Origin of the sequence: Kitasatospora sp. NPDC059408 (genome assembly GCF_042751525.1) — a bacterium.
Taxonomy (GTDB): Bacteria; Actinomycetota; Actinomycetes; order Streptomycetales; family Streptomycetaceae; genus Kitasatospora.
In genome coordinates this window covers 54,869-111,590 of sequence record NZ_JBHYWI010000007.1, presented here as the reverse complement: position 1 = coordinate 111,590, position 56,722 = coordinate 54,869, and the positions used below count along the sequence as shown (strand labels likewise).

Genomic DNA, 56,722 nt, shown 5'->3' with positions numbered 1-56,722 from the left:
CCACAGCTCGTCGCGCACGATGATCCACGGGCGGCCCGGACGGTCGATGGCGCTCTGCGCCCACGAGGAGACACAGGTCAGCACCATGGCGACGACCTCGTCGCCGTACTGCTGGAGGGCGGAGATGTCCACGCTCTGGATCGGCGCGTCCCAGTCCAGCGAGACGGACGTCTTCTCGTCGAACAGACCGCCGAGGTGACCGCTGATCATCGAGCCGAGGGCGGAACGGATGCTCGCCATCTGCTCGCGCGCCGTCTGGACGTCGTCGCCGCGCACGCGCAGCTCCCGGGCCATGGCCTCGGTCGGGTCCTTGAGGACCTGGTAGACGGCCGGGAGGGTCGGGGTGTCGAGGCGGGTGTGCCCGGCGCCGGCCAGCGCGCCGGTGACCTCGCGCACGGCGACGTCCAGGCACTCCTCCTCCTGCGGCTGGAGCACCCGCTTCAACTGGAGCTCCAGCAGCGCCTTGCAGAGGGTGAGGCGGCGGCGGTGGATCTCGGTGAGCCGGGCCTGGAGCTCGGCGTCGTCCTTGATCAGGTGGAGGTCCTGGCCCAGCGGGCCGGCGTCCAGCGGATTGAGCCGGCCGGACAGCCCGGGGCCCAGCCGCACCGGCTCGGTGCCCAGGTGGCGGCAGAGCGCCGCGTACTCGCCCTTGACGTCCCCGGCGATGAGCGTGCGGTGCCCGAACGCCATCAGGCGGAAACACAGCGCCTTGACGTGGGCGCTCTTCCCGCTGCCGGGGATGCCGGTCAGGATCACGTTCGGGTTGGTGGCCAGCCCCTCCTGCACCCACACGCTCGGATGCGCGGAGAACGCCTGCATCGTGAGCGTGTTGAACCCGATGTACGCGCCGACCGGCGGCAGCGACGCCGCGTGCAGGAACGGGTAGATGCCGGACGCCCGGCCGGTGTCCGCACGGAACACCTCGGCCTTCGCGTGCGAGGCCGCCCGGCCCGCGAACGGCTGGTGCCAGCCCTTCTTCGGCGCGATCCGCATGGCCGTCGCCGGGTCCTCCAGCAGCCGGGCCCGCCGCAACTCGCGGGCGGTGGGCTGCCGCTGCGTCGGCGCTTGGTCGTCCGGCTCGAACAGATCGGCCACGCGGGTCGATTCGAGGACGGTGTCGCGTCCGTCCCGGCGGCGCGTGAACGGGAACCCCGCCATCAGATCGCCACCCTTCGCGGCGGCAGCCCCATGCCGAGCGGCAGCGCGGCGGCGGCGAACGCGTCGTCCATCGCGCCCCAGCAGCGCCGCAGTTCCAGACCGGCGTCACTCGCGTCCGCCTGCAGCTCGGCGCAGGCCGTCTCCAGCTCCTCCGGGTCCGTGACGGTGACCGCGATCAGCGCCACCATCCGCACCACGCCCTGACCGGACGCACGCGCGATGTCCTGCGCCCGCGCGATCTCCGACTCGCGGCGCTCGTCCTCCGACTCCGCCCGGCCCGTCTTCGCCCGCAGTGCCCGCGCGGACTGCCGCCGCGTCTTCTCCCGGCTCAGCTCCTTGCGCGCACGGGCAGGGCCGATCGGCTCGTAGACCAGGGACATCGACCGCCGCGCGTTCGTCCTCGGCCGCAGCAACGGCTGCAGGAACGTCGCGTACACCTCGGACTGCGGGAAGTTCCGCACCTGGTACGTGACCGTCCACGCCCCGTCGTGCCGGTACATGCCCCACGTGTACTCCGCCGCCGCCGGCCCGGCCAGCGCCGGATCCACACCGGGAGCCGTGCCCGCGTACGACGCGTCGTCGGACGCCGCCGAACGGACCGCCAGCATCTGCTGCGCCTCCGGGTCGTACGCGGTGCGGATCACGGCCGCCACCCGGCGCGGGTCCAGGAGCTCCACCACCTGGAGGCCCGCACTGCTCAGCGACCCGTGCATGGCGTGGAACTCCCGCACCAACACCGCGGCTGCGCCGACCTGTCCACCACCGGCACCGCGCACCGCCAGCCGCGCACGGACCGACGACAGCGTGACCGACAGGTACGTCTCACGGATCGTCGCCGCCGGACCCGCCGAGACCATCAGCTCGCCGAGGGCCTGGACGGCGGCGGCCGGGGCGTCGGCGGCGGTGTGCCGGTTCGTCCAGGACCGCAGCGCCTCGCCGTCGTCCGGCAGGCTGCGCTGGTGCACCTGGATGCGGACGATCGAGCCGTCCTCCTTGCACTGGCTGCGCAGGAAGGCCGCCCACTGACGGACCCGGGCGTTCTGCCGGGCGGTGTCGACCAGGGCCAGGCCCGGGAAGGTGACGCGGGCGACGAGGGTGTAGGTGTTGTCGATCGGGTTGTGGACGATGCCGAGCGTGCCGCCCTGGCCGTCCGGTGCGGTCAGGATGCGCAGGCGCGCGAGCACGCCGGGCAGGTCCATCGGCTGGTTGCCTTCCTTGTCGGCGGGGGCGAACACCCCGCTGTAGAACACGTTCCGCTTGGTGGCGACGGCGAGCTGGTACCGGACCGCCAGCAGCACCCACTCCTCGGCGGCCAGGCCCATCACGCGGCCGTAAGCCAGGAGGAGCAGCAGGCCGGCGAGCGGGAGCGCCACGAAGGCGGCCGTCCAGCTGTGCTGGTAGATCGGGATCAGGGCGACGACCGAGGCGGCGGCCATCAGGGCGAAGCCCACGCCGGACAACTCGCCGATGAAGCCGGACTTCTCCCGCTGCCAGCCGGTGTAGGTGTCCGGCTCACTGTGGGTCAGGGACACGGGATCAGTCCCCCTTCGGCTTCGGCAGCGGCGTGGTGGGCGGTGGTGGGGCGGACTCCGTCGGCGCGGCCGGACGGACGGGGCCGGTGGTGAGCCGCACGGTGCTCGTACTCGTGGGCGGCGACGTGTCGACAAGCGTCGGCGGCGAGGCGTCGACCAGGGTCGGCGTCGTTCCTGCGGACGCGGCCGGCTGCGGCACCTCCGCCTCGCCCGTACCCTGCGGACCCGGGCCCTGCGTCTCTTCAGTGGCGCCGGCGTCGGCGCTGCCGCCATCCGGATGCGCCGCCGCTGCCGTGCCGCCGCCCTTGCGGGGCGGGACCACGGAGGCGTGGCCGTTGCCGGGGGCACCCAGTCCGGCGTTCGCGGCGGTGTTCGCCGCCGCGCCCTCCAGCGTGCTCGCGCCAGCGGCGGCGAGCTGCAGGCCGAGGCCGATCCCGGTGCCGATTCCGCTGCCCATGCCGGAGAGGAACTTGCGGGAACGGCTGTTGGAACCGCTGCCCGAGGCCGAGGCGCTGTCCTCCTCCAGGGCCTTGGTGAACCCGGACCCGCCGCCGACCGCACCGGCTCCGGCCACACCGGCGGCCCCGCCGGCGAAACCGCCGAACGCGGCGCCCATGGTGGACCCCACGGAGGAGATCATCCCGGCGGCCACGCTGTTGCCGCCGCCGGCCTCCACCATCGTCAGGAACCGCGCCAGCACCGGCCAGGCGATCGCGGCGAGGAGGAAGACGATCAGGCCGACGATCACGTTCCGGATGCCGCTGGCGGTGCCCATCGCCTCAAACCCGATGCCGAAGCACACCACGATCGCCAGCTTCGCGAGCGCCATCGCGGTGAAGGCCCGGCGGGCCTTGGGCCACCACTCCTGGGTCTCGTCGGACAACTGCCCGGCCACGGCCACGGGCATGGCGACCATCAGCACCATGATCCCGGCCTGACGCATCAGCACCTCGATCCACAGCGCGCCGACCACCAGGATCGCCAGGATCCCGAGGACGATGACCACGCCCACGGCCTGACTCAGCACGCCTTCCCCGGTCACCAGACCCGCGCCCACGGACTGTGCGCCGCCGGCCGCCACCAGACCGGCGAACATGCCGGCCAGCTTCGTCTTCATGACCGTCGCCGCGTCCTGGTGCTCGGGGCCGACCTGGGTGAACGACAGGTCGATGATCCAGATCGACACCTGGTCGATCCACCGCAGGATGATCTGCGCCGATCCCGCGTACACCCCGAGTACCAGCGCGTACTTGCCCAGTCCCTTCAGCACGGTCGCCAGCGGCGCACCCTGTTGGCTCACCGCGACCTTGCCGAACTGGATCAGCATCAGGAACGTGGCGATCACGACCGACAGGACCGTCATGATCCCGGTCATGTGGCTGATCCCGGTCCCGCCCAGGTTGATCGTGGAGGCGTCGTTGAAGGCGTCGGCGAACTGCTGGAGGAGCCAGACCGTGCCCTCGCCGATGTAGCCCGCGATCTCCCGCATCGCGTCGGCGGCCAGCTTGCTGATCTTGCCGGCCACCCAGTCCCCCAGGCCGCCGGACGGTATCAAAAAGTTCGCGTTCGCCTGCTGGCAGTCGTGGAAGTTCATGCCCCCTTCGATGCACTTCCCCATGGCGTCGACGTACTTCTGATAGCCCGCGATGCCGTGGTCCGTCGTGGCTTCCCAGTCCTTGAGCTTGTCGAGCTCACGCTGCTTGCGTGCTGCGGTGATGTTCGGGTCGTCGCAGGCCTTCTTCCGCTCGTCCGCGTTCCCGCTCTCCTCGCACTTGTCGTAGAGGTCGGGCTTCTTGTAGGGCCTGCAGTTGTCGGCCTCGGGCATCATGCACCAGTGGTTGTCCTTGTCGACGCCGATGCTGCTGTCGCTTCGGTCGTTCCACTGCGAGAGCCATTCCTTCGACGGGCTGTCGGGCGGACCGTTCGGGGCATGGACGGTCGGGCTGTCGGCCAACGCGGCAGGCGCGGCCAGCGCTCCCACGGACATGAGCGCGGCGAGCAGGACGGTCAGCAGGCGGAGGAGCCCGCGGTCAGTCACGGATCACCACCAGCCAGCCGTCCTTGAGGGACGTCGGCGAGTCGGGGTTGTAGGGCGCCGGGGTGAAACGCTTGGCGACCCACTTCGGATCCGTGGTGATCTTCCAGTCACCGTCCTCCCAGATCAGGACGACATCGGTCAGCTGGTTCTTGAGAGGGCTGTCGTCCGAGGCGGCCTTGGGCAGGGTGGCCGTGCGGCTGTAGTGCATCCAGACGTTGATCACCAGGCCGTCGTCGTCGAGCGCCCAGGCCTGCGCGGCGTCCACATTGGTGCTGATCGTCATGCCGGCCGGGGTGCCCCCCGAGGACGGCAGGCCGACCGTCTCACGAAGCTTGCGCACCTCGCTGACGGCCTTGTCGATGCTCGCCTCGCTGCCCTTGGCCGTGGTGACGGCGAGCTGACGACGAACCATGTCGTCGTCCAGCACGCTCAGTTCGTCGAGGTGGTAGACCGCAGCCGACATCGCACCGAAACCGAAGCGCGGAAATCCGATCGAGGCGCCGTCCTTCTGTCCGGTCGGCTTGTTCAGATGAACCGGTTTGGCCGTGTTCGGGGTCAGCGTCTTGGTCGCCGACGGGCTCGCCGACGTGGCGGGCCCGGTGCTCGCCGTGGCGGTCGGGGAGGCGGCCGGCTTGCCGTCCTTCCCGTCGTCGGACATGCCGCGGACGACGGCGACGCCGCCCACCGCGATGACGGCGCCGGCCACGACGCCGATCCCGATCAGCCGAAGGCGCGCCCTGCGCGCCGCGCGGTCGTGGCGGTCCATCAGGCGGCCGCCATCTTGTAGGCGGCGAAGATGAGCCCGCTGGTGCAGGCGATGCCGATGCCCGAGATCAGGCTCATGACGATGGCCTTCTTGCCGCGGGCCGCCATGCCGCCGCGCTCGGAGTTCTCGCCGATGGCGACGGCCGCCCAGCCCAGCAGCCCGCCGAGGACGGCGAGCGCCAGGCCGCCGCCGGCGACCCAGCCGAGGATCGTGCCGGTCGGGCTCTTCACGTTCTCCGGCAGCGTCGGCTTGAAGTCCGGGATCGGGTTCTCGATCGACGTCGGCTCGGGCGTCGGTCCGGCGGCGAGGATGTGCGCATGCGGGTCGGACATCAGCGTGTTCAGGACGTGGAGGGTCTGGCTCACGGCAGCAGGACTCTTTCTACGGGTTGAACGGAATGGGTCTGAAGAGGGGCCGCCGCCGGTTGGGTGGCGGGCGGCAGCGGGTCGCCCCAACTGGCGTGGGCGGAGCCGAGCACGGCCCGGGCGAGCTGGTCGGCGGCCTGGAGCGACCCGGAGCCCAGCCGGGCGGCGTCCCGCAGGCCCCTGGCGCGGATGTCCGGGTCGAACGGGATCCGGACGACCGCCGCGACGCGGGGCGCCAGCATGGTCTCCCCCGCGCGGACGGGCGCGGGGGTGCGGCCGTCACCGGTGGACACGAGGGCGACGACCATGCGGTCGAGGGGCAGCCCGTCGGCCGAGGCGGCCGTCAGCGCGGTCTGCAGGGCGGCCATGCCGGAGGCGGTGGCCGCCGCACACAGGACGGGAACGCTCACCGGGAGCGCACACCAGGCGGCGGTCAGGCCGGAGCCGCCGGCGGCGCGGGAGGCGACGATGTCGTGCGCGACCGGGTGTGCGGTGTCCGCGATCACGGCCTGCCAGCCGCCGATGGCGGCCAGCTGGTGCCACGCGGCGGGTGCCTCGGGCAGGGCCAGCGGTGGAGCACTCCAGTCCTGGTGATCGGTCAGCACGTGCCAGCCGGCCCCGGCCGGGGCCGGAAAGCGAGTTGCCGCCGCCAGGACATGACGCCTGCTCAGTGGTGCGTCGGGCGGGACGGACGCGAGCCCGGTCCCGGGTTCCGTCGCCCACGTGGGCCACGGCGAGGCCAACCGCGGCGCGAGGTCCAGGACGACGCCGGCCGCCGCCTGGGCGAGCCCGACACCCAGCAAACCCGCGACCGTCGACCGTCCGCTGCCGCCGACGGCCGCCAGGACGGGCACCACGACCCGTCCGTGGGGGGCGATCACCACGGACGGGACAGCTTTCCTTGCCAACGCTCCCCCGAATATTGCTAGCGGACAGTCACGCTCCGGTCAGGCTTCCCGAGCGAGCCGTGGCTGTCATGAGTACGGGTACTCATGACAGGCCTCTCCCCCGCCCCTTGGATGGGGCACAGGCCCGGTAACACCCCCGTCACCGTCCGCCTCGGCCCCGCAGTCTAATGTCGGAGCCGAACGTTTGTCGCACGCGCTCGGTTCCTGATCATCGGTCACACCTGTGACAATGCCGAAACCGTGAGCGGCCCGGCACCCGAACCGGCGGGACGCCCCCGAGCAGGGACGATGCCCTGCGGTGGATGTCGCAGTCGGATGTCAGAATGGCGCGTCCGCTTGCACGAGGGGGCTGTCTGCGGGCAATCGGCGTTGTCCGGAGGAGTTCTGACCGAGGGGGGTCTGAGTGCAGGTCAAATCTGGGCTGGTGTTGGCGGTCGCGGCCGTCGGCCTGAGTCCGCTGGCTCTTGGAGTCGGACTGGTCATGGTCGTCGCCGTCGCCGCCGACGACGAGAAGGGCGGCGGTGGCGGTGTGGCCCCGGTGGTGTCGGTGGCCACTCTTCGCACCGGACCCGGTGGTGTGCCGGAGCAGTACGCGGAGTTCGTCAAACAGGCCGCGGCCGCTTGCGACCAGGGGTTGAGCGCGGGCGTCCTGGCCGCACAGATCAACGCCGAGTCCGCGTTCGATCCGCGCGCCAACTCCGGACAGGCCCAGGGGATCGCCCAGTTCACCCCGGAGACGTGGGCGAGCTGGGGCAACGGCGGCAGCGTCTGGGAGCCGAAGGACGCGATCGCCGCCCAGGGCCGCTTCATGTGCAGCCTCCTGAAGACCGCCAAGCAGCACCCGGACTACAACGGCAGCGCCATCGAACTCGCGCTGGCCGGCTACAACGCCGGATGGGGCCGCGTCGACCAGTACAAGGGCGTGCCCCCCGCGTCGTTCGCACAGGGCCAGACCTACGACTACGTGAAGAAGATCATGGCGGACGTCCGGAAGTACACGCAGTCCGAGGACACCGTGCCCGTGCAGCTCCCCGCCGACTACCAGTTGCCCGCCGACACCCCGCAGGCGGTCAGGACCGCCGTGGCGTGGGCCCTCGCCCAGCGCGGCGGCTGGTACCAGTGGGGCGGCGACTGCACGAACCCGTTCGGCGACAACACCCAGGGCCGGTGCGACTGCTCCAGCCTGATGCAGCAGGCCTACGCACACGCCGGCGTCACCCTGCCCCGGACGACGTTCGAGCAGGTCAAGACCGGCACCCGGGTGTCGCCGGACGACGTCAAACCGGGCGACCTGGTCTTCAACGCCGGCTCGGACGGCTCGGACGACTCCCCGGGCCACGTCGGCATGTACGTGGGCAACGGCTGGATCGTCGAGGCCCCGCGCACCGGCGTCCAGACCCGCACCGTCGCCTACAGCGGCTGGCGCAACAGCACATCGGCACTCACGCGGATCACCCACGTCGTCCGCGTGGTGCAGTGGTAGGACAGGAGAAACGTTGCTTCACGAGGACCAACCGGCCCACCCCTGGGGGACGGTGACACCCGCGTTCTGGGCCGCACCGGAGCCGGCCGGCCCGCCCGCGGTCACACCCGACTTCGCGGACCGCTTCGCCGAGTTGACCGGGCTGCTCGACCGGACGTCGGACACCGACGTCCTGGCGGCCGTGGCCGCCAAGGCGGGTGTGCTCGACCAGGACGTCACCGCGGCACTCGGACCGACCGACCCCAACGTCGCGAACGTCCGCGAACTCCGCGGCCTGATCGCACGCCGCCAGGGCCGTCGCACGGAGGCCGCCCGCTGGCACCTCCACACCGCGGGCCTGCACATCGCCACCGGCGGCGTGGGCTCGCCACGGGCCAGGGCGAGCGCCAAGCACGCGCTGTCCGACTGGCGGGAGATCCCCGACCCGGCCGAACGCACCGCCGTCGGCCACGAGATCCTGCCCGTGCTCGCCGCGGTGGCCGGAACCGACGCACCGCCCACGTGGGAGGTCAAGGCGTACCTGACCGGGTAGGGCACCGACGGCGGGCCTCGCAACTCCCGTGCTGAAAGAGAAACGCCGGCCCCGGCGGTCCCGATGGGTCGTTCGCCGAGTCCCGCGGAAACACATCTCGCCCGGCCCCGCGCACCGGACGGGCTAGCCGGGCTCGCGAAGCCCGGCGGGGCTGCGAAAACTGGCCGCGTGTCCTCCACCACGATCACGCCGATCTCCTCCCACGAGTTGGACCTCCTCCGTGCGCTGCGGGCCCGGGCCGCGGGCGGCGGGCTGTCGGCCGAGGCCGTGGTCCTGGCGCAGGGGCGGCTCCAGGAACCGTGCGGCTGGCCGGCGGGTTTGCCGCGGCGCAGTGACGGCGGGGACTGCTTCCGCAACGCGTGGCGGATCGCGCTGAAGCCGGCCGGGTTGGTGTACGTGGAGGGGTTCGTCCTCGGTGCGGGCGGGGTGGTGACGCGGCGCGCCTGGTGTGCGGACGGGGAGGGGCGGGCGCTGGATCCGACGTGGCGGGACGGGCGGGCGCTGGCGTACGTGGGGGTCGGGATGTCCGCGGAGTGGGTCGCGGCGGTCCAGCAGCGCACGTGTACGCGGACGCGGTTCCCGGGTGTGCTGGACAGCGCCGTCCAGCACACCCGGGACGCCGACCGCGTGTTCACGTACGGGGTCCCCGCCCCGGCCCTGATACCGCTCGGCCGTGAGCTCCCACCCCGCCCGAACACCGGATAGCGCGAAGGGCGCCGGGCGGTAGGCTGCGGCGCGTGTTCGAGTACCACGGCTGGATCGTGGCGTTCTTCCACGAGGTCGGCCAACTGGCCCCGGGTTCCTACGGGTTGCTGCACGTCCGGGACGACGAGGAGCCGGGCCGCGAGAACGAGGTCACCGTAGTCCGCATGGTCCGCGGCCGGCTGAGCACGCATGCGGAGCTGCTGCTGTCCCCGTGCATCCCCGTCCTGGAGGACCCGTTCCCGGGTTAGCCCGAGGGAAATGTCCGGTCCCGGGGCGGCTACGGGGGAGGCCGCTCCGGGACCGGAGTCTTGGGGTGGTGGGGGTCAGACGCCCACCGACTGCTTCTCCGGGCCGAGTTCGGTCTCGGTGGCGGTCTCGGCGGCGGCCTCGGCGGCCGGGGGCTGCTTCTTGAGGGCCAGGGCCAGCAGGCCGCCCAGGATCAGCAGGACGCCGCCGGCGATGCCCGCCGTACGCAGGCCCTCGACCACGTCCTCCTTGGCGGCGGTGGCGTAGGTGCCGGTGAAGGTGGAGTTGGCGACCGCCACCAGGGCCGCGAGGCCGACCGCGCCGCCGACCTGCTGGGCGGTGGAGGCCATGGCGCCGGCCACGCCCTGCTCCTCCGGGGCCACGCCGGAGCCGGCGGAGGCGAAGACGGAGACGAAGACCAGGCCGCCGCCGAGGCCCCACAGGACGGAGCCGGGGAGCAGGGCGGGGAAGGAGCCGCCGGTGGTCATGACGGCGGCGGTCAGGGCGATGCCGGCGCCGTTGACGGCCATGCCGGTGGCGAGGGTGGCCCGCATGCCGAAGCGCTGCATGAACTTCGGGGCGAGCTGGCCGGCGCCGACCATCGAGACCAGGGTGAGCGGCAGGAAGGCGAGGCCGGCCTGGAGCGGGGTGTAGCCGAGGACGGGCTGGATGTAGGTGGTGAAGACGTAGTAGCCGCCGGACAGGCCGGTCTGGAAGACGAAGACCACGGCCATCGCCACGACGAGCGGACGGTTGCTCAGCAGGCGCAGCGGCATGAGCGGGTCGCGGGTGCGGGCCTCGGTGACGAAGAAGGCGACGAGCAGGGCGGCGCCGAGGAGCAGGGCGGTGAGCGGGGTGGGGCTGAGCCAGCCGTCCTCGGGGCCGGTGACGAGGCCGAAGACGACGGCGGAGATGCCGGCGGTGGCGAGCAGGGCGCCGGGCAGGTCGAAGCCGCCGCGGCTCTGGACGGCCGGGTCCGGGCGCAGGACCTTCGGGGCCGGGATGAGGACGGCCAGCGCGAACGGCACGTTGATGAAGAACACCCAGCGCCAGGAGGCGAGGTCGGTGAGGACGCCGCCGAAGAGAGCGCCGGCGGCGAGGCCGAGCGAGCCGGCCATGCCCCAGACGCCGAAGGCCTTGATGCGCGCCTGGCCGTCGAAGGAGGTGGCGATGAGGGCGAGGACGGCGGGGAAGAGCAGCGCGCCGCCGACGCCCTGCACGACGCGGGCGCCGATGAGGACGCCCTGCCCGGTGGCGATGCCGCCGACCAGGGAGGAGACGGCGTACAGGCTCAGGCCGGCGAGGAAGAGGCGGCGGGCGCCGATGCGGTCCACGGCGCGGCCGCCGAAGAGCAGCAGGCCTCCGAAGGAGACGGCGTAGGCGGAGACGACCCACTGCAGGGACTGGGCGGAGAAGCCCAGTGCCCGGCCGATGTCGGGCAGCGCCACATACACGATGTTGTAGTCGACGGTGACGATGAACTGCGCGAAGGCGAGCAGGAAAAGGGTGATTCCCGCCCTGCGGGCAGGGGCCGTGGCAGGCATGGTTACTCCCGTTGGGAACGACGTGGGGACGACGTGGGGACAGCTGGGGAACAAAGTCGGCACAGGGTCGGCACGGAAAGCACACGTGCGGAATAAAGCTCGCACCGAACGGTGCTCAGCTTCTTAACGGTGTTTACTCTAGCAGGAGTACGCTCCAAACAAAACGCCGTATAGTTCTGCCACCGACCTGGAGGACAGCAGCATGGATACGAAGCCCACCCGCCGCGCGCGGCTCCGCCAGCAGACGATCACCGAGATCAAGGAGGCCGCCCTCAAGGCCCTGGCCGAGGCGGGCCCGGCGGGCATCACCCTGCGCGGGATCGCCCGCGAGCTGGGCATGACGGCCGCGGCCCTCTACGGCTACTTCGACACCCGCGACCAGCTGATCTCGACCCTCGCCGCGGACGCCTACAACGAGCTGGCCGACTCGCACGAGGCCGCCCTGGCCGCCCTGCCGCACGAGGAGACGGCCCGCCGGGTGCGCGCGGTGTGCGACACCTTCCGCGCCTGGTCGATCAAGAACCCGGCGGCGTTCCGGCTGATCTACGGGGACGGCCTGCCCGGGTTCACCCCGCCCGAGGAGGTCGCCGCGGCGGCGCGGCGATGCTGCATGACGGTGCTGGACGTGGTCGACGGGGCGTGGGAGCACGCGCCGGCGGCGCTGCGCGAGGGCCGGGCGGACTGGTCGGACTTCCACGAGTCGCTGTCCGGCCCGGCCCGCGAGCAGTTCCCCCACCTGTCGCCGCAGGCGCTCGGGGTGAGCCTGCGGATCTGGGGGCGGATGTACGGGCCGGTGGCGCTGGAGGTGTTCGGCCACCTCGGGCAGCAGATCAACGATCCGGCGGAGGTGTATCGGCGCGAGGTGGACGCCATCGTTGAAATGCTCGGCATCAGCGAGTAGATACCTGGGAATTCTCGCCACTCGCGCGAGAAGAACCTAGCAATCTTTAGGAAACAATCCTAACGGTTTATCCTTCACATAAAAGCGGAGGCCGGTCGTCACGAAGGCGACGCGCGACGACCGGCCCGACGTCACCGCCGCGAGCGCGACCAGGCCCGCATCGCCGGCTTCTCGACCACCGCGTACAGCAGCCACGCCAGCGCCAGGCTCACGCCGAGGTACAGCACGACGATCGCCGCGCCCTGCCAGACGGCGAACGACCGCTCGAAGCCCATGAGTTGCTTCACGTACGTGATCACCGTCCCGTGCACCATGTAGAACGCGAAGGACACCTCGCCCAGCCACAGCAGCGCCGGGTGGTGCAGCACCGAGCCGGCGCCGCCGAGGTCCCGCACCGCGATCGCGGCGATCAGCAGGGCCAGCGGCAGCGCGGTCACGGCGCTGTGCGAGTACAGCCACGGCACGTTCATCGAGCCGGCCCAGGCCGCCAGTGCGAGCACGGACGCCACCGGTACGCCGATCCGGGGCAGCCGCCCGGCCGCGACGATCAGCGCCATGACGATGCCGAGCGCGAACTCCAGCGTGCGCACCGGCGGGAACATGTAGACCGCCCAGAACTGCTCGGCGGAGACGGGGAACCCGTTGGGCGTGGTGCCGCCCGGCAGCAGCGCGTACGCGGCCGCCGGCACCAGCGCGATCGCGGCGGTCAGGACCAGTGCCAGCGTCCACAGGCGGGCCGGGTCGACGCGGCGCAGCAGTGCGTGGAGGAACGGGAAGCACAGGTAGAAGAACAGCTCGCAGGCCAGCGACCAGCTCGGCGGGTTCACCGACAGGTAGACGTCCAGGTACGGGAACCAGGCGTGCACCATCGCGAGGTTGGGCAGCCACTGGTGCCAGGTCGAGGTGGCGGCGGCGAACAGCACCATCGCGAGCGCCCAGGTGACGACGTGGTTGGGGAAGAGCTTGACCACCCGACGCCGCCAGAAGGTCCGCTTTCTCAGCCCCGGCCGGGCGGCGTGGGTGAGGACGAAGCCCGACAGGAGGAAGAAGAACGACACCCCGATCGAGCCGGTGGTCGACCAGATCCGGGCCCAGATCTCACGGGCGCGCCCGTCGAACGGGGTCAGCGCGGGCGGGCCGGTGAGCGAGGTGTGGAAGAAGAACACGCCGAGGGCGGCGAAGAAACGCAGCCCGGTGAGCGAGGGCAGCCGGGACGGCAGGACGGAGCTGCCGGCAGCGGTGCGGGCCGGAGCGGTAGCGAGTGTGCGGGACACGTGCGGTCGGATCCTTCGGAGCGGGTGCGGGCCGGGCGGCTCGCAGCGGAACGGAGACAACTTCCTTGCAGTGAAGGTGAGTTGAACGGAAGGAGACGCGAAAGGGGCCGGGCCATCCCCGATGGCCCGGCCCCTTTCGGAGGGACGCGCGTCAGGCGGTCGTGCCGCCGTCCACGGCCAGGGTGGCGCCGGTGACGAACGCCGCGCCGGGCGAGACGAGGTAGGCCACCGCCTCGGCGATGTCGGTGGTGGCGCCGTAGCGGCCGAGGGCGGTGCCGGCCCGCTGGAAGCCGGCCGAGGGGCCGTCGGCCGGGTTCATGTCGGTGTCGATCGGCCCGGGGCTGATCTGGTTGACGGTGATCCCGCGCGGGCCGAGGTCCCGGGCCAGTCCCCGGGTCAGGCCGAGGATCGCGGCCTTGCTGACCGCGTACGGGGTCATGCCGCCGCCCGGCACCCGTTCGCCCAGGCAGGAGCCGATGTTGACGATCCGGCCGCCCTCGGGCAGGTGGCGGGCCGCGGCCTGGGCGGTGAGCAGCGCGCCGCGGACGTTGACGTCCAGGGTGCGGTCGATGACGTCGACCGGCACGTCGGTCAGGGCGGTGCCGCTGACGTCCATGTAGCCGGCGTTGTTGACGAGGATGTCGATCCGTCCGAAGTGCGCGACGGTGGCCTCGACGGCGGCGGCGGGCGCCTCGCGGTCGGCGGCGTCGGCCCGGACGGCCAGGGCCTTGCCGCCCGCGCGCTCGATCTCCGCGACGACGGCCTCGGCGGCCTCGGCGCCGCGGGTGTAGGTGAGGGCGACCCTGATGCCCGTGCCGGCGAGGCGGCGGGCGATCTCGGCGCCGATGCCGCGGCTGGCTCCGGTGACCAGGGCGACCCGGTCGTCGGCGGTCGGCTGGGTGGCGGTGTCAGACATGGGACGGCCTTTCGGAGGACTCGGAGGAGGGCGCGGAGGAGGGCGCGGAGGAGGGCGCGGACACGGCGGGAGCGCCGGAACCGGCCGTGCGGCGCAGCAGTTCGGGCACCAGCGTCAGCAGCCCGAGCACGGCCATGGCCGCGCCCGTCCACAGCGGGGCGCGCAGCCCCCAGTGCGAGACGCCGATCCCGCCGACCCAGGAGCCGACGACGACGCCGAGGGTGATGAAGGAGGTGTGGACGGTGTTGACCAGCGGGCGGTCGTTGGCGGTGCGCATGACGCGGGTGACCATCGCCGGGTTCATCGTCACGCCGACCAGCCCGATGCCGGTCATGGCGGCCAGGGCGACGGCCGCGTCGGCGGCGCCGAGCGCGAAGACCGTCAGGAACACGGTGTTCAGGGCCAGGCCCGTGCCGAGCACCGTCAGGGTGTGCCGGTCGGCGAGGCGCCCGACGACGGCGTTGCCGATGACGGTCGCGGCGCCGTAGAGGACCAGCAGCAGCGGGACGGTGGCCGCGGCGAAGCCGGTGACGTCGGTGAGGATCGGCACGAAGTACGAGAACGCGGCGAAGGTCGCGCCGATGATCAGCATGCTGGTCGCGAAGGCCGCCCACAGCCGCGCGTTGCGGAAGGCCCCCAGCTCGGCGCGGACGGAACCGCCGGAGCCGCCGGCCCCGTCGGACTCCTCCTTGGCCAGCGCGGGGACCGCGCCGAGGGTGACGGCGAGGGCCAGCGCGGCCAGGGCGGCGACCGCCCAGAAGGCGAACCGCCAGCCGTAGTGCTCGCCGGCCAGCTGGGACAGCGGCAGGCCCAGCACGGTGCCGACCATCAGGCCGCCGAGCACGATCGAGGTGGCCCGGCCGCGCACCTCGGGACCGGTGACGCGCACGCAGATGGCGAGCGCGACGCCGAAGAAGGCACCGGACGCGGCCCCGGTGACGAGGCGGGCGACGACCATCAGGGCGTAGCCGTCGGCGAGGGCGCCGAGCGCCTGCCCGGCGAGGAAGACGGCGTACAGGCAGATCAGGGCGGTCTTCTGGCGCAGTCGCAGGAGACCGGCGGTCAGCAGCGGGCCGCCGACGGCCATGGCCGCGGCGTAGACCGAGACCAGGTAGCCGATCTGGGGGATGCCGGCACCGAGGTCCTCGGACAGCTGCGGCATCAGGCCGGCCACCAGGAACTCGCTGGTCACCATGGTGAAGATGCCCAGGCCCAGGACGTAGATCGCGAAGGGCACGGCTCAGACCTCGACAGTCTCGACGGTGTGGGACGGGCCGCCGGCCACGACGGCCCCCGCGGCCTGGAACGACCCCAGGGACTCGGCGATCGCCTGGGCCCGCGGGTTGTCGGCCGGGTCGAAGACCGGGATCGGCTCGCCCGGCCGGGCGTCGACGCCGGCCTGGAGGAAGAACTCCTCGAAGCCGCTGGGCGTGAAGATCAGCAGCTGTTTGGCGGCGTGCAGGCCCTTGTTGCGGAAGCGGTGGACGGTCCCCTTGGGGACGAAGACGAAGTCGCCCGCGCGGACGTCGTAGGTCTGCCCGTCCGCGAAGAACTCCAGCTCGCCTTCGAGGAGGTAGAAGGCCTCGTCCTCGTTGCGGTGGTCATGGGCCGGCGGGCCGCCGCCGGGCGGCACGGAGGCCTCCAGCAGCGTGATCGTCCCGCCGGACTGCGCGGTGTCGACCTTGACGGTGTAGACGTCGCCGTTGAGCCAGACCGAGGGGCCCTGGCCGGCGGGGATGTGCAGGACCTTGCCGAGGGCCGGCGGGTGGTCGCTGCGGAGCTGTTCGTTGAGTGACATGGCGTACGGGAACCTCAGGACGCGGGGACGGGGACGGAAGCCTGTACGGGTACGGAGGGCGGGACGGGAGGGACGGGCGCGGGGGTGAGCGGGTGCGCCAGTCGGGCGCCGTCGGGCAGCTGCCCGGTGCGGGCGGGCGCGACCTCCTGCCCGTCGCACTCGGTGGTCAGCACCTCCAGCCAGCCGTCGGCGCAGCCGACGAACACCCGCCCCCGCTCGCCGTGCACGACGAGCCCGGGCACGGGCGCCCGGTCGGGCGCGCCGGCCGGCGCCGGGTCGGCGGACAGGACGCGCACCCGTCTGCCGGCCTCGTCGGCGGTCCAGGCGCCCGGCGAGCGGTAGCCGGCCCGGACGTGCCGGTCGACGACGGCGAGCGGGGCGCGCAGGTCCAGGCGCAGGTCGTCGTCCGAGGGCCGGCCGAAGTACGAGCGCAGCGCCGGGTCCTGGGCGATCGGGCGGTAGCCGCGCTCGGCCAGCTGCGGGATGAGCTCCAGCAGCATCAGCACGTTGGCCCGCTCCTGGGCGGTGCGCAGGTCCAGCGCGGTCTCCCGGCCGGTCAGCGGCACCTGGTGCTGCATGATCAGGTCGCCGCTGTCGAGGACGGGCGCCATCTCGATGGCGGAGACGGCCGACTCGGTGGCGCCCTCGCGGATCATCCAGTAGAAGGGCGCGAGGCCGGCGAAGGCGGGCAGCGGCGAGGGGTGGAAGTTGACGGCGGTGACCCGGGGCACCGACAGCAGCCGCTCGCGCAGGATCTGCTGGAAGTTGGCGACGACGAAGTAGTCGGCCTCGTAGCCCTCCAGCTCCTCGACGAACTCCGGCCGGTTGACCGACGGCGGCCGCAGGACCGGCACCCCGAGCGCCGCGCCCTGGGTGACCAGGTCCACCTGCTCGGGGTCGTCGGTGAAGTACGAGCAGCGCTTGCCGTGCGGGGAGGTGACCACGGCGACGAGGTCGACCTGGGGGTGGCCGTGCAGCATGCTCAGGAACGGCGAGCCGAGCTTGGAGTTGACTTCCGAGAACAGGACGACGCGGATGCGGTCCATGGGTCGGGAAACCTCTCTGTGTCTGGCTGTGCGGGGCAGGGACGTTCGGGGTGGCGCGGGCCGGCCTAGAAGAACGGGCTCGTCGACTTCCCGCCCAGCAGCACGTTGCCGGTGAGCTGGAGGATCGAGTCCTGGGCGACGGCGTGCTGGTTCATCGTCCAGGCGTCGCGCAGCCAGCGGTCCAGCGGCGAGGGCTTGTAGACGGAGGAGCCGCCGACCAGGTCGAACAGGGTCTGCACGATGTCGCGGGCGGTGCGGAAGGCGTGCCGGCGGGCGATGGCGGTGGCCACCCTGGCGTCGTCGGTCAGCTCGGCGCCGCCGGTCAGCGCGTCCCACTGGCGCTCCAGGCTCGCGTACACGCCGGAGCGGGCGGCGAGCAGCTCGCCCTCCAGGCGGGCGATGGTGCTCTGGACGCGGTGGTCCTGCGCCCACGGGGTGCCGGTCTCCCGGTCGGTGCGGTGGGCGGCCAGCTCCCGCACGTGGTCCAGCGCGGCGCGGGCCATGCCGAGCGGGATGCCGGACATCTTGCGCAGGATGGTGTCGGGGCTGGCGTGCAGCGGGCCGGTGCGGCGCGGGTCGGAGAAGCTGAAGGAGCGCTCCTCGGGGACGAACAGGTCCTCGCAGGAGTAGTCCTGGCTGCCGGAGCCGGCCAGGCCGGTGGTGTGCCAGGTGTCGTGGAAGGTGTAGGCCGCCGGCTTGGAGACCAGCACCCGCCAGTGGGTGGGCTCGCCGCTGACCGGGTCGGGCTCGGGGGTGCCGTCCTCGTCGACGATCAGGCAGCCGGCGCCCAGCCAGTCGCAGTGGGCCGAGCCGGAGCCGAACTTCCAGCGGCCGGTGAGGCGGTAGCCGCCCTCGACGCGCACGGCGCGGCCCTGCGGGTAGATCCAGCCGGAGTTGGCGAGGTCGAGGGTCGGGTACATCTCGCGGGCCACGTCGTCGTCGAGGTAGCCGGAGTAGATGCCGGAGTCCATGCCGATCATGGCGCACCACGCGGTGGAGGCGTCGCCGGTGGCGAGGATCTCGATCAGTTCGCACTGCTGCATCGAGGTGAGCTCGGGGCCGCCCCAGGTCTTGGGCATGGCGGCGCGGAAGACGCCGCCGTCGCGCAGCAGGTCGACGATGTCGGCGGGCAGGGTGCGGTTCTGCTCGATGCGGGCGCCGGCCTCGCGCAGCTGCGGGACGAGGGTGCGGGCGTGCGCGAGGATCGCCTCGGCGGTGTCGGGGACGACGGTGGTGGTCACGGTGGTGCTCATCGTGGAGGTCCTTCGGGAGTTGACGGTGATCAGAGGTAACGGCCGGGCGCGAACGTGCCGTTGGGGTCGACGAGGCGCGCGACGTCCAGGACCAGCGCGGCGTTCTCGGCGTCCGGGGCGTGCTCGCGGCCCCAGCCGCCGTGCGCGGAGTCCAGCCGGTACGGCGCCCAGCCGGCCGCGGCGAAGAGCGCGTAGGCCCGGTCGAGCGCGCGGTGCGCGGCCTCGGCCTGGGTGGCCCGGTCGAACGGGAAGGAGACGACGAGGTCGATGACGTCGGCGTCGAGGGCGTTGACGGTGGCGCCGGGGCGGATCCCGGTCTCCTCGTGCACGGTGTCGAGGAGGGCCAGGGCGCGGGCGGTGTCGGCGCCGGTGAAGGGGATCAGTGGCAGGAAGAAGATCCAGCCCTTGCCCTCGGCGTCGACGAGGTCGGCGCGGGTGCCGGTGGCGGAGGCGAGCATGTCCTCGTTGAACTCCACCGAGCCGGAGTACGCGGCCTGGACGACCTTGGACACGGTGTCGTCCGCGGCCGGCTCCTCCCCCGCCGCGATCCGGCCGAACAGGCCCGCGGCACGGGCCTCTTCGACCAGCGCCCCGGCGAGCGCGTCGAGCGTGCCGGCGGTGGCGTCCACGCACACGTGGGCGAGGTAGCCGTGGCCGCCCTCGCCGCCGTAGGTGGCGGTGGAAGCGGTGTCGTAGATCTTCACGACGCCCGACACCACGTTCCCGGCCCGCCAGCGGCGGATGAGGTCCACGGCCGCGGGCAGCTCCTCCCGGCCGAAGGAGAGCCGGACCACGCGCTGCGCCTCGGGGCGCGGCAGCAGCCGGACGACGGCGGCGGTGATCACGGCGAGCGGCGACTGGGTGAACAGGTGCAGCGTGCTCGGCCCCAGGCCGTACGGGTTGACGGCTCGTCCGGCGGAGGTGCCGGGCCACCAACCGGTGCGCACCAGGCGGCCGTCGGGGAGCACCCCTTCGAGGCCGAGGAGGTCCTCGGTGCGCTGGCGGCGCAGGCCCACGCCCCGGTCGACGAGGTTGCCGAGCAGCGAGGTGTGGCCCGAGGAGGCGGTGACGTTGAGCATCCGGGCGGTGCCGGCGAGCCTGGCGGCGAGGACGGCCTGGGTGACGCCCGGCTCGACGACCGCGTAGCCGGCCTCGACGTCGAGGTCGCGGACGGCGTCGAGGCGGTCGAGTTCGAGGCGGACCACCGGGCCGACGGCCGGTTCCTTGGAGCCCAGGCCCCAGTTGCGGCCGGTGGAGACGGTGTGCAGGCCGGGCAGGCCGGCCCGGGCGCCGCCGTGCTCGTCGAAGGCGCGGACGACGGACCGCACCTCCTCGGCGCTGCCCGGGCGCAGGACGGCGTTCAGGGCGCGGGCGGCGAAGGCGGAGACGTTGGCCTCGGCCGGCAGGAGCGCGGCCGGGTCCGCGGAGCGGACGACGTGGTCGGGGCCGATGGCGGCGGCGACGGTGTCCAGGACCGCTTCGAGCGCGGTGCGGGATGCGGTTTCGGGCATGGCTGGTCCTCGGAAGGTGCGTGCGCGGGCACGGAGGGGTGACGGAGAGGAGGGGGAAGGGCTCAGGCCGCGGGCTTGGTCGGGGCGGCGCCGCCCAGGTAGACGGCGACGGGCCGGCCGGGGCGGTCCCAGGACAGGTGCGCCAGCACCCGCAGGGTGCGGGGCGGGGCTCCGGCGAAGGCGGCGTCCTGCGCGCAGAGGGCGGGCAGGTCCCAGCCGGCCTCGTGCAGGACGAGCGCGGGGTTGGTGGCGGTGAGGTCCGGGGTCATGGTGAACACGAGGCTCACCAGGTCGGCCCGGTCGAGGTGGTTGGCGGCCAGCAGGCCGGCGAGCAGGTCCTCGGTGGCGCGGGTGAGGGCGGGCACGGTGTCGGCGGGCACGGCGATGCCGCCGCGGACGGCGAGCGTACGGATCGTGCGGGTCGTACGGGTCGCGCGGGTGGTACGGATCACGCCGGTCCTACGGAGCGCGCCGGTCGTACGGATCATGCGGATCGTACGGATCGTGCCGGGATTGCCCTCGCCCTCGGCCGGGCTCAACTCCCGTCCGCGGAAGCGGAGGTGAAGCGCCCCTGGTGGAAGACCAGGGCGTCCTGCGGCTCCTCGGTACAGGTGGCGTGCAGCACTCGGGCGAGGAACAGGTCGTGGTCGCCGCCGGGGAAGGTGTCCTCGATCTCGCAGGCGAGCGAGGCCAGGGCGCCGGGGAGCACGTCGTGCCCCTCGGCGGTGCGGTCGAGGTAGGCGCCCAGACCGGGCCCGGCGGGCTTCTCCCGGGAGGCGAACAGCTTGGCCACGTCGCCCTGGTGGGCGGCGAGCAGGTGGATGCCGAGCCGGCGGCTGGCGGTGATCACGGGGTGCGCGCGGGCGGTCCGCATGACCGAGACCAGGACGCGCGGCGGGTCGAGCGAGATCGAGGTGAAGGAATTGACCGTCATGGCGACGGCGGTGTCCTCGCGGCCGCTGCTGAGGACGGTGACCCCAGTGGGATAGCGGCGCATGACGTCCCGCAGGTCCGCGGACTGTCCGCGGGCACGGGTGATGGACGGTGAAGGCATGACTCCCCCTTCGCACGGTAGTGCGAATCTTGTTGCTGCCTAAACGCTAGCGCGACTTGTGAACGCTGATAGCTTTTCTAACATAGATCTCGCCACGTTGGTCAAGCGCCGGTCAAGCGCGACCACCCCGAAGAACCGCTTCGACGAGGGAGAACCGTGACCTCTTCACCTGCCCGAAACGCCCAAGCCGCACTCCGTTCACGCCACTTGGCGATGCTGGCACTCGGCGGGGTGATCGGCGCCGGCCTGTTCGTCGGCTCCGGCGCCGGGCTGGTGGCGGCCGGTCCGGCCGTGCTGGTCTCCTACCTGCTGGCCGCCGTGCTCGCCCTCGCGGTCATGCGCATGCTCGGCGAACTCGCCGCCGCGCTACCGGAGTCGGGCTCCTTCTCGGTCTACGCGCGTCGCGCGCTGGGGCCGTGGGCCGGCTTCACCACCGGCTGGCTGTACACCTGGGTGACGGCCGTGGCCATCGCCGTCGAGGCCCTGGCGGCCGCGGCGATCCTGCACGCGTGGTGGCCGGCCGTCCCCTCCTGGGCGTTCGCCCTCGCCGCGATGACGCTCTTCACCACCGTCAACACCACCGACGTCCGGACCTTCGGCGAGGCCGAGTTCTGGTTCGCCTCGCTCAAGGTCCTCGCGATCGTCGCGTTCATCGCCCTCGGCGCCGCCGCCCTCCTCGGCGTGCTGCCCGGCGCCGACTCACCGGGCCTCTCCCACCTCACCGGTGACGGCGGGTTCGCCCCCAACGGCCTGTCCGGGATCGTCACGGCGCTGCTCGGCGTCGTCTTCGCGTTCGGCGGCATGGAGGTCATCGGCATGGCCGCCGCCGAGTCCCAGGACCCGGGACGCAGCATCCGCACCGCGGTGCGCTCCGCGATCTGGCGGATCGCCCTGTTCTACCTGGGCTCGGTGGCCGTCCTGGTCCTGCTGCTGCCGTGGCGCGACGCCCGGCCCGACGAGAGCCCGTACGTCGCCGCGCTCGGCCGGCTCGGCATCCCGCACGCCGGCGCCGTCACCCAGGCCGTGATCGTCGTGGCCCTGCTCTCGGCCCTCAACGCGAACCTGTACGGCACCTCGCGCATGCTGCACTCCCTCGCCGAACGCGGCGACGCTCCGGGCGCGTTGGCCCGCCGCACCCGGCGGGGCGTACCGGCCCGCGCGGTGGCCGCCGCCTCCGCCGTCGGCTTCGCCGCCGTCGTCCCCGAGGCGCTCTCCCCCGGCACGGCCCTGCCGCTGCTCGCGAAGGCGATGGGCGCGGCGATGCTCTTCATGTGGCTGGCGGTCGCCTGCTCGCACCTGGTCCTGCGCCGCTCCCTCGAAGCCGCCGGCCGGCTCCCGCTCCGCACCCGGGGCTTCCCCGCCACGACCCGCGCGGTGATCGCCGCGATCACGGCCCTGATGCTGCTGATGACGGCCTCGGCCGGGACCCGCCCCCAACTCCTGACCTCCGCCGCCCTGACCGCCGCCCTGGCCCTCACCGGCGCGGCCCTCTCCCGCCGCCGCGCCCAGTCCCAGGCCCCGACCCCAGCAGCAACAGCAGCAACAGCGGAGACCCGCGCCACTCCGTAACGCGTCGCCCAGTGACAAGTCGCCCACGAGCAAAGGCGGGCGGACCCCCGGCCAGGGGTCCGCCCGCCCGCACGCGAGCTGCCGGACGGCTACTCCACCGTCACGCTCTTCGCCAGGTTGCGCGGCTTGTCGACGTCGCGGCCGAGGGCCACCGCCGCGTGGTAGGCGAGGAGCTGGAGCGGGATGTTGAGGAGCAGCGGGTCGAGCTCGGGCTCGCTCTTGGGGACGAGGATGCAGTGGTCGGCGAGCTTGTCCTCGGGGCGCCGGTGGGCGACCGCGATGACGCGGCCGGAGCGGGCCTTGATCTCGCCGAGGGTGGTGAGGTTCTTGTCGAGGAGCTCGTCGTCCGGGACGAGGGCGACGGTCGGCAGCTCGGGGCTGATCAGCGCCAGCGGGCCGTGCTTCAGCTCGCTCGCCGGGTAGGCCTCGGCGTGGACGTAGGAGATCTCCTTGAGCTTCTGCGCGCCCTCGCGCGCCACCGGGTAGCCGCGGACCCGGCCGATGAACATCATCCCGGCCGACTTGGCGTACTCGGCGGCGAGTTCGGCGATCGCGTCGCTCTGGTCGAGCACCTCGCGGATCTGGTCCGGCAGCGCCTTGAGCGCGGAGACGATGCGCCGGCCGTCGGCGGGCGAGAGGTCGTGGATGCGGCCGAAGTGCAGGGCCAGCAGCGCGAAGGCGACGACCGTCGAGGTGAAGGCCTTGGTCGAGGCGACCGAGATCTCCGGCCCCGCGTGCAGGTAGATGCCGCCGTCGCACTCGCGGGCGATCGCGCTGCCGACGGTGTTGACGACGCCGAGGACGCGGCCGCCCTTGCGCTTGATCTCCTGGACGGCGGCCAGCGTGTCGTAGGTCTCGCCGGACTGGCTGACGGCCACGTACAGGGTGTCGGCCTCGATCACCGGGTTGCGGTAGCGGAACTCGGAGGCGGGCTCGCTGTGCGCGGGAACGCGGGAGAGCTCCTCGATCAGCTGGGCGCCCATCTCGCCGGCGTAGTAGGCGGAGCCGCAGCCGAGGATCTTGACCCGGCGGATCTCGCGCAGTTCGCGGGCGTCGAGGTTGAGGCCGCCGAGGTGGGCGGTGGCGAAGCGCTCGTCGAGGCGGCCGCCGAGGGTGCGCTCGACGGAGCCGGGCTGCTCGTGGATCTCCTTGAGCAGGAAGTGCTCGAAGCCGCCGGTGTCGTAGGAGTCGATCTCCCAGTCGACGGTGGACGGCTGGCGGTGGGTGGTGCGGGCGTCCTCGGTGAAGGTGCGGAAGCCGTCGGCGCGGACGACGGCGAGCTCGCCGTCCTCCAGGTGCACGACCTGGCGGGTGTAGCGGACGAGGGCGGAGACGTCGGAGGCGGCGAACATCTCCTTCTCGCCGATGCCGAGGACGATCGGGCTGCCGTTGCGGGCGACGACGATGCGGTCGGGCTGCTCGGCGTCCAGGACGGCGATGCCGTAGGTGCCGACGACCTTGCCGAGGGCGGCGCGGACGGCCTCCTCCAGCTCGACGCCCTCGGCGGCGTGCGCGGCGACGAGGTGGGAGAGCACCTCGGTGTCGGTCTCGGAGCGGAAGACGGCGCCGTCGGCGGTGAGCCGGGCGCGCAGCTCGTCGGCGTTCTCGATGATGCCGTTGTGGACGACGGCGATGCGCTCGGCGTTGTCGAAGTGCGGGTGGGCGTTCTCGTCACTGGGGACGCCGTGGGTGGCCCAGCGGGTGTGGCCGATGCCGGTGGTGCCCTTGAAGCGGGCGGGGACGGCGGCGGCGAGGTCGGCGACCCGGCCCTTGACCTTGCGGAGCTTGATGCCGCCGGTGCGGCCGGCGACGGCGACACCGGCCGAGTCGTAGCCGCGGTACTCCAGCCGGGCGAGGCCTTCGAGCAGGAAGGGGGTCGCGTCCTTGGGGCCGATGTAGGCCACGATTCCGCACATGACGGGCTCCTCCGTGAGGTGGTGTCGGCTCAGCCGTAGACGATCCGGCGCAGCTGGCGCGCCGAGAGCTCCGGTGCCGCGACGCGGCGGGCCGGGAGCTCCTCGGCGAGCCGGGCGAAGATCCGTTCGTTGGTCAGTCCCCGCGCCTGGAGCTCACCGTGACGGCGGCGGACGTACTCCTCGGTGGTCTCGGAGAAGTACGCCAGGACCTCCGCCACGACCCGCGCCGCCTCCCGGGGCCCGAGGGGGCTGGTCCGGGTGAGGTGGGCGACGAGGTCGTCATGAGGGTGGGGTGAGCTCGGCACGGAGGAAGACATTAGGCGGACGACGACCCGGAAGCCAAAGTTTCTGCCCGAAATCGGGCAGACATTCCGACTTTTGGCCCAGGCAACCATGCGGAACCCTTCCCTTCACCTTTTCGACACACCCTTGTCGCTCACCCGGACGCCACGTAGCGTGACCCTCTCCACACGTAGCGGAAGACCGGAGGCTTGCTGATGTGCGGCATCACCGGATGGGTCGCCTTCGACCGCGACCTCACCGCCGACCGGAACGACCAGCGCGAAACCGCCCGCAGCGTCCTCGACGCCATGACGGCCACCCAGATCTGCCGCGGTCCGGACGCGGGCGGGGTGCACCTGGAGCGCCACGCCGCGATCGGGCACCGCCGCCTCGCGGTGATCGACGTCGAGGGCGGCGTCCAGCCGATGACCGTCGAGCACGACGGCCGGCTGCTGGCCGCCCTCACCTACAGCGGCGAGGTCTACAACCACGACGAGCTCCGCGCGGAGCTGCGGGCGGCCGGCCACCGCTTCCGCACCCGCAGCGACACCGAAGTCGTGCTGCGCGCCTACCTGGAGTGGGGCGAGCACCTGGCCGAGCGCCTGAACGGCATGTTCGCCTTCGCGATCTGGGACGCCCGGCAGGAGGAGCTGCTGCTGGTGCGCGACCGCATGGGCGTCAAGCCGCTGCACTACCACCCCACGGCGGACGGCGTGGTGTTCGGCTCCGAGGTGAAGTCCCTGCTCGCCCACCCGTCCGTCCGGCCGGTCGTGGACCTCGACGGGCTGCGCGAGATCCTCGCCTTCTGCCGCACCCCGGGCATCACCCCCTACCGCGGCATCGCCGAGGTCCGCCCCGGCCACGTCGTCCGCGTGCGCCGCGAGGGGATCACCGTGCGCCGCTACTGGGCGCTGGAGGCGCGCGAGCACACCCACAACCTGGACACCACCGTCGCGACCGTCCGCGCCCTGCTCGACGACATCGTGCACCGCCAGCTCGACTCCGACGTACCGCTGTGCTCCCTGCTGTCCGGCGGCCTGGACTCCAGCGCCGTCACCGCCCTGGCGGCGGGCGTGCTGAGCCGGGCCGGCGCCGGCCCGATCCGCTCCTTCTCCGTCGACTTCGCCGGCCAGAGCGAGAACTTCCACGCCGACGCGATCCGGTCCACCCCGGACGGCCCGTACGCCCGCATGCTGGCCGAGCACGTCGGCGCCGACCACAACGTCATAGAACTGGACGCCGCCGACCTCACCGACCCCGCCCAGCGCGCCACCGTCCTGCGCGCCCGGGACCTGCCCGGCGGCTTCGCCGACATGGACGTCTCGCTCCTGCTGCTCTTCCGCGGCGTGCGCCGGCAGTCCACCGTCGCCCTGTCCGGCGAGTCCGCCGACGAGCTCTTCGGCGGCTACCCCTGGTTCCACGACCCCGACGCGATAGCCGCCGACGACTTCCCGTGGGTGCCCTACATCGAGCGCGGCCTCGCCGGCCCGGGCGCCGGTATGCGCGAGCAGCTGCTCGACGCCGACCTCCTGCGCAAGCTCGACCTGGCCGGCTACCGCCGCGCCCGCTACCGCGAGGCGCTCGCCGAGGTGCCGCACCTGCCCGGCGCGAGCCCGCTGGAACGCCGGATGCGCGAGGTCTCCTACCTCAACCTGACCCGCTTCGTGTGCCTGCTCCTCGACCGCAAGGACCGGATGAGCATGGCCAACGGGCTGGAGGTGCGGGTGCCGTTCTGCGACCACCGGCTCGTCCAGTACGTCTTCAACACGCCGTGGGCGATGAAGAGCTTCGACGGCCGGGAGAAGAGCCTCCTGCGCGCCGCCGTCCGGGACGTGCTGCCGGACGAGATCGCCGACCGGGTGAAGAGCCCGTACCCCGTCACCGCCGACCCGCACTACCCGGCGCTGCTGCTCGCCGAACTCGCCGAACTCGCCGCCGAGGGCAAGTCCCCGGTGCTCGGCCTGCTCGACCGCCGGCGGCTGAACGACGCGCTCGCCCCCGGGACCGACCCGCAGTCGGTGCGGCTCGGCGTCGACCTCGCGCTGGACCTCGCCACCTGGCTGACGGAGTACCAGGTGTCGCTGGAGATCTGAGCGTTCCCTCCCCCGCGCGGCGCAGCGGAGCCCCCGGGCCGGCTGCGCCGTCGGGGCGGGCCCCGGCGGCCCCACGGGACCGTCCCGCGCGGGGCGGGGACCGGACGGTGCGGTAGCGTCGCCGACACTCCCGGATGGCGGGCGAAAACGCGGACTGCGGCCGCTTCGCGCGTCAGGATGGGAGCGAACCGTCCGCACTCGATCCGCCGGGGGATCCCGTCATGCAACCGCGAGCGTTCGCGATTCTCACCGCCCTGCTGCTCGGCGTCCTCGGCCTGGGCTCGGTGGCCGTCACCGACTGGTCGCCGGCGACCGCGAACGCGGCGACCGCCCAGGTCGCCGCCGCCACCGCCGCCTCGCCCGACGGCACCCCCGCCGCGAGCGCCACCCCGACCGGCGACCCGGCGGTCTGGACCCGCTCGACGCTGCGCAACAAGATGATGGCCGAGATGGACGCCACCGACCCCGGCGTCGCCCTCGCCGACCTCGACAAGATCACCAAGGAGAAGCCGTACACCGTGCGCTTCTGCCACCCGATCGCGCACGAGCTCGGGCACGCGGCCGTCAAGCGGTTCAACGCCGACTTCCAGAAGGTCATCTCCTTCCCGCACGAGACCTGCGCGGCCGGCTACCTGCACGGCGCCGTCGAGGAGATGCTGAACGCCTCCACCCAGCCCGAGGTGGACCTGCTCAAGCTGTGCGCCCCCAAGAACAGCGGCCCGTGCATCCACGGCGTCGGCCACGGCACGATGTTCGTCGCCAAGCAGGACGTGGCCAAGGCCCGCGACCTGTGCAACAAGTTCACCACCGACCAGAACCGGATCCGCTGCTCCGAGGGCCTGTTCATGCAGCTCTTCGGCCCGGACGAGGAGGACGAGCAGGCCAAGGCCAACCTGCCCGCCGACAAGCTCGCCCAGGACCCGCTCTACCCGTGCAAGGACCAGCCGTCGCTGTTCCAGTCCGCGTGCTACTTCTACGCGCCGACCTTCTACCTCTCCTCGCACGACTACCCGAACCACCCCGAGGTGTACGCCGACGCCCTCAAGTGGTGCCTCAACGGCAAGGCGAGCGGCGGGGCCGTCGACTGCAGCCGGGGCGTCGGCTCGCGGACGATGAAGTACAACCTCGACCGCGAGGACTGGGCCGCCCAGCAGTGCGCGACGGCCGCCGACGGCTGGCAGCGCAAGGCCTGCGCGGAGGGCCTGGTCAGCTACTACACGGTGAACTACACCGACGGCGGCGCGGCCGGACGGCTCTGCGCCAAGATCACCAACAAGGAGATGCAGGGCTACTGCCGCTCCGCGAGCGGGCTCTCCGCCTCGCTGGACTGAGCCCGCCGTCCCGGTCGACGGGCCCGCGCCGCACGGCGCGGGCCCTTTCCGTACCATCGGCTGATCACCCGGTGCGCCGAGGACGCCGCGCCCCCTCCGCACCGCTGGAGCACGCCGCATGGCAACCGACGACTTCCGCACCGCCGCCCACGCCACCGCCGACCTCGTCTCCGACCACCTCGCCGAGCTGCCCGGCCGCCCCGTCTGGCAGCCCATGGACGACGCGGCCCGCAGCGCCCTCCTCGACGCCCCGCTGCCCGCCGACGGCCGCCCGCTCGCCGAGCTCGTCCAGGCCATCGGCCGGGACGTCCTGCCCCACCCCATGGGCAACGGCAGCCCGCGCTTCTTCGGCTGGGTCAACTCCGCCCCCGCCCCCGCCGGCGTCCTCGCCACCCTCGCCGCCTCCGCCATGAACCCCAGCTCCGCCGGCGGCGACCACGCCGACGTCCACCTGGAGCGCGCCGTCGTCCGCTGGATCGCCGAACTCGTCGGCTTCCCGCACCCGGCCGGCGGCGGCCTGCTCACCTCCGGCACCTCGATGGCCACGATCGTCTGCCTCGCCGCCGCCCGGAACCGCGCCGCCCGGCGGGCCGGATGGGACGTCCGCGAGGACGGCCTCGCCGGAATGCCCCCGCTGGTCGGCTACGTCACCGGCGAGACGCACTCCTGCGTCCGCAAGGCCGCCGAGCTCCTCGGCCTCGGCAGCAGGCACCTGCGCACCGTCGCCACCGGCCCGGACGGCCGCCTCGACACCGCCGACCTGCGCGCCGCGATCGAGCGCGACCGCGCCGCCGGGCGGCTGCCCTTCCTCGTCGTCGCCTCGGCCGGCACCGTCGGCACCGGCGCCGTCGACGCCTTCGGCCCGATCGCCGACCTGTGCGCCGAGCAGGAGCTGTGGCTGCACGTCGACGGCGCGTACGGCGCCTTCGGCGTCCTCGACCCCGCCATCGCCCACCGCTACGCCGGGCTGGAGCGCGCCGACTCGCTCGCCCTCGACCCGCACAAGTGGCTCGGCGTGCCGGTCGACTGCGGCTGCGCGCTGGTCCGCGACACCGACGAGCTGCGCGGCACCTTCAGCCTCGTCCCGTCCTACCTGCGCGACGAGGCCGCGGGCGAGCTCGGCTGGTTCTCCGAGTACGGCACCGAGCAGACCCGCCCGTTCCGCGCGCTCAAGGTGTGGGCGACCATCGCCCACAAGGGCCGCGCGGGCCTCTCCCGCGACATCGCACGGTGCACCGCGCTCGCCCGCCGGCTCGCCGAACTGGTCGAGGCCGACGGCGAGTTCGAGCTGCTGGCCGAGGTGCAGACCTCGATCGTGGCCTTCCGCCACCGCCCCGCCGGGCTGGACGGGGCCGACCTCGACGCGCTCAACCGCGAGCTGCCCGTCGCCGTGCAGCGCCGCGGCAAGGTCTTCGTCACCGGCGCCCGTCTGGACGGGACGGAGATGCTGCGCGCCTGCCTCCTGAACGCCGACACGACGGAGGCGGACCTGGAACTCCTCCTCGCCGAGGTGGCGGCGGCCGCGGCGGACCTCCGGAAGTAACGCCCGGGCCGATACCTTAACCCGCAGGTCACGGAAGGTTCGTGGACGGGAAACACCACACGGGGACAGTGGTGCCATGGAGCACACGGAGCACACCACGACAGCCGTCCACACCTCCGCAACGCCCACCCCCTCCCGCACCCGGACCCGCACCCACCGCTGGCGCCGCGACACCGTCGAGCTCGCCGCCGTCTTCGTCTCCGTCACGGCGGCCGACCTCGTCGCCAAGGTCGTCGTGAAGGGCCACGACGGTCCGGTGCTGCTCGCCGCCTCGGCGGTGGCCCTGCTGGCCACGACGCTGTTCCACACGTGGTGGTCCCACCGGCAGCACCTGCACGGCCCGCCGCCGCCCCCCGCCACCGAGATCGCCCCGACCGCCCTCTGGCGGGTCCGCGCCACCGCCGAGGACTCCCCCGCCGGCCTGGCCCGCGTGTGCACCGCGTTCGCCGAACAGCAGGTCATGATCGTCTCGATGCAGTCGCACCCGCTCCCGCGCGGCGCCGTCGACGAGTTCTTCCTCCGCGCCCCGCACGCCCTCTCCGGCACCGACCTGGCCGCCCTCGTGACCACCGGCGGCCACGACCTCCTGGACGCACCGACCCGCATCGTGTGAGCGGAAGCCGGAGAGGGCCCGCGGGGCCCGGGGCTCAGCCGTTGTCGGGCCGGACCACGCAGACGGCGTTGCCGAGCATCGAGCCGAACCCGCCGAGGAGGGAGCCGGTCACGGACTTGCAGGCGGCGGCCTCCTGCGGGGTCTTGGGGCCGTGGTTGCTGCTGTCGGCGGCGGCGGGCTGGGCGAGGGCGAGCAGCAGGGCGCAGCCGGCCATGGCGAACACGGTCTTCTTCAACGACATGGAGAAGCCCCTTCGGGTCGAGGTGGGTTCGGCGGAGAGCCGAGCCATCCCTATCCGAAGGGGCTTCCCGGCTCACGGATCCTGGGCCATCCGTGAGCGTGTCCGCGTCAGTGCCCACGCGCCATCCGCTCCAGCGCCCGGATCGCGGCGGCCAGTTCGACCACGCCGTGCTCCTTGAGGACGCCGTAGTGGTCGGCGGTCAGGTCGACCACGGTGGGCGGGGCGGCGCAGTAGCCGGAGCTGCCCTCGATGAAGGAGTAGTCGTCGCCGGTGGCCTTGAAGATCGTCACCGGGACGTCCAGCCGGCGCTCGGCGAGCTCGCGGAAGCTGTACTCGAACTCGTACGTCTCGCCGACGATCCGGACGATCCGGCGGACCACCTCCTCCTCCAGGGTGGGGAGCAGCCGGCGGATCGAGGTGACGAAGGTGTCCTCGTCGGCGGTCTCGGTCAGGCAGCGCTCCAGCTCCGGACCGCTGATCCGGCCGGTGAACACCCCGAACAGGATGGTCACGTACGCCGGGTTGGCGTAGGAGGCCTCGCGGCCCCACGTGCGGCCGTCGGCCCGGCGCACCTCCGGGTTGCCGGGGCAGATCAGCAGCAGGTTCTCGACCCGCCGGCCGGCCTGTTCCAGCTGCCAGGCGGCCTCGAAGGCGACCCGGGCGCCGAAGGAGAAGCCCCACAGCGTGTACGGGCCCTCGGGCTGCACGCGGCGCAGTTCGGCGACGTCGGCGGCGGCCATCTCGCGGATGGTCGGGTACGGCGTCTCGCCCGCGTTGATGCCGTGCGCCTGGATGCCGTAGAAGGCGCGTCCGTCGCTCGCCTCGCGGCCGAGCAGGCGCAGGTTCATCGGGTAGCCGCCGAGGCCGGGCCAGCAGAACACCGGTCGCTCGGGGGTGCCGGGGTGCAGCGGGACGAGCCGTGAGGAGGCCGCGGTGCCGGCGCCGGCCGACGCGTCCGCGATGCGGGCGGCGAGGTCGGCGAGCTTCGGGCACTCGAAGACGACCTGGAGCGGCAGGGCGGTGCCGAACGCGCGGTTGATGCGGTTGACCAGGGCGACGGCGATCAGCGAGTTGCCGCCGGCGGCGAAGAACTCGTCGGCCGTCGAGACCGTGGCGAGGTCCTCGTACGTGAGTGCCTCTCCCCAGGCCTCGGCGAGCCACCGCTCCTGCGGGGTGGCGGGGGCGACGTACTCGCCGCGGACGTCGGCGTCGCGGACGGTGTCCGAGGCGGCGAGCGCCTTGAGGTCGACCTTGCCGTTGGCTGTCAGCGGCAGGGCGTCCAGCACGAGGACGCGGTTGGGGAGCATGTAGTCGGGCAGCAGGTTGGCGAGTTCGTCCTTGATGATCTCGGCCGGTCCCTTCATGTGGACGGTGTCCTCGTGCATGCCCTCGCTGCGGACCTGCTCCTCGCTCACCTTGCCGCCGAGGAAGAAGTACGACGGGCCGGTGGGGATCCCCGCGGCGCCGAGGATCTCGTCGAAGCGGCGCGAAGCGGGCAGCGGGTGGCCGGACTTGGAGCTGTAGCCGGAGGACATGAAGCCGAAGGACAGGCCGTTGCGCTGGAGGTGGTGCAGCTTGGTGCCCAGGGCGACGTACTGCAGCCACTCCTCGCCGGCCCGGCTGACGGCGGTGATGCCGAAGGCCGAGCGGGCGTAGACGGCCTGGTTGATCGCGATGACGTGGCGGGACTGCACGACGTCCTCCGAGACGCGGGTCAGCTCGCCGCCGGCGTGGCGGTACAGGCCGGCCGGCAGGCCCTCGACGCGGTCCTCGTGGGCCTGGACGTACACCTCGGTCGGGTCGGCCTGCGGCGTGCCGTCGCCGCGGACGACGGCGAAGCTGCCCAGGTAGTGGTCCTCGTCGGCGACGTCCAGCCGGTCCTTGACCGCCGGGTGGAAGCCGAGCGGGCGGACGTCCAGACCGTACTCGGGCAGCACCTCCTCGAAGACGCCCAGCATGTGGCCGGTCTCGAACTCCAGCACCTCGCGGATGTTGTTGGTGTAGACGGGGGCGATGGCGCCGGTCTTGCCGGAGAAGTGCAGCGTCAGGTAGGGGTCCTGGCGCTCCTCGGCGTCGCCGACGCGTATGAGGCTGTGCTCGACGGGGTGGTAGTAGTACAGGCCGGCCCCGAGCCCGTCGAGACCGCCGGTCTCCAGGTAGAGCTGGGTCGCGTACAGCGCGCCGGGCGAGGCGTAGGCGTACTTGGGCAGCAGCCGCTCCTCGCTGTGGAACTGGCCGAACCAGCGCAGGACGCGGCCGAGTTCGGGCAGGCTCAGCAGCTCCAGGCCGCGCCCGAAGGCACCCGCGGGGCGCGGGGCGAGCAGCGCGGCGAGGTCGTCGCGGGTCACCCGGCCGCCCTCGTAGAAGCGGTAGGTCTTGCGGGCGAAGACCTCCCGGCGCTGCGCCGCGGTCCCGCGGCGGCCGGGCAGGTCGACGTGCGGGCGGCCGGCGAGCTGCCCGAGGTCGCGCAGGCCCGGGTCGGAGAGCTGGGCCTTGACCTGGAGGCGCCCGGCCTTGGACTGGTGGTGGCGGCCGTGGTTGCCCTGGTCCATCAGGGCGGCCTCACGCGGGTTCAGCTCGACGCAGGCGATCAGGTTCTGATGGCCGGTGCGCTCGTCGGCGGTGACGATCGCGGCCGAGCGACGGACCCAGGTGTGCTCCTCGATCGCGCGGGCGATCTCGTCCAGCTCGACCCGGTAGCCGCGCAGCTTGACCTGGTTGTCGACGCGGCCGGCGAACTGGAGGGTGCCGTCCGGGTTCCAGTGCGCGAGGTCGCCGGTGCGGTAGAGCCGCTCGTGCGGGGTGAACGGGCAGGGGACGAAGCGCTCGGCGGTCAGCTCGGGGCGGTGCAGGTAGCCGCGGGCCAGCTGGACGCCGCCGATGTACAGCTCGCCGGTCTCCCCCTCGCCGACCGGGGCCAGGTCGGCGTCGAGGACGTGGCACCGGGTGCCGTCGACCGGCCGGCCGATCGGCACCGCCCCGGCGCCTTCGCCGAGCGCGGCCGGGTCGACGACGTGCGCGGTCGCGTTGATCGTGCACTCGGTCGGCCCGTACAGGTTGACCAGGGTCGCCCACGGCAGGGCGGTCGTGAGGTCGCGGGCGAGGCGCAGCGAGAGCGCCTCGCCGCCGGAGAAGATCCCGGTCAGGCTGCGGCTGTCGGCGAAGCCGTCGGTGGCGAGCAGCGCCTGGAGCAGGGTCGGCACGCACTGCAGCGCGGTCACCCCGTGGCGGCGGACGGCGGCGACGAGCGCCTCCGGGTCGCGGTAGAGGCCGGGCGCGCCGGCGACCACGCGGGCGCCGACGGCCGGGGCGAGGATCTCCCACTGGGCGGCGTCGAAGCTCATCGGCGTCTTCTGCAGCACGGTGACGTCCTGGTCGAGGTGGCCGGCGCCGTGCATCCAGCGCAGCTGGGAGACGACGGAGCCGTGCTCGATCACGACGCCCTTGGGGCGGCCGGTGCTGCCGGAGGTGTAGATGACGTAGGCCAGGGACTCCGGCGCCGGGTGGGCGCCGTCGTCGGGACGGACGGCCGGGGCGTCCGCGAGCGTGACGACCTCGGTGCCGGCGGGGGCCAGCGCGGCCAGCCGCTCGCGCAGGTGCTCCTGGGTGACGACGATCCGGGTGCGGCTGTCCTCGATCATGTAGCGCAGCCGGTCCTCGGGGTACTCGGGCGACAGCGGCAGGTAGCCGGCCCCGGCGTACAGGACGCCCCAGGCCCCGGTGACCAGCTCGGCCGACGGCTCGGTGAACAGGCCGACGGGGGTGTCGGCCCCGGCGCCCAGCCGGCGCAGGAGGCCGGCCAGGCGGCGGGCGTCCTCGCGCAGCTCCGGGAAGGTGAGGTCGCGGCCCTCGCCGACGACGGCCACCGAGGCGGGCCGGGTGCGCGCCTGGTGGTCGAGCAGGCCGGTGAGCGCGGTGGCGGCGGGGGCGCGCCGGGCGTGCGGCACGGCGGTGGTCGCGGTGGCGGGGACGGACGGGGTGGTACGCATGAGAGAGCCTTCGTTCGTGGACTGACACGCCCCGGCGCCCTGTGTTCGTCAGGAGCGCCGGACATGTCCACCACCGTCGGCCGCCCGTTGTCCCGGCCACATGAGGCACCGGTCTGGACCTCTGCCGGCTCCGTCCCGGCCCGACGGGACCTTCTGCCGGATCCGTCCCGGCCCGGTCACGGGCACGTCCCGGGTCCGTCCCGGACACTCGTGCGTTCACGATCGCGTAACCGCGCCGAAGCGCGGTGTCGGTAGCGTCGCCTCCATGACGGCATCGCACACGCGCTTCGAACGGCTCTGGACCCGGTCTTTCGGCAGGTCCGACCGGAGGTGCGCGGTGCCCGAGGGGCCCGGTGGCCGGGTGGCGCTCCTCGACGCCCCGCTCCGGGCCGCCCGGACGCACCCGGCGACGGGCCGGCTGCACGCCCTCGTCGCGGAGGAGCCGCTCCCCGCCCGGCTGTCCCTGGCGGACGGGACCGCGCTGATCGTCCGCGCGGCCGGTCCGGCCGACAAGGCCGGGGCCCGGGCGATGCACCAGCGCTGCTCCCCCGCCTCGCTGCGGCTGCGCTACCACGGGCCGGTCCGCGACTCCGACCGCCACCTGGACCACCTGCTGGACGGGCGGCACGGGCGCAGCCTCGCCGTGACGGCCGGGGACGGGCGGATCGTCGCCCTCGGGCACCTGATGTGGGACGACGGGGAGGCCGAGCTGGCCGTCCTGGTGGAGGACGGCTGGCAGCGGCGCGGGCTCGGACTGGCCCTGCTGCGCCGGCTGGCCGCGATGGCCCGGGCCGCCGGGATCGGCACCGTGTACGCGGTGACCCACGCCTCGAACGCGGGCCTGATCACGGCGATGCGCCGGCTGGCCGTGCCGCTGGACTTCCGCGCCGAGGACGGCACCCTCGTGATCACCGCCGCCCTGGCGGGCGCGGAGCCGGCGCCGCACCGTCCGGCCTGCTGATCATTTCTTCACCACATTCTCACCGGGAACCGTCCGGCCCTCCGGCGGCGTCCTCCTTCTCGCGGGAGCTCCGTCCGTACACCGCCCTTCCTGACGGCACGTCAGGCCGCCCGGGGCGGGCCCCGGGGGGCGCGTCGCAGCAGGCGGCGCGGGGTCCGGATCGTGGGGCCGGGTGACGGAGTCGGTAGGCTGGCCCCGTCCCCGCCGCCCGACGGCCCGTTAACCGGCCCCCGGGCGGTGCCGCAGCAAGGAGGAACCACTGAGCATGGCAGGCACCGAATCGGAGCCCACAGGCGCGCGCGACGCCTCCCTGCCGGCCCGCGCCAAGATCGCGGTCACCGCCGGCAAGGTCGCGGCCGCCGTGTCGCGCAAGGCCGGTCGCGGCAGCGGCTCGGTGATCGGCGGCAAGGTCGCCCTCAGGCTCGACCCCGACCTCCTCGCCACCCTCGCCGACCACCTCGACGTCGTGCTGGTCAGCGCCACCAACGGCAAGACCACGACCACCCGCCTGATCGCCGAGGCGCTGCGCGCCGCCGGCCCGGTGGTCTCCAACGCCCTCGGCGCCAACATGCCGGCCGGCATCACCTCCGCCCTGGCCGGCGGCTCGGACGCCCGCTTCGGCGTGATCGAGGTCGACGAGAAGTACCTGGCCGGGGTCGCCCGCGACACCCGCCCCAAGGCGATCGCCCTGCTCAACCTCTCCCGCGACCAGCTCGACCGCGCCGCCGAGACCCGGATGATGGCCGAGAAGTGGCGCGAGGGCCTCCAGGACACCGAGGCCGTGGTCATCGCCAACGCCGACGACCCGCTGGTGACCTGGGCCGCCTCCTCCTGCAAGAAGGTGGTCTGGGTGGCCGCCGGACAGGCCTGGAAGGAGGACGCCTGGTCCTGCCCCGCGTGCGGCGGCGTCATGCAGCGCCCCGGCGACGACTGGTTCTGCCAGGAGTGCGGCTTCCGGCGCCCCAACCCGCACTGGGCGCTCCAGGGCACCCACGTCATCGACCCGCAGCGCGGCGCCTGGCCGATCCAGCTCCAGCTGCCCGGCCGGGCCAACCTGGCCAACGCCACCAGCTCGGCCGCCGTCGCCGCCGTGTTCGGCGTCTCCCCGCAGGTCGCGCTGGAGCGGATGCGCTCGGTGACGGCCGTCGCCGGCCGCTACGACGTCGTCCAGTACCAGGGCCGCGACATCCGGCTGCTGCTCGCGAAGAACCCGGCCGGCTGGCTGGAGACCTTCTCGCTGATCGACGGCCCGCCCGCCCCGGTCATCCTCTCCGTCAACGCCCTCGACGCCGACGGCACCGACACCTCCTGGCTGTGGGACGTCGACTACGAGCGCCTCGCCGGGCACCCGGTCTTCGTGATGGGCCAGCGCAAGCTGGACCTGGCCGTCCGCCTGGAGGTCGCCGGACTGCAGTTCCACGTGGTGGACACGCTGGAGCAGGCCGTCCGGATGGCCCCGCCCGGCCGGATCGAGGCCATCGCCAACTACACCGCCTTCCAGCAGCTGCGGAAGGTCGTGGCCGGCTGATGCCGCGCCCCCACGCCCCTCTTTTCGTGACGGAAGGCCTTCGAGGATGAGTGAGAGCAGCCTGCGCGTGGTCTGGGTCTACCCGGACCTGCTCAGCACCTACGGCGACCGCGGCAACGCCCTGGTCGTGGAGCGCCGGGCCCGCCAGCGCCATCTCAACGTGACCCGGATCGACGTCCGCTCCGACCAGGCGGTCCCCACCAGCGGGGACATCTACCTGATCGGCGGCGGCGAGGACCGGCCGCAGCGCCTGGCCGCCGAGCGGCTGCGGGCCGACAGCGGCCTGGTGCGGGCCGCCGAGAACGGCGCGATCATCTTCGGCGTCTGCGCCGGCTTCCAGATCATGGGCCACGAGTTCGTCAACGACCTCGGCGAGCGCGAGCCGGGCCTCGGCCTGCTCGACGTCTGGACCACCCGCGGCGAGGGCGCCCGGTGCGTCGGCGACGTGCTCGCCGACGTCGACCCGCGGCTCGGCCTGCCGCAGCTGACCGGCTTCGAGAACCACCAGGGCGTCACCCACCTCGGCCAGGGCGTCCAGCCCTTCGCCAACGTCGCCGTCGGCCGGGGCAACGGCACCGGCGACGGCACCGAGGGCGCCTGGCGCGACACCGTCTTCGGCACCTACCTGCACGGCCCGGTGCTGGCCCGCAACCCCGCGGTCGCGGACATGCTGATCAAGCTGGCGCTGGACGTCAACGCCCTGCCGCCGGCCGACACCACCTGGTACGACGCGCTGCGCGCCGAGCGCATCGCCGCCACGACGCGCCCCCAGTAGTACACCCGTACGCCCCAGCCGGGTGCCCGCATGGCGGTCACCCGGTCCACGGGCGGCCCGGAACGTACGACAATGGGGGCTGCCGGCTGCACACCCTCCTCGGCAGCAGGCTGCACTTCCACGCGGGGGCGCCGACGGCGCCGCTCCCGCGTCGGCTCCTGCCCGGCCGGACCAGGGGTCGTATGCTCGACACCACGGCCTTTTTCGGGCGTTCTGCCCGATTCGGCCGATCCTTCACCCCACGGTCAGCTCCCCGCCACCCCGGCGTGGGAACGCACCGCTACGGTGACGGCTCGTCGTCCCAGCCTGTAGTCCGGCCGTTCCTCGGTTCTGCTCGGGAGTTGCAAAGCTAATGCGTATCGGAGTGCTGACCAGCGGCGGTGACTGCCCCGGCCTGAACGCGGTGATCCGCTCCGTGGTCCACCGGGGGGTGGTCGACCACGGCGACGAGATCATCGGGTTCGAGGACGGGTGGCGCGGCTTCCTGGAGGGCCACCACCGCCCCCTCACCCTGGACTCGGTGAGCGGCATCCTCGCCCAGGGCGGCACGATCCTCGGTTCGTCGCGGGTGCAGCCCAGCCACCTGCGCGACGGCGTCGAGCGCGCCAAGAAGTACTGCTCGGACCTCGGCCTGGACGCCGTCATCCCGATCGGCGGCGAGGGCACCCTCAAGGCCGCCAAGCTGATGAGCGACGCGGGCCTGCCGATCGTCGGCGTGCCGAAGACCATCGACAACGACATCGCCGCCACCGACGTGACCTTCGGCTTCGACACCGCCGTCTCGGTCGCCACCGAGGCCCTGGACCGGCTGAAGACCACCGCCGAGTCGCACCAGCGGGTCATGGTCGTCGAGGTCATGGGCCGGCACACCGGCTGGATCGCCCTCAACGCGGGCATGGCGGCGGGCGCGCACGCGATCGTCGTCCCCGAGCGGCCGTTCCACATCGAGCAGCTGACCGCCGTCGTCCGCGAACGCTTCGACCGGCAGAAGAAGTTCGCGATCGTGGTCTGCGCCGAGGGCGCCAAGCCCGAGCCCGGCACCATGCACTGGGAGGAGGGCGTCAAGGACATCTACGGCCACGAGCGGTTCACCGGCATCGCGACCCAGCTCTCCCGCGAGCTGGAGCACCGGCTCGGCAAGGAGGCCCGTCCGGTGATCCTCGGCCACACCCAGCGCGGCGGCACCCCGACCGCCTACGACCGGGTGCTCGCCACCCGGTTCGGCTGGCACGCCGTCGAGGCCGTCCACAAGGGCGCGTTCGGGCACATCACGGCGCTGCAGGGCACCAACATCAACCTGGTGCCGCTCGCCGAGGCGGTCGCCGAGCTGAAGACCGTCCCGCAGGAGCGCTACCTGGAGGCCGAGACGGTCCTCTGACCTCGTCCTCCCGCTGTGGAGCCCCCGGGTCGCTCGCGACGCGGGGGCTCCCGCGCGTCCGGAGGACGCTCCAGAGGACGTTCCGGAGGGCGCTCCGGCGGTGGCCCGGGTTGGCGTCCCCCGCCCGTGCCCCGGAGGTAGCCGGGCCCCCGCCCCGGCTGCCGTTGCCGGTGGCGGGGGCGGGGGCCCGGGCGATGTGGCGGGTTACGGGAGCTTCCACTGCTGGTTGGTGCCCGCGTTGCAGTCCCAGATCGCCAGCCGGGTGCCGTTGGCGGTGGCGAGGGCGGGGTCGTCGAGGCAGCGGCCGGACTGGGTGCTCCTGAGGGTGCCGTCCGGCTGGGGCGTCCACTGCTGGTTGGCGCCCGCGTTGCAGTCCCAGAGCTCGACCGGGGTGCCGTTGACGGTGGCGGCGCCGGTCACGTCGAGGCACTTGCCGCCGTGGGTGAGGGTGCCGTTGGACCAGGTCCACACCTGGGAGCCGCCGCCGTTGCAGTCCCAGAGCTGGACGGCGGTGCCGTTGGCGCCGGAATCGCCGTTGTCGTCGACGCACTTGCCGGGCAGCGCGGAGGTGATCGGGCCGGTGTGGGTGGTCGGGGTGCCCGGGGTGAGGGCGAAGTCGTCGAACTGGTCGGTCCGGTAGCCGGTCACGCCGAGGCCCGCCTGGCCGTTGGTGAAGCTGCCGTCGGTCGCGCTGCCCACCGTGACACCGTCGACGGCGGCGGTGAGGGTGGTGTCCTGCATCGAGAGCGCGACGGTGTGCCAGCTGCCGGTGCCGGGGGCGGTGGTGGTGCCGCTCGCGAGGGTGGTGAAGTTCCAGCTGGTGTCGCTCTTGTCGATGGACCAGGCGCCGGTGTCGCTCACGCGCAGGTGGTAGGCGTTCAGGCCGTTGTTGTTGCGGCCCTGCTGGTTGACCCGGCCCAGGAGTTCGACGGTGCTCGACTGCTCGAAGAGGGTGTCGGCGGTGACCGTGTAGTTGGCCCAGCTGCCGTCGCCCATCATCGTGTACGGGGCGTCGTACGGCTCGTCGGTCCAGCGGATCGGCGTCGCCGGGGCCATCTGGCGCAGGCAGGTGCCGGTGCGGCCGCCGCCGCACGGGACGGTCCGGAAGGCGCCGTTCATGTCCGTGAAGTACCTGGGCGAGGTGGTCGTGGCGGGCGTCTCGAAGTCGTCCGCGTACGGCAGTCCGAGCGCGGCGGGGGCCGGCGGGGTGGCGGCGCCCTTTCCCTGGCCGGTCGTGGTGGTGACGGTGTAGACGTGGCCGGGCCGCAGGGTCAGCGCGAACGACCCGCCCTGCGGCGTGACGTCCTGGGTGTGGACGAACCAGTCCGCCGGGTCGGCCGAACCGAGGTCGGTGGACCACACGTGCACGGTGCCGGTGGACAGGCCGCCGGTGACGGTGAAGCTCGCGGTCTGGGCGGCGGTGGCGTCGGCGGTCTCGATGACGGTGCTGTAGTCGGTGGTGTTCGGTGACTTCAGCGTCACGTAGCTGCCGTTGGCGCGCGCGCCGCCGAGGTACCCGCCCGCCGAGTCGATGTAGCGCCAGCCGGGCTGGACGAACTGGGCGGTGTGCGCGGTGACCCACGTGGTCCTGCCGATCGTGTAACTGCCGGACCAGGGCTGGTCGGCGATCGACATGCCGGCGGTGGAGAAGAACAGGTTCGGGTAGAGCGCGGCGATGACCGGCCAGTTGATGAACGAGGTCATCCGGCCGTCGAGGTAGCCGCGGTTGATCGCGCGCGCGACCGCGGGGGCACCGTCGTTGGCGTCCTCGGAGCCGTTCTCGCTCGCCCACAGCGGCTTGCCGAGCGCCCGGGCGTTCGCGGTGCTGGGGCAGTTGGTGAAGGAGCCGAGGTAGCCGCAGGGGTAGTGCACACCGACGACGTCGACGGCGTTCCTGAAGGCCTGGTCGGTGGCCATGGCGTCGGCCACGGCCCAGGAGTCGTCGGCGGCGACGACCTTGGTGGCGCCGTAACCGTGGGAGACCAGCGCGCTCTTGAGGTTCTCGTACCAGGCCGCGTTGAAGCCGCGCTCGTTCCAGCCGCCGAGGTAGGAGACGGCCAGGTGGTGCCGGTCCGCGCAGCCCATCCAGGACATCAGGTAGTCGATGGTGTCCCGGGACCAGAAGGTGCCCCCGCTGCCGGTGTCGCCGATCCAGCCGGGGGCACCCCAGGACAGGCCGTAGAACGTGATGCCGGGGTTGCGGGCGAGGGCCTGCTCGGCGAGCCACCACTCGTAGCCCTGGTCGCAGTCGACGGTGCCCCTGGTGTGCTCGATGCTGGGCTCGGCGCCGTCGGTGGAGTTGGTGTCGCCGCCGATCTCCAGCTTCAGCACCTGGAGCGAGGCGCCGTAGCCGGGCTTGAACAGGTAGTCGAGCACCTGGCTGCGCTGCGGCTCCGGATAGTCGGCCAGCAGGCGCGAGTTGCCACCGCCGCCGGAGATGGCCCCGATCCCGTCGAAGGTGAGGCCGGGCCGGGTGCCGTCGACGGTGACGGCGGTCTGGACCGGCGTGGCGGCGTGGACGGCCGAGGGTGTGGCCAGGCTGCCGAGCGCGCCCAGCAACAGCGCCAGGGCGCCGAGGGCGGTGCGGAGTTTCGAGGGTTGGTAGCTGCGACCCATGGGCGTCTCCCGGGACGGATTGGCGAGGGGATGACCGGGCAGGAGCGTAGACCCAACTTCCAACACCAATCAACAATCTGACACCACATCAAACGTCGGATTCCTGCCGAACCCTCGTCCGCCACGTCCGATCGCGGTGACTTCTGAGCGATTGTGTTGCCACTCCCCGACGTCACGGCCCTCATCAAAACCTCAGCATCGTGGCGGGAGACTGTCCGGGCGTGGCGCGCGACCCTTCCCCCGGTGGTCGCGCGCCATTCCTACGACCCCGCGTGTCCTCCGCGCCCCGCCGAGAGAGCCCCAGATGCCCGAGCACCAGGCCGACACCCTCCCGACCGCCGCCTTCCAGCCCCTGACCGCCGACGACCCCGCCACGGTCGGCGGCTACCGGCTGTTCGCACGGCTGGGGTCCGGCGGGATGGGCCGGGTGTACCTCTCGTACACGCGCGGCGGCCGGCCGGTGGCCCTCAAGGTGGTCCGGCCCGAGCTCGCGGAGGACCCCGAGTTCCGGGAGCGCTTCGCCCAGGAGGTCGCCAGCGCGCGCCTGATCCACGGCTTCTACACCGCCCAGGTCGTCGACGCCGGGGTGGACGCCGCCGTGCCCTGGCTCGCCACCACCTACGTCCCCGGCCCCTCGCTCCACCAGGTGGTCCGGCGCGCCGGGCCGCTCGCCGAGCAGACCGTCCTGCTCCTCGTCGCCGGCATCGCCGAAGCCCTCCAGGCGATCCACGCGGCCGGCGTCGTCCACCGCGACCTCAAGCCGGGCAACGTCCTCCTCGCCGCCGACGGCCCGCGCGTGATCGACTTCGGCATCGCCCGCGCCGTCGACGCCGCCGCCCTCACCAGCACCGGACTGCGCATCGGCTCCGCCGGCTTCATGGCGCCGGAACAGGCCCGGGGCCTGCGCGCCACGTCCGCCACCGACGTCTTCGCCCTCGGCGCCCTGGCCGCCTACATCGCCGGCGGCGCACCCCCCTTCGGCGGCGGTACGGATGCCGGCGCCCTCTACCGGGTGATCCACGAGGAGCCGGACCTCGCCCTCGTGCCCTCCTCCCTGCGCGGCCTCATCGGCTGGTGCCTGGCGAAGCGGCCCGAGGACCGTCCGACCACGGCCCAGGTGATCGAAGCCGTCCACGGCCACCCCGCCGTCGTCGGGGACCCGCGCTTCGCCGACGGCTGGCTGCCCCCGCAGGTGCACGCCGAGATCGCCCGGCGCAGCGACCTTCCCCGGGCCCCCTCCGAAGCGCAGACCGTCCTCGTCCCCGCGCCACCGCTGCACGACGGGGCGACGGCGCTGGCACCGGTCGCACCCGAAGTGGACCACGGCGTGGCCGCCCCCGAGGCCGCTTCCGTAGCCGCCCCCGTGGCCGCTCCCGTGGCCGCGCCGATCCGCAGACGTTCCCACCGCCGGACGGCCCTGATCGCCGCGGCCGCCCTCGCCCTCGGGTCGGCCGGCACGTTCCTCCTCGTCCACCGCACGGACGACGGGCGCCCGGCCGCCGACAACCGCACGGTCGAGAGCGCGACCGACCCGGAGGCCCCGCCGGCCGCCGCCTCCGTCTACACGGCCGTGTACACCGGCACCGCGCTCACCTCGTCCGACCGCAACGACGAGTTCGACCTCCGGAAGGGCACGGTCGCACCGGAGGGAACGGCGTCCTGGTACCTCGCCCGGACGTCGAGCGAGTTCCTCCTCGCCGACGGCAGCGACGCCTACGTCGGCACGGACAGCAGTCTCGGCACCGCCGACTGCCTCAAGGGGCTCGGCTCCCAACCCGCCTCCCGGCTCGACTTCGCCACCCTCACCGGCCGGGCCTTCTGCGTCCGCGAGGACGACGGCCGCGACCTGGCCGTCGTCCGGCTGCTGTCGGCCGCCCCGGGCGGCGGGCCGGTCAAGGTGTCGGTCGACCACTACCGCCGGGCCGACTGACCTCCCCGCCAGGGCGGTTCAGCCCGTCGCCGCGAGCACCGCGCGGCGGGCCGGTCAAGGTGTCGGCCGACCACTACCGCCGCGCCGACTGACCTTCCCGCCAGGGCGGTTCAGCCCGTCGCCGCGAGCACCGCGCGGTACCAGTCCGCGGCGGCGCCGAGCCGGGCGAGCGGCCCCGGGCCGGGCGGGCAGGCGGCCAGGGACCAGATGTCGTCGCTGCGGTACCAGTGGTCGAGGGCGATCATCGCGAACTGCCGCTCCGAGACGCGGCCCGGCGCGGCGGCCAGCAGGCGGCGGCACTCCTCCCACGGGACGGCCGGGCCGGCCGGCGCGGGGACCAGCCCGAGGGCGTCCAACGCGTCCAGGAGCTCCCCGGCGCGGACGGGCTCCGGGTGGCTCGCGTGGTGGACGCCCGACGGCACAGCGGGCTCGGCGGTCGCGACGGCGACGACCAGGCGGGCCAGGTCGGCGCGGTCGACGAGCGAGAGCCGGGCCCCGCCGCCCGCCCAGCGCACCGGCACCCGGCGGACCAGCTCGGCCACGGCGGGCACCACCCAGCGGTCCCCCGGGCCGGTCACCACGCCGGGCCGCAGCACGACGGCCCCGGCGGCCAGCGCGGCCCGCTCCCCGAGCAGCCGGGTGCGGCTGGCCTCCGAGACGGGCACGGCGGGCACCTCGTCCACGCCGACACCCGCGTGCGGGCCCGGCCCGTACACGGCCGCGGTGGACAGGTAGACGACCCGGGAGACCCCGGCCCGGCGGGCGGCGGCCATGACGGCCCCGGTGCCGCGGACGTTGACCTCCTCGCACTCCTCGGCGGTGCCGGAGATCCGGGACGCGAGGTGGAGCAGGACGTCGGCGCCGTCGCACAGCTCGGCGAGGGCCTTCTCGTCGGCGAGGTCGCCCTCCACCCAGGACGGGCCGCTCACGACGGGGACCTTCCGGGCCAGCGCGCGGACCTCGAAACCGCCCAACGCCTGGAGCACCGCCGAGCCGATGAAGCCCGTCGCCCCCGTCATCGCGATCCGGGGCCCCGTGGTCGAGGTCACCGCCCACCCCCTCCGTCAGGCCGCTCATTGTAGTGAGACGCGCCCACCCGCACGGAGGGGGCGGGGCACGGCCGGGGGTAAGGCCCGCCTAGGCTGTATGCCAAGCAAAACGGGCGAACCGGACCCCACCGGGGGCCACCAGGACGGAAAGCGGGACCCGCCGATGGGCGACGGAATGTCAGGCATGCACCACCACGGCGGGATGACCCAGCTAGGACCGTTCACCCTCTCCAACGTGTGGACCTGGTCCCCCGACTGGGTCTTCCTGGCCGGCAGCCTGGTCGCCCTCGGCCTGTACGCGCTCGGCGTCGCCCGGCTGTACCGCCGCGGCGACAAGTGGCCGGTCGGGCGCACCGTCGGCTGGGCCCTGGGCGTCGGCTCGGTGATCCTCGTCACCTGCAGCGGACTCAACGACTACGGGATGGCGCTGTTCAGCGCGCACATGATCCAGCACATGGTGCTGTCCATGCTGTCGCCCATCCTGCTGCTCCTCGGCGCCCCGATCACGCTCGCGCTGCGCGCGCTGCGCCCGGCCGGCAAGGGGCGCCCGCGCGGGCCGCGCGAGCTGCTGGTGGCGCTCCTGCACAGCCGCTACGTCAAGGTGATCTCGCACCCGGCGTTCACCATCCCGCTGTTCATCGCGAGCCTGTACGGGGTCTACTTCACCCCGCTGTTCGACTTCCTGATGCAGTACCGCGCCGGGCACATCTTCATGATGGTGCACTTCCTGGCCACCGGGCTGGTGTTCTTCTGGCCGATCATGGGCGTGGACCCGGGCCCGAACCGCCCCGGCCACGTGATGCGGATCATCGAGCTGTTCATGGGCATGCCGTTCCACGCCTTCTTCGGCGTCGCGGTGATGATGGCCAACCACCAGCTGGTCAGCACCTTCACCACGGCGGGCGCCCCGCCCGGCACCGACCTGCTGGCGGACCAGAAGCTCGCCGGCGGCATCACCTGGGCGTTCGGCGAGATCCCGACGGCGATCGTGCTGATCGCGCTGGTCTACCAGTGGATGGGCTCCGAGCAGCGCAAGGCCCGCCGCGCCGACCGCGCCGAGGAGCGCAGCGGCGACGCCGAGCTGGAGGCGTACAACGCGTACCTGGCCTCGCTCGATCAGCGCGGGAAGCGCCCGGCGGCCGACGCGGGCTGAGGCCGGCCGAGGCCCGCCGCGTTGCGTACATCACGGAACCCCCGTCCCGGACCACCGTCCGGAACGGGGGTTCCGTCGTAGGCGTTCGAGGAGGTATGCACGTCCTCCTGATCGTCGCCGTCCTACTCGGCGGGTACGCCCTGCTGTGGCTGCTCGGCTTCCTCGGCCGGGCGCTGCACTACCGCCGGCAGCCCGTGCCGGACGGCGCCGACTACGTCGTCGTTCTCGGCGCCGGACTGCACGGCTGCGACGTCACGCCGCTGCTCGCGGCCCGGCTGGACGCCGCGGTGGAACGGTTCGCCGCCGAGGAGGCCGCCGGGCATGCGCCCCTGCTGCTGGTGACCGGGGGCAAGGGGCCGCACGAGGAGTGCACCGAGGCCGCCGCGATGGCCCGCTACCTGCTCGCCCGGGGCGTCCCGGCCGGGCGGATCCGCCGCGAGGAGCGGGCCACCGACACCGTCGAGAACCTGCGCTTCAGCGCGGCCCTGATGGCCGCCGAGCGGCCCGGGTACCGGTGCACCGTCGTCACCAGCGGTTTCCACGTCCTGCGCTCGGCCACCGCCGCCCGCCGGGCCGGTGCGCCCGGCCGGGTCGCGGCGGCGGACGGGCTGCTCGCCCACGGGCCGTACCTGCTGCTGCGGGAGGCCGTCGCGACGGCCCTGGCGTACCGGCGGCTCAACACCGCCGCCGTCGCACTCCTGGTCCTGATCGCCCTCTGCTGGTGGTGAGACGACGGGCGACCCCCGGGTCCGCGTGGGACCCGGGGGCCGCCCGGTGGTTCAACTCGGCCTCGGTCAGCCGAGGTTGGCCAGCGCGTCGTTGAAGGTCTTCGACGGGCGCATCACGGCTGCGGCCTTGGCCGGGTCGGGCTGGTAGTAGCCACCGAGGTCGACGGCCGAGCCCTGCACGGCGACGAGCTCCTCGACGATGGTCTGCTCCTGCTCGGTGAGCGCCTTGGCGAGGCCCTCGAACGCCTGGGCCAGCTCGGCGTCCTCGGTCTGCCCGGCCAGCTCCTGGGCCCAGTACGTGGCCAGGTAGAAGTGGCTGCCGCGGTTGTCGATGCCACCGAGGCGGCGGCTCGGCGACTTGTCCTCGTTGAGGAAGGTGCCGGTGGCGCGGTCCAGGGTGTCGGCCAGGACCTTGGCGCGGGCGTTGCCGGTGCTGGCGGCCAGGTGCTCGAAGCTCGCGGCCAGCGCGAAGAACTCGCCCAGGCTGTCCCAGCGCAGGTAGTTCTCCTTGACCAGCTGCTGGACGTGCTTCGGGGCGGAGCCGCCGGCGCCGGTCTCGAACAGGCCGCCGCCCGCCATCAGCGGGACGACCGACAGCATCTTGGCGCTGGTGCCCAGCTCCAGGATCGGGAACAGGTCGGTCAGGTAGTCGCGCAGCACGTTGCCGGTGACCGAGATGGTGTTCTCGCCGCGGCGGATGCGCTCCAGCGAGAACGTGGTGGCCTCGACCGGGGACATGATCTCGATCTGCAGGCCGGTGGTGTCGTGCTCCGGCAGGTACGTGTTGACCTTCTCGATCAGCACGGCGTCGTGGGCGCGCTCGGCGTCCAGCCAGAACACGGCCGGGTCGCCGGTGGCGCGGGCGCGGGTGACGGCCAGCTTGACCCAGTCCTGGATCGGCAGGTCCTTGGTCTGGCAGGCGCGGAAGATGTCGCCCGGCTGCACGGCCTGCTCCAGCACGACCTCGCCCTCGGCGTCGACCAGGCGGACGGTGCCGGCCTCGGCGATCTCGAAGGTCTTGTCGTGGCTGCCGTACTCCTCGGCCTTCTGGGCCATCAGGCCGACGTTCGGGACCGAGCCGATGGTGGCCGGGTCCAGGGCGCCGTGGGCGCGGCAGTCGTCGATGACGGCCTGGTACACGCCGGCGTAGCTGCTGTCCGGCAGCACGGCCAGGGTGTCGGCCTCCTGGCCGTCCGGGCCCCACATGTGGCCGGAGGTGCGGATCATGGCCGGCATCGAGGCGTCGACGATGACGTCGCTCGGGACGTGCAGGTTGGTGATGCCCTTGTCCGAGTCGACCATGGCCAGGGCCGGGCCCTCGGCCAGCTCGGCGTCGAACGAGGCCTTGATCTCGGCGCCGTTCGCCAGCGCGTCGAGGCCGGCCAGGATGCCGCCGAGGCCGTTGTTCGGGTTCAGGCCGGCGGCGGTCAGCGCCTCGCCGTAGCGGGCGAAGGTCTTCGGGAAGAAGGCGCGCACGACGTGGCCGAACACGATCGGGTCGGAGACCTTCATCATGGTGGCCTTGAGGTGCACCGAGAACAGGACGCCCTCGGCCTTGGCGCGGGCCACCTGGGCGGCCAGGAACTCGTTCAGGGCGGCGGCGCGCAGGACCGAGGCGTCGACGACCTCGCCGGCCAGCACCGGGACCTTCTCGCGCAGGACGGTGGTGGTGCCGTCCTGGCCGACCAGCTCGATGCGCAGGGCGCCGTCGGCGGTGATCACGGCCGACTTCTCGGTGGAACGGAAGTCGTTCTCGCCCATGGTGGCGACGTTGGTCTTGGAGTCGGCCGACCAGGCGCCCATGCGGTGCGGGTGGGTCTTGGCGTAGTTCTTGACCGACAGCGGGGCGCGGCGGTCGGAGTTGCCCTCGCGCAGGACCGGGTTGACGGCGCTGCCCTTGACCTTGTCGTAGCGGGCGCGGACGTCCTTGTCCTCGTCGGTCCGCGGGTCGTCCGGGTAGTCCGGCAGGGCGTAGCCCTGGGCCTGCAGCTCGGCGATGGCGGCCTTCAGCTGCGGCACGGAGGCCGAGATGTTCGGCAGCTTGATGATGTTGGCGTCCGGGGTCTTGGCCAGCTCGCCCAGCTCGGCGAGGGCGTCACCGATCCGCTGGCCCTCGGCCAGACGCTCCGGGAAGCTCGCGATGATCCGCCCGGCCAGGGAGATGTCGCGGGTCTCCACGCGCACGCCCGCCGTCGAGGCGTAGGCCTGGACGACCGGCAGGAACGAGTAGGTCGCCAGGGCCGGAGCCTCGTCGGTGTGCGTATAGATGATGGTCGAGTCAGTCATCGAAACTCCGCTTCACGTCTCCAACGTCTTGACGTCAAGATATCTCGTCCCGGCCCCCTCGCTCCACCTCCCCCCGCCCCGGAGCGCGCGCCGGGTGCCCCGGGGGCGCGCCGGCGGTCGGTTCCACCGTCGTCCCGGGGCGCCCGCACGGCAACCGGAGGGGGCTAGCCCGCGGCGAACCTGGCCGCCAGCTCGGTCTCGTCGGCCAGGAACCAGAGCTGGGTGCCGCGGTTGCTCTCCCGGACGAAGTCGCGCAGGGCGTTGCTCGCGGCCACGTGGTGGGCGATGTCGCCGAGGACGACGAGACCCATCCGGTAGTTGACGAACTTCTGGACGATGCCGCCGGCGACGCGGGTGCTCAGCGCGAAGAAGTCCGGGTGCAGCCGGGCTGCGGGCACGATCACCCAGGTCGCCTCCCGGCCCCAGGCGTCGGCGATCGCGTCCATCGCGTCCTGCTCGCTGCGGAGCGGGGCGCCGTCGGCGGCCAGCCGGAGGAACGTCGGGTCGGACATGTCACAACTCCCTGGTCAGCGTGTGGACGATGGTGAGCACCGCGGCGGTGTCGGCCGGATCACCGAGGATGACGAGCCGCAGGGTCTGCGCCTCCTCGTCGAGGACGGTCTCCACGTGCAGCGGCCGGCCGCCCTCGCGCGGGCCGGCGATGGCCGCGAGCACGGTGGTGGTCAGCCGGTCCGCCCGCGCGCGGTCGATCTCCTCGATCCGCACGACGGACGAGACCTCGGCGCCGCGCCCCCTGGCGCTCTCCGCGACGACCGGGGCGCCGGTGAGGGCTTCCAGGTCGGCGCGGGCGATCCGGTACTGCTTGCCGATCCTGGTCGCCGCGAGGCGGCCGTCACGGATGTAGCCGCGGACCGTGCGCACGTGGAGGCCCAGCAGTTCGGCCACCTGTTCCACCGAGTAGTACTGCGCCACCTGCAACCATCCTTCCTGACTTCCCTATCATCGCGCAAACTATCATTCGATGCGGATGTTTGAGGAAGGATACGGAGTGGTGTAGTCCAGTTGGGTGAGTCGGCCGTCAGGAGTGCGTCAACACGCCACCTCATTCGGTCAACGCTGCGTCAGGACCGGCGACGCGCGGCCGATCCCGGCCTAGCTTCGAAGGGAGCAGTTCCGGCAGGCACCACCACTCCATTGGGGAGCACCCGCATGGCCCGCGTCGTCTGGCACGTTCCGGTCACCGTCAACCACCTCGGTCACGGCACCGGAAGCACGAACGCCCTCCGCCTCTTCCGCCTGCGCGACGGCCGCCGCTGCGCCGTCGGTTTCTCCACCCCCGAGGCGCTCACCGCCCTCCTCGGGCCGGACCAGGCCCACACCGAGCTCGGCGAGGCCGCCCTGCGCGAGCTCACCGCCCCGCTCGGCGTCGACGCCCTCGTCCTCGACCCGCGGCTGGTGGCCCCGCCCGTCGCCGCCCCCGCCGCACAGCCCGCCCCGGCCCCGACCGCACAGCTCCAGCACCGGTGACCGCCCTCCAACTGGTCCCGGGCGACGAGGAGCCCGCCGCACGACGGCCCGAACCGGCCCGGGCCCTGCACGCGATCGCCCGGGTCAGCTTCGGGCCCGTCCCCCTCGACTTCGACCGCCTCGCGGCCGAACACCCGGCCGTCCAGAGCGGCCTCGCCCTGGCCGGCGACGCCGACCTCGAACTCCGCCTGTCCTGCACCGGACCGGAGGAGCTGCGGGCCGTCGCCGCCGCCCTCCAGCGGGCCGGCGCGGCGCGCGTCCGCATCGACCTGGTCCTGCGCGCCCTCACGCCGGGACCGCCGACCCTGCGGTCGGTGACCTGAGATCACCGGAGGCGTCAATCCCACTCAGCCGAAGGGAAGTTGGGAGATATTCCAGTAGCGGGCGGCCGTCCACCGCGCATAGTGTGCGTCCGTCCGCCATGGACACAGCCAAGGACCGTCTCCCAAGGCCCCTCTTCCAAGGAAGCTGGTGAGGACTTGTCCCGCTCCGCGCTCCGCCCCGCCCTCGGTACGGCAGCCGTCCTGGCCGCCCTGCTCCTGGCCACTCCCTCCGCTCTCGCCGCCTCCCCGTCCGCACCGGCGCCGGACCGCGCCGACGACGCCGGCGTGTCCGTCGCGGTCTTCGGCGACGACACCCTGACCGAGGGCCGGCAGCTGACCGTCGACGAGCTGACCCGCGACCACGGCGTCGACCCCGGCCTCCTCCAGGCGTACGCCCGGGGCACCGCGCCGGACGACTCCGACGACTCCGCCTCCGACGACTCGGCCTCGGACGACGCCCCGGGCGCCGCCGCCCTCACCCCGCGGCTCGCCGGCGACCCGGCCTACGACCTGGTGGCCAGCTGGACCTCCAAGGACCACCGCACGGTCAACCTCCGCCGGGGCACCGCCACCTGGGGCTACACCAAGATCCAGCAGAAGCACAACCTCACCGTCAGCGCGGTCCGCGCGACCACCCGCTACCCCGAGCCCGGCTGGCCGAAGCAGCAGTCGGCGACCACGTGGAACTACCTCACCCTGGTCAACCACGTCCGCTGCTCCGGCTGGGCCTGGTGGCGCACCTGCAAGGTCGTCGACTTCACCCACGTGCAGGTGACGGTGAACTACGGCAACGTCAAGGGCGTCATCACCGCCTACTGCATCGGCTACGCCGACCGCTGCCCGGACTGGGTGAAGAACGCCGTCAACGGCGCCTGACGATCGTTCCCACCGGCATGGAGCGACACCCCCGACTGCGACGCGGCGGCTTCCTGCGCGAGGCCGCCGCGCTCCAGCGCACCAACACCGACGGCACCCGCCGCCTGACCCGGATCGCCTTCCCCGCCGGCGGTGACGTCGCGATCACGACGACGGGCCCGGACCCGGCCGCCCACCTGCCGGTGACCGCCACGCGCGACGACCTCCACGCCGCCCTCGCGCCCGAGGGCGGCTGGGCCGCGCCGGACCCGGGCCCGCTCACCCGGCTCCCGGTCACCGCCCCGGCGCCGCCGCTCCTGGTCTGGGCCGACCTCCTGGACGACCTCGGCGACCTCCTCTTCACCCTCACCGGCTATCCCGCCGACGTCGGCCGCCCCGACCTCGTGCCCCGCCTGGACGCCGTGTCCCTCACCGGCGCGACGACCGCCGTGGTCGAGGTGACCGCCCTCGGCGCCGCCCACCGGGTCCGCATCCCCCTGGACTCCGGCGTCCCCCTGGTGGCCGTCGCCCTGGAGATCGCCGAACACCTGCTGACCGTCGACGGAACGGCCGCGACGGAGTGGGAGTACCCCGTCGCGGCCTCGTAGGCCACGTCACTCCCGGGCGAGGGCCGCGATCGCGACGAGGAGCAGGGCCGAGCCGGCCAGCAGGCCCGCGGTGAGCGGCTCGCCGAGGAAGGCCACGCCGATCAGCGCCGCGGTCGCCGGTTCGAGCAGCACCAGCACGGCGGCCGTGGTGCCCGGGACGACGGCCAGGCCGGTGAAGTACCAGCGGTAGGCGAACAGCGTGGGCACCGTCCCGAGGAACAGCAGCGCTCCCCCGGTCAGCGCCGGGTGGCCCGCCGTCGGCAGGACGCCCTCGACCGCGGCGAGCGGCAGCAGGCAGAGCAGCCCGGTCGTGAACGCGCCGGTGCCGGCCCGCGCCGAGCCGCCGCCGCGCGCCCACAGCGTGAGCCCGCTCTGCCCGGCGCCCGCCAGCAGCGCCAGGCCGACACCCAGCGCCGGTCGCGGCCCCGCCGCCGGCGCGGCCACCAGCAGGGCCAGCCCGCCGAGCGCCGACACGACGGCGACGGCGGCCCGCCGGGTCAGGCGCTCGCCCAGCAGGACGTGCGCGCCGAGGCTCGTCAGCACCGGGCCGGCGCCGATGGTGATCAGGGTGGCGAGACCGAGCCCCGCGAAGCGGACCGAGCCGAAGTAGGCGCACTGGCTGACCGCCAGCCCGATCCCGGTCAGCACGGCGGCCCGGCAGGGTGTCCTCCGGCGTTCACGGCGTGGCAGTACCGCCAGGCAGAGCGCCGCGACGGCGAAGCGCCAGAACGAGACGGCCACCGGGCCCAGCCCGCTGGTGCGCAGCAGCAGGGCTGCAACGGCCCCGCCCACGCCCCAGGCGACGGCGGCGGCCGAGATGGACAGCAGTCCGTGCCGGAACGGCACGGCGGCATGCGAGGTCATGCGTCGTTTCTCCACGATGAGGTGCCGGTGGGATTCCGCGGATGACGCGGGCGGCACCGACCGCCCCGACGGCGAGCAGAAGGCCGCCGGGCGGTGATTCAGTGGAGAGGGCCGCCCGCTAGCGGACGGGCGGCGGGAGGATCACGAGACGCATGGAGCCAAGCCTACGCCTCGCCCCGCGTCCGGATGATCGTGATCTTTCCTCCGGCCGCCGCTCCGACGTACGGTCGTCACCGTGGTGGCTGGAGCGAAGGAGCGGGCGCGATGGAGCAGTTGACGTACGACGCGGTGAAGGCGGCCGGGCAGCGGATCGCCGGGCGGGTGCGGCCGGTGGTCGTGGCGCGCGGGGACGAGGGCGAACGGACGTGGCTGGCGCTGGAGTTCCTCCAGCACACCGGGAGCTTCAAGGCGCGCGGCGCGCAGAACTTCCTCCTCGCCCACGCCGAGGCCGGCACCCTCCCCGACGCCGGCGTGACCATCGCGTCGGGCGGCAACGCCGGCCTCGCCTGCGCCTGGGCCGCCCGTGAACTCGGCGTCCGCGCCACGGTGTTCCTGCCCGAGACGGCCTCACCGGTGAAGCTGGGCCGGCTCCGCTCGTACGGCGCCGAGGTGCGGCTGGTCGGGCGGGAGTACGCGGAGGCGCTCGCCGCGTGCGAGAAGTTCGCGGCGACCAGCGGGGCCCTGGCCTCGCACGCCTACGACCACCCGCTGATCGCCGCCGGCGCCGGGACCGTGCTGGAGGAGATCCGCGCCCAGGTGCCGGGCCTGGACACGGTGGTGGTGTCGGTGGGCGGCGGCGGGCTGTTCGCCGGGGTCGCCGTGGCGGCGCGCGAGCACGGGATCCGCGTGGTGGCGGTGGAGCCGGAGGGCAGCCGGGCGCTCAACGCGGCGCTGGAGGCGGGCCGCCCGGTGGACGTCCCGGTGGCGTCGGTGGCCCAGGACGCGCTGGGCGCCCGCCGGGCGACCGCCCTCGCCGTCGCGGCGGCCGCGCACGAGGGCGTGCGGTCGGTGCTGGTGCCCGACGAGGCGATCGTGCGGGCCCGGCGGCGGCTGTGGGACGAGCGCCGGATCGCCGTCGAGTTCGCGGCCTCCACGGCCCTGGCGGCGCTCGACGGGGTGGCGGGCGAGCGCGTCGCCGTCCTGCTGTGCGGGGCGAACACCGACCCGTCCGACCTGGTCGAGCGGGCGTAGCGGGACCCTCACCGGCCACGCGACCGCCCGTCCACGACACGGAGTCGGCCTACCCGACGGACCTCTCCCTCACCGGCCCGAGCCCCTCCACCGTCCCGAACCCCTCCACCGTCCCGAACCCCTCCACCGGCCTCGCCGAGGACGGCGCCGCCTCCCAACCCCCGGTCCGCGGCCTGCGCCGAGGGTCCAGCGCGACGTACGTGAGCACCGCGCCCAGTGCGGACAGGACGGCGAGCAGCAGGCCGAGGGTGTGCAGCGCGCCGGTGAACCCCTCGGCCAGGGCGGCGCGCCGGGCCGCGTCCACCTGTCCCTGGACGGCCCGGCCCGCGAGGTGCGCCGCCTCGCCGGGCGGGAGGCCCGGCAGGCGGGCGGCGGTCAGCGTGGTCAGGAGCGCCGCCGCCCCGGAGACGGCGACGGACTCGCCGGCGATCCGCATGGTGTTGAAGATCCCGGCGGCGGCGCCCGCGTGCTCGACCGGGACGGTGCCGACGGCCGCGTTGTCCATCACCCCGAACGCCAGCCCGACGCCCGCCCCGAAGGGCAACAGCGCCGACCACAGCGCCTCGAACGGCACGACGGCGAGCAGCAGCGCACCCGCCGCGATCAGCACGGAGGCGGCGGTCAGCACCGCCCGTACCGAGGTCGCCGCCGCGAGCCGGCCCGCGACGAGGGGCAGCAGCAGGACCGGCGCCGTCATCGGCAGCAGCAGGAGCCCGCTGGCCAGGACGCTCCGGCCGCCCACGCCCTGGAGGTAGGCGGGGAGGTGGACCAGCAGCACCACGAAGCCGAGGGTCACGGTGAAGGGCTGGCACACGACGGCGAGGAACTCGGGCCGCCGGAACAGCCGGACGTCGAACATCGCCCGGCCGGGCCGGCGGAGTTCCACCGCCCCGAACAGCACCATCAGCAGGACGGCCCCGCCGAGCGGCAGCAGCGTGCCCGGCGCCGTCCAGCCGGCCGCCCCCGCCCGGACGAGCGCGTAGGACAGGGCGGCGAGCCCGGCGGTGAAGCAGAGCAGCCCGGCGAGGTCGAAGCGCGGGCGCTCGGGGTTGCGCGACTCCGGCGCCCGGGTCGCCAGCAGCCAGGCCGGAACCGACCCGGCCGCGACGAGCAGGAAGACCGCCCGCCAGCCGGCCGCCTCCACCAGCGCGCCCGCCGCCAGTGGCCCGACGGCCAGGCCCGTCCCGAAGGACGTGCCCAGGATCCCGAACGCCAGTTGCCGGCGCCGCCCGGCCGTGGAGTGGGCCAGCACCGCCGCACCCGACGCCAGGACGGCCGCGGCCCCGCACCCCTGCACCGCCCGCGCGGCGTCGACGACCGCCATCGACGGCGCGAGCGCGATCAGCAGCGACAGCGCGCCGACCAGTGCGATGCCGGTGAGCAGCACGCGGCGCCGGCCGAGCCGGTCGGCGAGGGCGCCCGCGGCGAGCGGCAGGGCGGCGAAGGTGATGTTGAAGGCGTTGAGCATCCACTGGGCGGCACCGACGGAGGCGTCCAGGTGCGCGGCCATGGTCGGCAGCGCGACGGCGGCGCCGGTCACCGAGAACGGCAGCATCGCGCTCGCGCCGCCGACCGCGCCGACCGTCGCCCAGTAGCCGTCCCGGCTCCGGGAGTTGGGGGTAGTCATGCGTCGATCGTTCGCCAGGCCGGGCCGTGGATGAAGGGACTGCCACACCCCCGGGCCGGCGTTCCCTGGGACTGACAGGTCCAGGCACGCCCGCCGCTCCGCGCCCATACTGGACCGCATGCCCGCCCCGACCACCCTCGCCGGCAGCCTCGGCGACTACCTCCGCGCCCGCCGCGCCCTGGTGTCCCCCGCCGACGCGGGCCTGCCGCCCACCGGCCGCCGCCGCGTACCGGGGCTGCGCCGCGAGGAGGTCGCCGAACTCGTGGGCCTCAGCACCGACTACTACGTGCGCCTGGAGCAGGGCCGCGCCGACCGCCCGTCCGACGAGGTGCTCGACGCGCTGAGCCGCGCCCTCCGGCTCGGCCCCGCCGAGCGCGCCCACCTGTACGACCTGGCCCGACCGCCCCGCCGGACGGCCGCCGGATCCCAGCGAACCGACGTGCTGCGCCCGGCACTTCGGAGCGTCGTGGAGGCCATGCCGACCACGCCGGCCGTCATCATGAACGACCGCAGCGACGTCCTCGCCTGGAACCGGCCGGCCGCCGCCCTGATCGCCGACTTCCCCCGACTCCCGCCGGGCGAGCGGAACATGGCCCGCCGGATCTTCCTCGACCCGCACGCCCGCGAGGTCCACCTCGACTGGGAGGAGGCCGCGCGCACGACCGTCGGCATCCTCCGCATGGCCGCGGGGCGCCGCCCGCACGATCCCGGGCTCGTCCGGCTGGTCGGCCAACTCTCGCTGGGCAGTGCCGAGT

General features: G+C 73.4%; 50 protein-coding genes (2 of these 50 cut by a window edge). 23 read left to right on the top strand and 27 right to left on the bottom strand.

Translation table 11 applies throughout. The features are described 5' to 3' along the window. The 6 genes in view from ACFXDE_RS07440 to ACFXDE_RS07415 are tightly spaced (at most 4 nt apart) and all read right to left on the bottom strand, a layout consistent with a single transcriptional unit that may run on beyond the window. Nucleotides 1-1,158, bottom strand: partial view of a type VI secretion protein gene (locus ACFXDE_RS07440; RefSeq protein WP_380443659.1) — the 5' portion only. Its footprint begins 402 nt before the window's first position; only the first 1,158 of its 1,560 coding nucleotides appear in the window; the start codon lies at nt 1,156-1,158; the stop codon falls past the left edge of the window. Next, nucleotides 1,158-2,690, bottom strand: a complete 1,533-nt coding sequence (locus ACFXDE_RS07435) for an SCO6880 family protein (RefSeq protein ID WP_380443661.1) — start codon at nt 2,688-2,690, stop codon at nt 1,158-1,160. Before ACFXDE_RS07435 ends, ACFXDE_RS07440 begins: the two co-directional genes overlap by 1 nt. 4 nt (nt 2,691-2,694) lie before the next feature. Continuing rightward, complete coding sequence (locus tag ACFXDE_RS07430; RefSeq protein ID WP_380491763.1) at nt 2,695-4,728, bottom strand: hypothetical protein; 2,034 nt, start codon at nt 4,726-4,728, stop codon at nt 2,695-2,697. Continuing rightward, nucleotides 4,721-5,494, bottom strand: coding sequence for a hypothetical protein (locus ACFXDE_RS07425; protein ID WP_380491760.1), 774 nt, complete (start codon nt 5,492-5,494; stop codon nt 4,721-4,723). The genes ACFXDE_RS07430 and ACFXDE_RS07425 overlap by 8 nt, the downstream gene beginning before the upstream one ends. Then, nucleotides 5,494-5,859, bottom strand: coding sequence for a hypothetical protein (locus ACFXDE_RS07420; protein WP_380491758.1), 366 nt, complete (start codon nt 5,857-5,859; stop codon nt 5,494-5,496). Before ACFXDE_RS07420 ends, ACFXDE_RS07425 begins: the two co-directional genes overlap by 1 nt. Next, nucleotides 5,856-6,743: a hypothetical protein gene (locus ACFXDE_RS07415; RefSeq protein WP_380491756.1), complete on the bottom strand. Its 888-nt coding sequence runs from the start codon at nt 6,741-6,743 to the stop codon at nt 5,856-5,858. The genes ACFXDE_RS07420 and ACFXDE_RS07415 overlap by 4 nt, the downstream gene beginning before the upstream one ends. A gap of 427 nt (nt 6,744-7,170) precedes the next feature. Here ACFXDE_RS07415 and ACFXDE_RS07410 point away from each other — a divergent pair, with 427 nt between their 5' ends. From ACFXDE_RS07410 to ACFXDE_RS07395, 4 genes are all read left to right on the top strand, one after another. Then, nucleotides 7,171-8,250, top strand: coding sequence for an NlpC/P60 family protein (locus tag ACFXDE_RS07410; protein ID WP_380491755.1), 1,080 nt, complete (start codon nt 7,171-7,173; stop codon nt 8,248-8,250). A 13-nt stretch (nt 8,251-8,263) separates the two neighbouring features. After that, nucleotides 8,264-8,782, top strand: a complete 519-nt coding sequence (locus ACFXDE_RS07405; protein ID WP_380491753.1) for a hypothetical protein — start codon at nt 8,264-8,266, stop codon at nt 8,780-8,782. A gap of 168 nt (nt 8,783-8,950) precedes the next feature. Then, complete coding sequence (locus tag ACFXDE_RS07400) at nt 8,951-9,487, top strand: hypothetical protein (RefSeq protein WP_380491751.1); 537 nt, start codon at nt 8,951-8,953, stop codon at nt 9,485-9,487. A gap of 32 nt (nt 9,488-9,519) precedes the next feature. Further along, on the top strand, nt 9,520-9,735 hold the full coding sequence (locus ACFXDE_RS07395) for an Imm7 family immunity protein (RefSeq protein WP_380491749.1): 216 nt from the start codon (nt 9,520-9,522) through the stop codon (nt 9,733-9,735). A gap of 75 nt (nt 9,736-9,810) precedes the next feature. Here ACFXDE_RS07395 and ACFXDE_RS07390 read toward each other — a convergent pair whose 3' ends face one another. After that, the gene (locus ACFXDE_RS07390; RefSeq protein WP_380443677.1) at nt 9,811-11,277 is read right to left on the bottom strand and encodes an MFS transporter; all 1,467 of its coding nucleotides are present in this window, start codon (nt 11,275-11,277) and stop codon (nt 9,811-9,813) included. A 202-nt stretch (nt 11,278-11,479) separates the two neighbouring features. Here ACFXDE_RS07390 and ACFXDE_RS07385 point away from each other — a divergent pair, with 202 nt between their 5' ends. After that, nucleotides 11,480-12,178 carry a WHG domain-containing protein gene (locus ACFXDE_RS07385; RefSeq protein ID WP_380491747.1) on the top strand — a complete coding sequence of 233 codons (699 nt, stop codon included), beginning with the start codon at nt 11,480-11,482 and terminating at the stop codon, nt 12,176-12,178. 131 nt (nt 12,179-12,309) lie between these two features. Here the strand turns inward: ACFXDE_RS07385 and ACFXDE_RS07380 are convergent, their stop codons facing one another. From ACFXDE_RS07380 to ACFXDE_RS07340, 9 genes are all read right to left on the bottom strand, one after another. Next, the gene (locus tag ACFXDE_RS07380) at nt 12,310-13,452 is read right to left on the bottom strand and encodes an acyltransferase family protein (RefSeq protein ID WP_380491745.1); all 1,143 of its coding nucleotides are present in this window, start codon (nt 13,450-13,452) and stop codon (nt 12,310-12,312) included. Between the two features lie 151 nt (nt 13,453-13,603). Further along, nucleotides 13,604-14,368: an SDR family NAD(P)-dependent oxidoreductase gene (locus ACFXDE_RS07375; protein ID WP_380443683.1), complete on the bottom strand. Its 765-nt coding sequence runs from the start codon at nt 14,366-14,368 to the stop codon at nt 13,604-13,606. After that, nucleotides 14,361-15,605, bottom strand: coding sequence for an MFS transporter (locus tag ACFXDE_RS07370; RefSeq protein ID WP_380491742.1), 1,245 nt, complete (start codon nt 15,603-15,605; stop codon nt 14,361-14,363). The genes ACFXDE_RS07375 and ACFXDE_RS07370 overlap by 8 nt, the downstream gene beginning before the upstream one ends. Before the next feature lie 3 nt (nt 15,606-15,608). Beyond that, nucleotides 15,609-16,166, bottom strand: a complete 558-nt coding sequence (locus ACFXDE_RS07365) for a quercetin 2,3-dioxygenase (RefSeq protein WP_380491739.1) — start codon at nt 16,164-16,166, stop codon at nt 15,609-15,611. Nucleotides 16,167-16,180: 14 nt separating this feature from the next. Then, on the bottom strand, nt 16,181-17,212 hold the full coding sequence (locus ACFXDE_RS07360; protein ID WP_380491737.1) for a methionyl-tRNA formyltransferase: 1,032 nt from the start codon (nt 17,210-17,212) through the stop codon (nt 16,181-16,183). A 65-nt stretch (nt 17,213-17,277) separates the two neighbouring features. Next, a complete protein-coding gene (locus ACFXDE_RS07355) occupies nt 17,278-18,465 on the bottom strand; it encodes an acyl-CoA dehydrogenase family protein (protein ID WP_380443691.1) in 1,188 nt (395 codons plus the stop codon). Between the two features lie 29 nt (nt 18,466-18,494). Beyond that, nucleotides 18,495-19,976: an FAD-binding oxidoreductase gene (locus ACFXDE_RS07350; RefSeq protein WP_380491735.1), complete on the bottom strand. Its 1,482-nt coding sequence runs from the start codon at nt 19,974-19,976 to the stop codon at nt 18,495-18,497. A gap of 62 nt (nt 19,977-20,038) precedes the next feature. Continuing rightward, nucleotides 20,039-20,464, bottom strand: coding sequence for a chorismate mutase (locus tag ACFXDE_RS07345; RefSeq protein WP_380491733.1), 426 nt, complete (start codon nt 20,462-20,464; stop codon nt 20,039-20,041). Nucleotides 20,465-20,511: 47 nt separating this feature from the next. Then, nucleotides 20,512-21,030, bottom strand: a complete 519-nt coding sequence (locus tag ACFXDE_RS07340) for a flavin reductase family protein (protein WP_380443697.1) — start codon at nt 21,028-21,030, stop codon at nt 20,512-20,514. Nucleotides 21,031-21,243: 213 nt separating this feature from the next. On the opposite strand from ACFXDE_RS07340, the gene ACFXDE_RS07335 reads away from it, so the two are divergent. Beyond that, nucleotides 21,244-22,599 (top strand): amino acid permease, encoded by a 1,356-nt coding sequence (locus tag ACFXDE_RS07335; RefSeq protein ID WP_380491886.1) that lies wholly within the window; start codon nt 21,244-21,246, stop codon nt 22,597-22,599. 89 nt (nt 22,600-22,688) lie between these two features. Here the strand turns inward: ACFXDE_RS07335 and glmS are convergent, their stop codons facing one another. Next, complete coding sequence (gene glmS, locus ACFXDE_RS07330) at nt 22,689-24,515, bottom strand: glutamine--fructose-6-phosphate transaminase (isomerizing) (protein ID WP_380491730.1); 1,827 nt, start codon at nt 24,513-24,515, stop codon at nt 22,689-22,691. A 29-nt stretch (nt 24,516-24,544) separates the two neighbouring features. Then, on the bottom strand, nt 24,545-24,832 hold the full coding sequence (locus ACFXDE_RS07325; RefSeq protein WP_380443701.1) for a hypothetical protein: 288 nt from the start codon (nt 24,830-24,832) through the stop codon (nt 24,545-24,547). Between the two features lie 180 nt (nt 24,833-25,012). On the opposite strand from ACFXDE_RS07325, the gene asnB reads away from it, so the two are divergent. The 4 genes from asnB to ACFXDE_RS07305 all read left to right on the top strand — a co-directional run bounded on the left by asnB (nt 25,013) and on the right by ACFXDE_RS07305 (nt 30,377). Next, nucleotides 25,013-26,890 (top strand): asparagine synthase (glutamine-hydrolyzing), encoded by a 1,878-nt coding sequence (gene asnB / locus ACFXDE_RS07320; protein WP_380491727.1) that lies wholly within the window; start codon nt 25,013-25,015, stop codon nt 26,888-26,890. A gap of 221 nt (nt 26,891-27,111) precedes the next feature. Beyond that, a complete protein-coding gene (locus ACFXDE_RS07315; protein WP_380491725.1) occupies nt 27,112-28,221 on the top strand; it encodes a hypothetical protein in 1,110 nt (369 codons plus the stop codon). Between the two features lie 118 nt (nt 28,222-28,339). Continuing rightward, entirely contained in the window at nt 28,340-29,764 is a 1,425-nt protein-coding gene (locus tag ACFXDE_RS07310; protein ID WP_380491723.1) for a pyridoxal phosphate-dependent decarboxylase family protein, read from the top strand. Between the two features lie 76 nt (nt 29,765-29,840). Next, a complete protein-coding gene (locus ACFXDE_RS07305; RefSeq protein ID WP_380491721.1) occupies nt 29,841-30,377 on the top strand; it encodes a hypothetical protein in 537 nt (178 codons plus the stop codon). A 34-nt stretch (nt 30,378-30,411) separates the two neighbouring features. On the opposite strand, the gene ACFXDE_RS07300 is transcribed toward ACFXDE_RS07305, so the two are convergent. Both ACFXDE_RS07300 and ACFXDE_RS07295 read right to left on the bottom strand, forming a co-directional pair. Next, nucleotides 30,412-30,618, bottom strand: coding sequence for a hypothetical protein (locus ACFXDE_RS07300; RefSeq protein WP_380491719.1), 207 nt, complete (start codon nt 30,616-30,618; stop codon nt 30,412-30,414). Between the two features lie 107 nt (nt 30,619-30,725). Next, nucleotides 30,726-34,607 carry an amino acid adenylation domain-containing protein gene (locus tag ACFXDE_RS07295; RefSeq protein WP_380491717.1) on the bottom strand — a complete coding sequence of 1,294 codons (3,882 nt, stop codon included), beginning with the start codon at nt 34,605-34,607 and terminating at the stop codon, nt 30,726-30,728. Between the two features lie 337 nt (nt 34,608-34,944). Here ACFXDE_RS07295 and ACFXDE_RS07290 point away from each other — a divergent pair, with 337 nt between their 5' ends. The 4 genes from ACFXDE_RS07290 (at nt 34,945) to ACFXDE_RS07275 (ending at nt 39,249) form a co-directional block, all read left to right on the top strand. Continuing rightward, nucleotides 34,945-35,568: a GNAT family N-acetyltransferase gene (locus tag ACFXDE_RS07290; RefSeq protein ID WP_380491715.1), complete on the top strand. Its 624-nt coding sequence runs from the start codon at nt 34,945-34,947 to the stop codon at nt 35,566-35,568. Nucleotides 35,569-35,833: 265 nt separating this feature from the next. Continuing rightward, nucleotides 35,834-37,096: a MurT ligase domain-containing protein gene (locus ACFXDE_RS07285; protein WP_359959229.1), complete on the top strand. Its 1,263-nt coding sequence runs from the start codon at nt 35,834-35,836 to the stop codon at nt 37,094-37,096. A 46-nt stretch (nt 37,097-37,142) separates the two neighbouring features. Continuing rightward, complete coding sequence (locus ACFXDE_RS07280; protein ID WP_329931992.1) at nt 37,143-37,871, top strand: glutamine amidotransferase; 729 nt, start codon at nt 37,143-37,145, stop codon at nt 37,869-37,871. A gap of 352 nt (nt 37,872-38,223) precedes the next feature. Next, complete coding sequence (locus ACFXDE_RS07275; RefSeq protein WP_329931993.1) at nt 38,224-39,249, top strand: 6-phosphofructokinase; 1,026 nt, start codon at nt 38,224-38,226, stop codon at nt 39,247-39,249. A 204-nt stretch (nt 39,250-39,453) separates the two neighbouring features. Here the strand turns inward: ACFXDE_RS07275 and ACFXDE_RS07270 are convergent, their stop codons facing one another. Further along, a complete protein-coding gene (locus tag ACFXDE_RS07270) occupies nt 39,454-41,865 on the bottom strand; it encodes a ricin-type beta-trefoil lectin domain protein (protein WP_380491712.1) in 2,412 nt (803 codons plus the stop codon). 304 nt (nt 41,866-42,169) lie between these two features. Between ACFXDE_RS07270 and ACFXDE_RS07265 the strand changes: the two genes are divergently transcribed. Next, entirely contained in the window at nt 42,170-43,795 is a 1,626-nt protein-coding gene (locus tag ACFXDE_RS07265; RefSeq protein ID WP_380491710.1) for a protein kinase, read from the top strand. Between the two features lie 110 nt (nt 43,796-43,905). Here ACFXDE_RS07265 and ACFXDE_RS07260 read toward each other — a convergent pair whose 3' ends face one another. Continuing rightward, nucleotides 43,906-44,844 (bottom strand): NAD-dependent epimerase/dehydratase family protein, encoded by a 939-nt coding sequence (locus tag ACFXDE_RS07260; RefSeq protein WP_380491708.1) that lies wholly within the window; start codon nt 44,842-44,844, stop codon nt 43,906-43,908. 184 nt (nt 44,845-45,028) lie between these two features. Between ACFXDE_RS07260 and ACFXDE_RS07255 the strand changes: the two genes are divergently transcribed. Beyond that, nucleotides 45,029-45,997 (top strand): cytochrome c oxidase assembly protein, encoded by a 969-nt coding sequence (locus tag ACFXDE_RS07255; RefSeq protein ID WP_380491706.1) that lies wholly within the window; start codon nt 45,029-45,031, stop codon nt 45,995-45,997. A gap of 95 nt (nt 45,998-46,092) precedes the next feature. After that, nucleotides 46,093-46,725 (top strand): YdcF family protein, encoded by a 633-nt coding sequence (locus tag ACFXDE_RS07250; RefSeq protein WP_380491704.1) that lies wholly within the window; start codon nt 46,093-46,095, stop codon nt 46,723-46,725. Between the two features lie 66 nt (nt 46,726-46,791). Here the strand turns inward: ACFXDE_RS07250 and ACFXDE_RS07245 are convergent, their stop codons facing one another. From ACFXDE_RS07245 to ACFXDE_RS07235, 3 genes are all read right to left on the bottom strand, one after another. Continuing rightward, nucleotides 46,792-49,011 (bottom strand): NADP-dependent isocitrate dehydrogenase, encoded by a 2,220-nt coding sequence (locus tag ACFXDE_RS07245; RefSeq protein ID WP_380491702.1) that lies wholly within the window; start codon nt 49,009-49,011, stop codon nt 46,792-46,794. Between the two features lie 164 nt (nt 49,012-49,175). Further along, nucleotides 49,176-49,523, bottom strand: coding sequence for a DUF4180 domain-containing protein (locus ACFXDE_RS07240; RefSeq protein ID WP_380491700.1), 348 nt, complete (start codon nt 49,521-49,523; stop codon nt 49,176-49,178). Between the two features lies 1 nt (nt 49,524). After that, the gene (locus tag ACFXDE_RS07235; RefSeq protein WP_380491698.1) at nt 49,525-49,944 is read right to left on the bottom strand and encodes a helix-turn-helix domain-containing protein; all 420 of its coding nucleotides are present in this window, start codon (nt 49,942-49,944) and stop codon (nt 49,525-49,527) included. Nucleotides 49,945-50,181: 237 nt separating this feature from the next. On the opposite strand from ACFXDE_RS07235, the gene ACFXDE_RS07230 reads away from it, so the two are divergent. The 4 genes from ACFXDE_RS07230 (at nt 50,182) to ACFXDE_RS07215 (ending at nt 52,285) form a co-directional block, all read left to right on the top strand. Further along, nucleotides 50,182-50,499 carry an SAV_915 family protein gene (locus tag ACFXDE_RS07230; RefSeq protein ID WP_380443736.1) on the top strand — a complete coding sequence of 106 codons (318 nt, stop codon included), beginning with the start codon at nt 50,182-50,184 and terminating at the stop codon, nt 50,497-50,499. Further along, nucleotides 50,496-50,822 carry a hypothetical protein gene (locus tag ACFXDE_RS07225; RefSeq protein WP_380491696.1) on the top strand — a complete coding sequence of 109 codons (327 nt, stop codon included), beginning with the start codon at nt 50,496-50,498 and terminating at the stop codon, nt 50,820-50,822. Before ACFXDE_RS07230 ends, ACFXDE_RS07225 begins: the two co-directional genes overlap by 4 nt. A gap of 156 nt (nt 50,823-50,978) precedes the next feature. Beyond that, the gene (locus ACFXDE_RS07220) at nt 50,979-51,698 is read left to right on the top strand and encodes a hypothetical protein (RefSeq protein WP_380491694.1); all 720 of its coding nucleotides are present in this window, start codon (nt 50,979-50,981) and stop codon (nt 51,696-51,698) included. A 17-nt stretch (nt 51,699-51,715) separates the two neighbouring features. Beyond that, the gene (locus ACFXDE_RS07215; RefSeq protein ID WP_380491692.1) at nt 51,716-52,285 is read left to right on the top strand and encodes a hypothetical protein; all 570 of its coding nucleotides are present in this window, start codon (nt 51,716-51,718) and stop codon (nt 52,283-52,285) included. A gap of 6 nt (nt 52,286-52,291) precedes the next feature. Here the strand turns inward: ACFXDE_RS07215 and ACFXDE_RS07210 are convergent, their stop codons facing one another. After that, nucleotides 52,292-53,149 (bottom strand): DMT family transporter, encoded by an 858-nt coding sequence (locus ACFXDE_RS07210; protein ID WP_380491690.1) that lies wholly within the window; start codon nt 53,147-53,149, stop codon nt 52,292-52,294. A 264-nt stretch (nt 53,150-53,413) separates the two neighbouring features. On the opposite strand from ACFXDE_RS07210, the gene ACFXDE_RS07205 reads away from it, so the two are divergent. Continuing rightward, nucleotides 53,414-54,340 (top strand): serine/threonine dehydratase, encoded by a 927-nt coding sequence (locus tag ACFXDE_RS07205; protein ID WP_380491688.1) that lies wholly within the window; start codon nt 53,414-53,416, stop codon nt 54,338-54,340. Between the two features lie 49 nt (nt 54,341-54,389). Here the strand turns inward: ACFXDE_RS07205 and ACFXDE_RS07200 are convergent, their stop codons facing one another. Further along, nucleotides 54,390-55,967, bottom strand: coding sequence for an MFS transporter (locus ACFXDE_RS07200; RefSeq protein ID WP_380491686.1), 1,578 nt, complete (start codon nt 55,965-55,967; stop codon nt 54,390-54,392). A 118-nt stretch (nt 55,968-56,085) separates the two neighbouring features. Here ACFXDE_RS07200 and ACFXDE_RS07195 point away from each other — a divergent pair, with 118 nt between their 5' ends. Continuing rightward, a protein-coding gene (locus ACFXDE_RS07195) for a helix-turn-helix transcriptional regulator (RefSeq protein WP_380491684.1) crosses the window boundary here: on the top strand, nt 56,086-56,722 show its 5' portion. The gene runs 221 nt beyond the window's last position; 637 of the gene's 858 nt are visible here — the first part of the coding sequence; the start codon lies at nt 56,086-56,088; the stop codon falls past the right edge of the window.

Bases quoted from the DNA above. Each gene is read 5' to 3' on its own strand.
- ACFXDE_RS07425 (WP_380491760.1), bottom strand. From the start codon at position 5,494: ATGGACCGCCACGACCGCGCGGCGCGCAGGGCGCGCCTTCGGCTGATC.
- ACFXDE_RS07390 (WP_380443677.1), bottom strand. From the start codon at position 11,277: ATGCCTGCCACGGCCCCTGCCCGCAGGGCGGGAATCACCCTTTTCCTG.
- ACFXDE_RS07385 (WP_380491747.1), top strand. From the start codon at position 11,480: ATGGATACGAAGCCCACCCGCCGCGCGCGGCTCCGCCAGCAGACGATC.
- ACFXDE_RS07375 (WP_380443683.1), bottom strand. From the start codon at position 14,368: ATGTCTGACACCGCCACCCAGCCGACCGCCGACGACCGGGTCGCCCTG.
- ACFXDE_RS07365 (WP_380491739.1), bottom strand. From the start codon at position 16,166: ATGTCACTCAACGAACAGCTCCGCAGCGACCACCCGCCGGCCCTCGGC.
- ACFXDE_RS07360 (WP_380491737.1), bottom strand. From the start codon at position 17,212: ATGGACCGCATCCGCGTCGTCCTGTTCTCGGAAGTCAACTCCAAGCTC.
- ACFXDE_RS07355 (WP_380443691.1), bottom strand. From the start codon at position 18,465: ATGAGCACCACCGTGACCACCACCGTCGTCCCCGACACCGCCGAGGCG.
- ACFXDE_RS07350 (WP_380491735.1), bottom strand. From the start codon at position 19,976: ATGCCCGAAACCGCATCCCGCACCGCGCTCGAAGCGGTCCTGGACACC.
- ACFXDE_RS07345 (WP_380491733.1), bottom strand. From the start codon at position 20,464: ATGATCCGTACGACCGGCGCGCTCCGTAGGACCGGCGTGATCCGTACC.
- ACFXDE_RS07340 (WP_380443697.1), bottom strand. From the start codon at position 21,030: ATGCCTTCACCGTCCATCACCCGTGCCCGCGGACAGTCCGCGGACCTG.
- ACFXDE_RS07335 (WP_380491886.1), top strand. From the start codon at position 21,244: ATGCTGGCACTCGGCGGGGTGATCGGCGCCGGCCTGTTCGTCGGCTCC.
- glmS (WP_380491730.1), bottom strand. From the start codon at position 24,515: ATGTGCGGAATCGTGGCCTACATCGGCCCCAAGGACGCGACCCCCTTC.
- ACFXDE_RS07325 (WP_380443701.1), bottom strand. From the start codon at position 24,832: ATGTCTTCCTCCGTGCCGAGCTCACCCCACCCTCATGACGACCTCGTC.
- asnB (WP_380491727.1), top strand. From the start codon at position 25,013: ATGTGCGGCATCACCGGATGGGTCGCCTTCGACCGCGACCTCACCGCC.
- ACFXDE_RS07315 (WP_380491725.1), top strand. From the start codon at position 27,112: ATGCAACCGCGAGCGTTCGCGATTCTCACCGCCCTGCTGCTCGGCGTC.
- ACFXDE_RS07310 (WP_380491723.1), top strand. From the start codon at position 28,340: ATGGCAACCGACGACTTCCGCACCGCCGCCCACGCCACCGCCGACCTC.
- ACFXDE_RS07305 (WP_380491721.1), top strand. From the start codon at position 29,841: ATGGAGCACACGGAGCACACCACGACAGCCGTCCACACCTCCGCAACG.
- ACFXDE_RS07300 (WP_380491719.1), bottom strand. From the start codon at position 30,618: ATGTCGTTGAAGAAGACCGTGTTCGCCATGGCCGGCTGCGCCCTGCTG.
- ACFXDE_RS07295 (WP_380491717.1), bottom strand. From the start codon at position 34,607: ATGCGTACCACCCCGTCCGTCCCCGCCACCGCGACCACCGCCGTGCCG.
- ACFXDE_RS07285 (WP_359959229.1), top strand. From the start codon at position 35,834: ATGGCAGGCACCGAATCGGAGCCCACAGGCGCGCGCGACGCCTCCCTG.
- ACFXDE_RS07280 (WP_329931992.1), top strand. From the start codon at position 37,143: ATGAGTGAGAGCAGCCTGCGCGTGGTCTGGGTCTACCCGGACCTGCTC.
- ACFXDE_RS07275 (WP_329931993.1), top strand. From the start codon at position 38,224: ATGCGTATCGGAGTGCTGACCAGCGGCGGTGACTGCCCCGGCCTGAAC.
- ACFXDE_RS07270 (WP_380491712.1), bottom strand. From the start codon at position 41,865: ATGGGTCGCAGCTACCAACCCTCGAAACTCCGCACCGCCCTCGGCGCC.
- ACFXDE_RS07265 (WP_380491710.1), top strand. From the start codon at position 42,170: ATGCCCGAGCACCAGGCCGACACCCTCCCGACCGCCGCCTTCCAGCCC.
- ACFXDE_RS07255 (WP_380491706.1), top strand. From the start codon at position 45,029: ATGCACCACCACGGCGGGATGACCCAGCTAGGACCGTTCACCCTCTCC.
- ACFXDE_RS07250 (WP_380491704.1), top strand. From the start codon at position 46,093: ATGCACGTCCTCCTGATCGTCGCCGTCCTACTCGGCGGGTACGCCCTG.
- ACFXDE_RS07245 (WP_380491702.1), bottom strand. From the start codon at position 49,011: ATGACTGACTCGACCATCATCTATACGCACACCGACGAGGCTCCGGCC.
- ACFXDE_RS07240 (WP_380491700.1), bottom strand. From the start codon at position 49,523: ATGTCCGACCCGACGTTCCTCCGGCTGGCCGCCGACGGCGCCCCGCTC.
- ACFXDE_RS07230 (WP_380443736.1), top strand. From the start codon at position 50,182: ATGGCCCGCGTCGTCTGGCACGTTCCGGTCACCGTCAACCACCTCGGT.
- ACFXDE_RS07215 (WP_380491692.1), top strand. From the start codon at position 51,716: ATGGAGCGACACCCCCGACTGCGACGCGGCGGCTTCCTGCGCGAGGCC.
- ACFXDE_RS07210 (WP_380491690.1), bottom strand. From the start codon at position 53,149: ATGACCTCGCATGCCGCCGTGCCGTTCCGGCACGGACTGCTGTCCATC.
- ACFXDE_RS07205 (WP_380491688.1), top strand. From the start codon at position 53,414: ATGGAGCAGTTGACGTACGACGCGGTGAAGGCGGCCGGGCAGCGGATC.
- ACFXDE_RS07200 (WP_380491686.1), bottom strand. From the start codon at position 55,967: ATGACTACCCCCAACTCCCGGAGCCGGGACGGCTACTGGGCGACGGTC.